This is a genomic window from Pseudomonas sp. SP16.1 (assembly GCF_052682975.1).
The window spans coordinates 103,637-160,565 of record NZ_JBQYFZ010000002.1; the positions used below are offsets into that span (position 1 = coordinate 103,637).

Sequence of the window (56,929 nt, forward strand, 5' to 3'; positions counted from 1 at the left end):
GGTAACCGGCCTGGTCGTAAGGCCAACTCTCGCAGCCCCCAGTGAAGAGGCCGCCAAGAAGATTCGCCCTATAGAAGAACTCATCGATCGCGAGCCACTCTGGGATTCGCCGAGCTGGGCAACCTGGCTGTGGATGGCCGACTACTACCAACACCCTATCGGAGACGCTCTCGCCACAACGCTCCCTGCAGGCCTGGCGAAGGGTGGTCAACCTGAGCCGGCGAAAGGGCGCCTGCTTGATATGTCTGGCGATACCCGCTACGCCGCCGCCGATATGGCCGCCGCGACCACCTCCAGCCAGAAAGCCGTAATGCGCGCGGCCGCAGCGCACGAGGGCGGTGTGACTCGCCTGGCCCTGATTGAGGAGACCGAAGCTCCTCGCGTTGTGGATCTGCTCATCCGCACCGGTGCCCTGCAACCGGTTAGAGGCGGCCATCAAAAGCACGCCCTGACCGCCGCCCAGAGCGAAGCCGCCGGCCAGATCAAGGACGCCCTCGACGGATTCTCCGTGACACTTCTGGATGGTGTAACCGGATCCGGAAAGACCGAGGTCTACATGGAGGCGATTGAGGAGGTGATCGCCCAAGGCAAGCAGGTTCTCTACCTGGTGCCCGAGATCGGGCTGACACCGCAAACCTGCGGACGCCTCGAACAGCGATTCGAGGTATGCGTGCTGCACTCGAAACTGTCCGAGAAAGATCGCCTCCTGGCGTGGGAGTTAGCCAGGACCGGAGCGGTATCGGTCATTGTCGGAACACGGTCCGCCCTGTTCACCCCGATGCCGAACCTTGGCCTCATCGTAATCGATGAAGAACACGACTCCTCTTTCAAGCAGGACACACACCTGCGCTATCACGCCCGGGATGTCGCGATCTACCTGGCCAACAAAAGAGGCGTGCCCGTTGTACTGGGCTCGGCCACTCCATCAGCTGAAAGCTATCGAAACGCCGTGGCAGGTCGCTACCGGCACCTGCAGCTTACAGAGCGCGCGACTGGCGCTCAGATGCCGAAGATGGAAGTTATCGATGCCAAGAGCCTTCCCCACCCAGACGGGATCTCCCAGCCCGCACTGCATGCAATTCGCCGCACCTTGGCCGCCGGCGGCCAGGCCCTGGTCTACTTGCCGCGCCGCGGCTTTTCGCACGCCCTGTTCTGCACCACCTGCGGCTGGGCGTCTGAGTGCCCGAACTGCAGCGCTCGGATGGTCTTCCATCGCGGGAGAGGAAAGCTGATCTGCCATCACTGCACCGAAAGCAGCCACCAGCCTGGCGCATGCCCCAAGTGCCTCGCCGAAGTGATCCCCCTCGGCGCCGGCACCGAGCGCGCAGAGGCGGCATTGTCTGAGGCGCTGGGCGAAGACTACGTGCTGCGCCTGGACACCGACGTGCTCTCCTCGACCACTGCGATGCACGAAGCCTTCACCCGCATTCGCAAGGGCGATCCTCTCTGCATTGTCGGGACGCAGCTCCTGGCCAAGGGGCACGACTTCCCGAACGTCACCCTGGTGGTGGTTACCGGAACCGACTCAGCGCTGTTCTCGGCAGATGCCAGGGCGTCGGAACGAGTCATTCAGCAGATCACCCAGGTAGCGGGCCGGAGCGGCCGGTCCAAGCCTGGGCGGGTGTTGATCCAGACCTCACAGGCGGAGAACCCTGTCATCCAGCAGCTGATCAATGAGGGCTACCACGCGACGCTGGCGGGCTTGGTGAAAGGCTATGAGGAGACCATGCTCCCGCCAGTTTGCGCGCATGCGCTGCTAACGGTGGAAACAACGGACAGGGATGAAGGCAGGCTGCTGCTGGAACAGGTGATTGACCGAATCGACGATCCTGCGCTGGTCGGCCCGTTCCCGGCGATCATGGAGCGCCGCGCCGGGTCACACCGGTATCAAGCAGTGGTTCTGGCCGAGTCTCGCAAGGAAAGGCACACGCTGTTGAAGCGCATGCGGCAGGAGTGGAAGACGCTTGGGACGAGATACCCACTCATGATCGATGTGGATCCGGGGCAGCTTAGTTGAGGATGAGATATTCTTGAGCATCCAACTTAGCACTGCTGTTTGTAAGGAGATTGAACCATGCATGGTGTCGTGTACGATCCGCCGGCCGCCGGCCTTCCCTATCTCGCTGTTGTTCTTCATGACGGGGAGGTAGTGGTCGCCCGGTCAGTATCATCCGTCGAGGCAGGCGAGGCACTTATCGCGAAGGTTTTCAATGACTTCGTGGTAGCGAAGCAGAAAGGCGAGGTTTGACGCCTAGAAGTATTGCGCCTGCTCAAAAGCTGCGGGCGCGATCTACCGGCGGGCTGCGGAGCTGAGCGGAGCACACGCACTGAAGAGCTCCGGCCGGTGGATGTAGTACCCCTGAAAGGCATCCACGCCGCACCCGATCAGGTACTCCATGTGCCCCTTGGTTTCAATGCATTCGGCAATGACTTTCATGCCGCGGCTCTTTGCGAGCTTCACGACTGCGACCAGGACATCTCGGGGAGCTTGTTCACCGCAAACACTCCGACTGAGCTTCACAGCCTGCCAGGGCAGGTCGATCATGCCGAGCGATGCGGCCCCCTCGCCGAAGTCATCCAGGTAGACAGCCACGCCGGCGCCGGCCAGCATCTCTACAGTTCGGCGCACCTGCGCGAGATTTTGCACCTCGGCCGTTTCAGTGATCTCGATGGCAATGTTGTGGCGCCCCCGGAGTATGGAGACAGCTTCCAGCATCGCACCGGAATCACAGGCGGTCAGGCTGGAGAAATTCACGGTGTGCACAGGGGCATCTTCTGGCACGGCCTTGAGCGCCATTCTGAGCAGCATCAGGTCGTAGTCGCGGACCAGGCCGAGCTGCTCGATCATCATCATCGCGGCGCCGACCGATTCACCGCCGATGCGGGAGAGAATCTCGTAATGGCTTCTACCGTCGAGATAGCGAATGCGCTGGCGGTACAGTTCGACCAGGTGCTCAAGCGTGCCACCGGTGATGAACCGGTCGATCAGGTCGGTAGCCTCCCAGTCATCCTTCACTGAATCCACCACCTGCAGGCGCCGACCGGCCAGCTTTGCCTGCCGGCACGCACCTTCCGCGCGGTCGATTGCATGCGAGAGCTCCTGGCAGGACGCCAGGCCGAACACCGCGTCGATGCGGATCGGCTTCGAGAGTGCAGCACCCACATTTTCTCGAAGTTTCAGGCGGAGCTCATTGAATTGCCGCTCCATCAGGCGCGGGTCGCGACGCTCGCATACCCCTATCCAAACATCGCCTGAGATGTGGAACCAGTGATGCCGGCCATCGTCCTTTAGCGTGGCACCAACCACCTGAAGTATCAGGTCTCCGCCCTCAGGCCCGAGCAGCTTGTTGAGTAAGCGGAAATTCGACAGATCAATACAGGCCACACTCCAACCACGAAGGCTTTCCGGGGCGCGGCGACGGAAGTCGACAAGCGCAGCACGGCCGCCACTGCCAGGCATCGAGAACGCCGGTAGCCATAGATTTGCCATGCTGTTCATGTCTAGCCTCCTACTCCCTTCCGCGGAGAAGCTTCTTGGTGATTGAGCTGAGATCGTCCATCGACAAGTAGCGGATCTTCAGATACCCGCCCTTCTGGCCCTTCTTCGCTTTTTCGAGCAGCGCCTCATGGCCCAGCTTTTCGCTGACCGCCTGCAGCCACCGGCGCTCATCGGGATCCTCACGCTCGGGCGCGGCTGTCACGCGCTCTGGGCGCTTGGCAGCCTTAGCCAGCGCCTCGATCTGGCGATAGCCAAGCCCCTCTTCCGCGGCTTGGCGCGCAATGCGCACTGCGTCTGCTGCAGGGAGCCCATAGAGACAGCGCACCTTGGACTCGGTTAAACGCCCGTCTCCAAGGAGCTCCTGCACAGCGAGGGGCAGGGTAAACAGGCGCAGGTGGTTGGTGATGACCTCGCGACTTGCACCGAGCATCTGTCCGAGGGCTTCATGGGTGAGCTCGAACTCCTCAATGGCCATCTGATAGGCCTTGGCGCGTTCAACGCTGTTCAAGTCCTTACGCTGGTCGTTCTCCACAAGCGCAGCCTGCAGGGCTTGCAGATCCGTGTAGTTGCGGACCAGGCAGGGGACGCGATCCATTGAGACCATCTGCGCCGATCGCCACCGGCGTTCGCCGGCAACGATCTCGTACAGATCTCCGGCACCGGGCTTCGGCCGCACGACGATCGGCTCGATGATCCCGATGCCGTTCTCCAGAAAGCTCTGGCCGAGCTCCAGAAGGCTTTTCTGATCAAAATTGGATCGAGGCTGATAACGCCCGGGCACCAACTGCTCAGGGCTCAGAATCTTCAAGCCAAACGCCGATTCCTCGGCGGCCATGGATGCCTCTTCTGCTTGACTTGAAGTCATCCTTCAACCTCAATTAGAACTTGGATCGACTTTACCATTATAATCTCGGTAACAAAACACACGCTAACTGGAGATACCATGAATAAGCTCCTTCTGATCATCGCCGTAACGGCGCTGGCACAGCCGGCGCTGGCGAGCAGCTGGAACGTTTCTGGCCTGTTCGATGCGGTGGCTCCGACAGCCAATACGACGGTAGCGACCACGAACAGCAACGCGCTGCCGCCGATGAATACCACCTACAGCACGCCCGGCTTCAACCCCGATGCCCAGGTAACGCGCACCTACAAGACCCAGCCGACCGCCAGCGGTGGCATGCCTGTATGCCCAAACCGCAATGCTGCTTCGCAGCAAAGCGCTAGCGGTTACCAGATGCAACGAGTTTCGAGGGCTTACTGACATGCCGCTCCCTCTCATCCCGCTCCTGGCTGGGCAAGCAATTCGCGTCCTGGGCCCACAGGCCATCCGACACATCGCCGCAAAAGAAGCTTTCGGTTTGGCAGAAAGCGCATTGGCCAAGCGAGCTATGCCGCTGCTTGGTGAGGCGCTTACCAAAGGCGAGAATTTCATCCCTGGAACCGGCACCATCGGCAAGGTTCTGGGAAGCACCCCCGGCGCGCTCGGCCAGCTGCTGGGCAAGGCCGACATCATCAGCGATGTCGCGGGCAAAGCCCTTACCGAAATCGGGCCGAAGATTGCTGGCATGGCGATTCCCGGTCTCGGCGCAGCCCTGCAGGCGGTCGACCTGACCAAGAAGGCCGCAGACGCGTTCGGTAGCAACCAGAATGCAGGGCAGTTCCTCTCGACAATGAGCAAACTCGACCTGCCAAGCATGCTCAGTGCTGGCGAAGCGCTCGGGTCCAAGCTGCTGCCCCAGTTAGTGCAGGCGATCAGCGAACTCCTGAAAAGCGCCGCGACCTATCTCGATCGGGCCCAGGAGAACCTGGCACCCAATGATATGGCCCCCCGCTGATGTCCGCGGGGGCGTCCTACTCTCCTCATTGGAGCCAGAACTACTTGGTCGTGCCCCACGCGCGCTTTGACGACCGCGCGAGGGCAGCTTTGCCGCACCTCCCGATGATGGGTCGCTACTTCTCCGACGAACAGTGGGCAGCCTGCCCACTGAGCCCGACGACGCACGACATGCGCACCTGGACCATGATCAGCGAACCAGCCTGGGTGGCTCGTAACGCTCTACGCATGCTCGGCCAGAAAGCGCGAGAGGTTGCTGAGCGGGAGTTCATCTCCGACCTGTCCCGCGATCAAGACGCCACCCTTCTCAGCCAGAAGATGCTTTCCCGTAGCGGGCCCGAGGCACTATGGGCCCTTGCCCTCACTGTCATTGCACGAGGAGTGTCCTCAAAGGGATACACGATCCTTGACCAGGCACTCGAACACGCCCCGAAGGACGCACCAGAGCTTGGCAGTTGGAGCAACTACGCCGCCCTGTTCGGCGAGATGTCGACCCTGGCCGCTGCCTCGAACGGTAACCTCCCCGGTCTGTTTCAACGCCTGAAGAAAGCCGCGATGCCTCAGCAGGTAATCGCCAGGCTGCTGATCGACATCCAGACGAAGCTGGACAGCTCCCACCAGACCCAGGAACTAATTCAAGCGGCCGGCCTCGCCTCCTTCCGATGGGTGTGGACGGCTCCAGGATCGGCACCTATTGAGGTTCTATTCCACGATGCCCAATCGGCTGTTGAGTGGCTATGCGAAAGCTTCCTCCCACCAGGGCTCGAAGAGGCGAGCCTGCGCGCCAAGCTCTCCCCCCTGCGCGACGCGCTGCGCAAAGCAGAGATCGTGCTGACAGACCTCCATCGCGACGACATCGCCGAGCCTCTTGAACTCATCAAGATGGTTGACCGACTGGCGATCCACGGCGCCATTCGCTGATCGGCCCGGCTTCGCCTCGCCACATTGATCCCTTGACGCAATAGGCACTTGTGCCTATCGTGCACGGCACAACCTTCACGCAACAGGCGCAGGAATGATCGCCATGGCCACTTCCGCAGACATGCTGTCCCTGCCGATCCCAGATGGGCGATCGGATCGCTACGCAGCAGGCTGGGCCTTTGCAGATGTGCACATCCGCAAACGAGGCAGCCTCACTAGCGAAGCTCCAACAGATTGGCACGAGGAGAAGGTTGCCGGCTTTAGCGATCGCCTGGCCACTGAGCGCGCCGCATTGGCACGCCGCCTACGCACCCACTGCACCTGCGGCGAAGAGCTGGAGCCTCCCACCAACGGCTTAGGCAACTGGGGCAGTTGGCGATGCCGGAAATGCTGGGCTGGTTACTGCCAGGACTGCGGCTCTCCACTGGATTACAACGACCAATGCATCGCCTATCGCGAGGCACAAGAAGAAGACGCCCATGAATAAGTCCACACCCACGAGCCAGGCACAAGCCGCCTACCGTGATGCAAGCTGGCTCAGCCATCCTGATACCCGCACGCCAAAGCGAGGCCATATTCTGCGGGATGATGGGCAAGCGGCATGCGGCCTTGTCGCAATGATGTGCGATGCCGAACCTGCAGAGGCCATCCCGGAGTCCCTGCGTTGTCGGCGACCAGGTTGCCGCGAGCGCTGGCCAGAGGCTGCAACCGAAGAGCTACCCGCCAGCGGGCCTCATCAGAAATCGCAAACGCAGGAGTTGTAGATGGGCGGGAATGCACTTTCCTCAGTCGGGGCCGCACGTTGCTCCAAAGTCGTTGCCCAGCAGATGCTGAGCGAGTTCCGGGCGCGATTTGCCGCGACCACTGCTCGATTTGATATTGGAGCAAGAATAGCCCCCATCATGGCCTATCGGCAGAAGGAAGACTTTGGCGACCTGGATGTACTGGTCGACAGCAACATATTCAAGCAGTTGTCTCCTGCTGAATTCGTCAATGAGCTCAGCAACCACTACGGACAGCCTCTGCACTGGGTAAAGAACGGCCCCGTACTTAGCATTGGCCTGCCCTTGATGGAGCCCGGCCGCTGCCTGCAGCTGGACTTGATCAGCACACCCGCGGAGGAGTTTGATTTCGGCCTTCAATACTTCAGCTGGAACGATGCGGGCAACCTGATCGGCCGCGTAGCGCACAAGATGGGGCTGAAGTTCGGTCATGACGGACTTTGGCTACCGATGCGTGATGGAACGAACCTCTTCGATGAGATCCTGGTCACCCGAGATTTCAGCGCAGCGCTACGCTTCCTTGGGTTTAACGCAGAGAGATGGAAGTCGGGCTTCGATACCCTAGACGACATATACCGCTTCATCGCAGCCGGCGAACGCTTCGATCCCTCTCTTTATCCACTGGAGCATCGCAACCATGCCGCCAGGGTTAGAGACAAGAAAAGACCCGTGTACATGGGGTTTCTCCGCTGGCTAGAGGCCCATCCAACCCTGCCGGGGCAAGAATGGCATGCGGACAAGACGCGCTATCTCCCGGAGATCTTTGCAGCTTTTCCTGAATTGGCCGCTGCGCATCGATCCAGCCTCCAACGACTCAGCAGGGCAAAAGCCCTACGGGCACGCTTCAACGGTGAATTGGTTTCTGAGTGGACCGGCCTACAAGGGAAAGAGTTGGGGAAATTCATCGCTCACTTCAAGCGCGAGCACGGCGACTTTGAGGGCTGGCTGCACTGTCAGAGCGATGAGCAGTTGAGAATCGAGGCTCAGGCCTCGTATCAGCGCTTCCAAGGCCTTGTGGAGGGCGACCTCCATGCGGATATCTCCGTCCAACCGAGCCCATGACAATGGCCAGAACGAACAGTTTCTCTAATCACCAATTCCGCAAACGACTCGGCCTTTCAGCCCCCTTTGCTACTACGTTACTCCCCGGCCTGATCATCGGGCCGGCGGTGTACTACCTCTATCGCTGCCTGGTTGGGGTGATGAAAGGCTCCGTCTCGCCCGCCACCTTCCTGGCCTACGATGTCCCCGTCGCATACCTGGTGCCAGCAGTTTTCCTGATCGGCATGCTACTCCTTCACAGGGCTCTCGTACCAAGTGTCGGTCTGCTCGGGCGGTTCACCCGCACACAAGCGTGCGGCGGCTTGGCAGCGGTTCTTTCAGCCTATCTGGCCAGCGTCGGTATGGCAGAGCTCACAGGCCTTGGACGCGAGATGGGGATGGTCCTTCTCGGATTTGGAAAGACCGAATTTCAGTTCCAGATTTTCATTGTCACGGTACTGATCCTTCCGCCAATCGTAGAGGAGATCGCTTTTCGGCACTTCGTTCTTGGAACCTTCCCCTACAATCGAAATCGCATTGTCGCGGTGATAGCCGTTGTCATCTCGGCTGGATTTTTCATGCATGCCCACCTCGCCGTTTACAACTACTGGACGACGCATGCCCTCATGTTCGCCCTGGGGGTTATCTTCGCAGTAGCCCGCCTGGTAAGCGGGGGCCTCCTACTCCCTGTCATGCTCCACTGCTTCGCTGTGGCCACTGGACTGACACTGAACTATGTCTGGGCAGCCTTAGGCGGATAGCCGTGGTCGACCCAGTAGCTGAGGCGCCGTACAATAGGCACATGTGCATATACGCAAAGGTAGGCCATGAACAACCAAGCCAGTTTCCGATCGCTGATCGAGAAGACGAATATCACTCAAGCGGAAGCCGCCAAGATGATCGCCGAGGAGACCAAGCGCCCGTGTAGCGTTCGCAGCGTTCGGGCATGGCTCGCCGAGGCTGAGCTGCGAAGCGCCAGGCCCTGCCCAGAATGGGCTGTGCAGGCGCTGGAGAGTCGATTGCGGACTCTCGGCAAGGTTGAATAGCCAGCCCGGCCGGCAAACAAAAAGCCCAGGCATTGCCTGGGCTTTTTCGTTGTTGATCGTCAGCCGTCAGACCTGCGGGCCATCGTAGACAACCTCCAGCTCCGGATTGAGCGGCGTGACCTCGATCTGCAGATCCTGGAGCAGAACAGGTTCTTCGCCACGCCCCTGCTCAACGACTGCATCAGTCAGGCCACGATCAGCCATGTAGGCGTACACCGGCGAACCGCTGAGGTTACGCAGGGTCTCCTGGCGCAGCTGAGAGACCTCCCAGATGCGCTGCAGCATGAAGTCGCGGTCTTCAGTCCCCGTGGCCTTTGCCAGGGGAACCAGAGCACCAGAAGCCGATCGCCCCAGGAGCACGTAATGCTCCTGCTCGTCATTGCGTGCAACGCGCTGCATGCCGAAGCGGACCACCGCGGGATGCTGAGTCAGGCGCATCATCGGATCCGGATCGAGGTTGACGTTCACCACGTCGGACGCAACGTTGTGCACCAAGGACGACTTGCCTGTGCGAAGGGACTCCAGGACCGTGAAACCACGATCAGAGGCGCGCACGGCGTAGTAGTCCGGGCGGAGCGGGCCATGGTTGCTTTCGATCTCCTTCGCAAGCATGACTACATCGCCCGGGCGCAACACGCTCAGGGCCACATGACGATCAACCATGCCGGCCCAGCAGCGCTGACGCCAGGTAGCATCGCCGTCGGCGACAGCCGGCGACAGCCGTTCTACGAACGACTGCGGCGCCGCCGCCTGGCGCGGGTTGTCGCGCTCGCTCTGGATCCCGAAGCGCACGGCCCGCGGCGCGGGCTGGCGGAAGTCCACCGAATACGGGACGACGAAAGCCTCGACCCGCCCTTCGGGCGTTTTCACTGCTGCGTAGCCTGCAGACGGGGTGAGTTGGAAGTCGACGACTTCACCCTTGTGCTTCAGCGCCTCAGCCAGCGCATCTTGAAGCCGCTGGCCGGACTCCATCCAGATCTGCTTGACCATCGAGACCTGATCCAGGTTGGCTCCTGGTTTGATAGTGGCTCTCATCGATTCGATCCTTTGGCCTTACATCTTGAAGTCATAGAGTTCTTGAGCGATCGCCGCCGGCTCTTGGTAATCCGGCTCATCGTGATCGAGATCATCGCCCCCATCATAATCGAGCTCGTGACCGTCACGGGCGTTCAGGTACTCCAGCGCATTCTGCTGCAGCCAGTCGTTGCCGATCTCCTGAAACACCTGGTTCACCACTTGGCCGTTGAACTGGTGCAGATAGGCCAACGTGCGCTCGGTGATCGCATTCAGGCCGGCCGCATCGATCTCCGGATACAGGTCTTGAATCACCTGATAGATGGGCGTCAGGCCTACATTAAACTCGCAGGCGCCCTGGGCGATCATCATGAGCCCCCGCGGCAGAGGGAGTTGAGCGCCGTCCGTGACCTCCTGCAAAGCATTCACCGCGATCAGCATCTCGTCGACACCTACCTCCTCACGCGCAACCGCGGGCGCCTGGAAGGCCTGAATGAGTTCACCTTCGACCTCGGCAGCGCGCAAGACTGCGGTGCGCAGCAATTGCTCATGCAGGGGGCTTTCCTCGCCTTCCGGCCGGAAGAAGCGGCTCGCCAGATGCATTGCAATACCCGCACGCAACGCCTCGGCATCCGCTGGCCCATACTGTTCATCCAGCGCGGGGAAAAGGTCCCGCAGCGCTTCCTGGTTGTGGAGGTTCCCGCGCACATGGCCCGCGCGGATCAAGTTCGCTTGGGAAACGAAGGACGTGACCAGACCCGCTTCGCGGTCCTTGCGGATAGCCATGTTCACGACTGCGACTGCGCCTGCAACCACCTGGTGGAAGATCGCGAGCACGCGCATATCGTTACCCGCCTGCGCCTGCAATTCATGCAGCGCCTCCGGAAACAGATCGTTTTCCCGCAGGCGGTCAACAGCTTCCGGCGTGAACACCGCCCGCACCTGATTCAACGCCTGATCCAGTTCCTCTCGCGTCACGCGCATGGCGATGCTCCTATATCCTTTTGAATACTCGATGGCATAAAACGCCTATTTCTGGCTCAAAGTATCCATTCGGCGGGCCGTGCCGTCAAACTTCCTCGACGCTTTGATCGCGACGCCGCGCTACGCTATATTGGCGCAATCACTCTATTAAAGCGGTCGCATCGATGCCTATCCCTGAACTACGCCCAGAGGACAACGCCGTCGAGATCAAGCTCGGCTCCCTTGGGTTCACCTTCACGGCTATCCGCCCTTCCGAATTGGATATGTGGGGAGACTTTCTAAAGCTGCCTGCCGGCACCCTTCTCCTGGCAACGGGGACCGGCGGCTGGGGATGGGGCGAGCGCTTCCTGATCCACGAGCCCACTGACAACGGCTACGCTACCGTGGACCTTCGCCGTGGACTGGTTGTCGAGATGCCCACCTGGGAAGTCGCCGCGAGCTTCTGCCAACTGTTCTCCGAGGAGGCCTACCCCTACCAGAGCCTGGAGGAAGCAGTGGCCGCGGTGCGCAGCAGCATCCCGTTATTCGCCTTGCCTGCCGTGGTCACCAGCTCCAATGTTTGATTTACCCCCGGCAATCGCTGCCGGCGAGATCCCGCAGCAATGCGTGGTGGCCACCATTCAGCGCTACCAGATCCCGGCGACGCTCATCGTCGGGATCCTTGGTCAAGAGAATGGTCGCGTAGGGACAGCCAGCAGGAATAGCAATGGCTCAGTCGACTACGGCCCAGGCCAAGTCAACAGCATCTGGCTGGCGACATTGGCGCCGTACGGAGTGACGGCAAAAGACCTTCAATGGGATGGCTGCAAGAACCTGTGGGTGAGCGGCTGGATAATGCGCAGGTGCCTGAACAAGTTCAACAACAACGCCTGGATGGCGATCGGCTGCTATCACGCCGGCGAGAACCCGCGGACAGACACTCATGTGCGGCGCATGTACAGCTATGCGGGCCTGGTTCAGGAGAAAAGCCTGAAGTACGGCCCCGGTTTCCAGCGGTGGCTGGCGATGGCACCGAAGCCCTGAGCGCACTCAGCGGCTACACAACCGCCGCCGCACCTTCCTCGAATTGCACAGGCTCCCCACGCCACGGGAAAAGATCGTGCGGATGGAAGGCTTGAATATCTCCATCGGCAAACTGCAGCAAGATTCCATAGCTGCGAGCATTTGTGACCTCCAGCACTGCTACATGGCGGCCGATACGGCCGTTCCATTTGCGCCCGCCTCCAGCCACCTCCCACTGGGTAAGGAATGGCGATGGCGAAACCTTCACCAAGCGTGCCAGATCGATTGGCGCTACAAGACCAGGAGCCTCGACAACAAGGCTCGGTTTCACCTTGTACAGTGGCAGGCCCGCCTGTGCGAGGATTGCGTTAGCAGCGGCAATGGCCGCCTTCTGAGCACTCTTCACGCCAGCCCCCATTTCAGTCAGTCACCAAGGAATGAACATCGTCCCAGTCACTGGGACTTGCAGCTCCGCTCACAAACGCGAGTCTCATCCCAACGGTCGGACGCCTGTGTTTCATCAGATAGGCGGCAGCGCCGGCACACATCGACTCGTGGCCAGACGGAGAGTATTCGCCCTCCTCGTTCCACTCGCCGCCCCGCGCACAGTGAACCGTCTTATGGCACGGGAACGTTGAGTGATCATCGGAGGTCAGCTGCTCGATGATTCCATCCAGCCGGCCGGGAGCGAGCTCAATGGCCCCCTCTTTCAAGAAGGGACAGTTCGAGCATGGCCGCTTGAGCCGATAGTGATGCTTGAGGGGATCTCGCTCGCGCACTTGTGCTGCTCCAGAGGTGTTTACGCCACACAATAGGCACATGTGCCTATTTGGTCAAGACTAAACACCTAAGGACTAAGCCTCAGGGTTGAGTTGGTTCTGCCGGCTGAATCAGCAAGCTTTCCTGCCATGCGTGAATCTGCGCGAGGGCGGCAGTGAGATTCTCAGCTGTCGCCTGCAAGCCAAGGTACTCTCCCGAATCGGCCCCATATACCGAGACATACAGCTTTCGGGCGGGGTTCGGATTTCTGCTTTCATGCTGGTCTGTGAGACTGATCAGCCACGAATAACGGTCATCCTCCTTCCGCGCGGCCCAGCACCCTCCCCCGGTGCTGGTCACCTCGAAGCCGGCCGCCTCCCACTGCTCATCAAAATCCAGCAACCGGCCCTCTACGACCTCCAACGGCCGGCCTGGCCAAAGATGGTCGGCGACCTCGTACTCAGACACCCCAGCCTGCAACAGAGCCGACATTTGGTCGCGCAACTCACCACCGACGAGGTGGGGCAGGTTTCGCTCCTCGATCCAGTCATCGAAAGCGCCCCGCTCAATACCAGCAGCTGCAGCACACTGCAGCACCCGTTCAATAAATTCGGCCGCCGGGGCACCGTCTTTGGGGAGGCTTTTGCGCATCTTCACTCCTGCGAGACTTCGAAATTTTTCGATGGTTCGCCGCCGGAGAGCAGCAGCGAGCCCATCAGAAATAACGGGTAGAGGTCTGCTCCAACTCCAGGTGCTGTCCGACAGCCTGCGCAACAACCTCGTAACTGGCCTTGCGCATTTCTCCGCCCAGCTGATGTGCTTCGAGCAACCTGTTCGCCAGATCGTGGCACTCAGGGCCCGGATCACCATTGAACGGACCGCGGCATTGGCAGATCCGCCATTCCCCGTCCGAAACGGACAGCTCCAGAGTCGCCAGGGGACGCTCAACACCAGGCTCACGGAAGCTGTAGAAGGCTCCGGTGCCCTCCATGTGCTTGTTGAAATAATGGTTGCTGCGGCCGATGCAGTGGTTCATCAGGTCCGACTCCTGCCGGAACTCGGAGAACTGCAGCAGGCGGACTACCGCCACACCGGTCTGCGCATCCAGCAATCGATCTTCTCCACCAGGTGTTGGAACTGCCCGACTGACCGGGGCCTGCGCAGCCGGTTCCGGGACGTAGCCGGCCTCTTCGTGCTGCAGTTCAACCAACCACTCACGAGCGAGGTCGACCATCTCCGACCAGCTGGTCGAAGGAGAGATGTCGGCATCACCACCGGTGAGGTAATCACGAACCAGGATCGCGTCAGCCGCCACAGCAGGGCAGCACGCCAGCGCCTTTCCAGCGACCTCGGCCGCCAGTGCGCGGATCATCAGCTTCCAATCCTCGTCGTAGGGCGCATGAATGCCTTCCAAAGAGATTTCGGCATCCGCCAGCACGATCAGCAGTGCCGCGGAAACGTCCACAGCAGCATCCCGGGCGGTCTCTGCAGGAAGCACCAGACGAAGTGGCCAGGCCTGCTCGCCCCGGGCGCGGAAATAGGAGAACGCGTCGGCGGTCTGCTCAACCGAAAGGCTGTTGAGCGCTTTCCAACCCTTCTTGGACATGCCGCGCTCTTTCAGGTAGCCGTTCAGGCCACCACCATCCTGGTAGGCCAGCTTGTCTTTCACCGCCCATACCATCGGCAGCAATGCGCGCGAGGTGCTGTCCGGGATCGCATCGGCCCAAGCAATGAAGTCCTGAGCCTCCTGGTAGGAAGCCTCCCACGGCTTAGGCAGCCGCGGGGATTGGCTCATCAGCTTGAAAATGGCTTGGCCCTTCATGCCAGAGCCCTCCCATCAAACTGGTTGTCGATGCGCCGCGCCTGCTCCTGGGCTGCAGCGCGCTCCAATACCCACTCGCGGGCCCGGCTATCGGTGCTCGGGGTGCGGAATGTCACGCCCACTTCCAGTAGGCGGTCAACGACAGCCCGAAGCTCTGCCGGGAACTGGCCGTCGCGCATCGTGAAGGTCATCGCGAGGTCATTGGAAACCCGAACCCATTCACGCCCTTGGGTCAGCTCGCGAACACCCTCATCCGCTACCAGCCAGCCGGAGCGCCCTTTGGCGCGCGGAACCACGATCTTCACCTCGGCGCCCCCTCTCCCGCGAGTTGCCTCCAGGTAGTAGTTGCTGTTCAGATCGGTCCGAGCCTGTTCGGCATCCTTGCTCGGGACACCCGGCAGATTCACGTCTTTGAGGTTCATGTAGACGCTGACGCGTACATGGGACTGCAGCCGGTGAGCCAGGTAGTCCTGAACATCATCGGTGGCGGTCATGGTCAACGGCATCCGCAGCAACTTGATCTCGTCGAAGTTCGACGGCATCACCACGCCAAACTCACGCGCACCGTTGGCCAGCGTGTAGGTGGCCGGCAGCCCCTTGTGCAACTCCCCGGCCATCATGATGGCTTTCAGCAGGTTCCCAGAGAGAACATGGCGTCGCATCTCAATGCTGCCGCGTGGCAGGTTCTCGTACTCAGCCAGTGCCTCAGGCTGGATCTGTCCCTGGTCGTCAATGAGATCACGAGCAGGATCGCTGATTGCAGCGGCCAGAGATTCCCAGCCTACAACGAACTCTTGCGGGTCGGCGTCGGGCTCAGCCAGGAATGCCGTTCTCTGCAGCTCGCGAGCCTCGTTGAGCAGCAGACTCAGGGGAACTCGCGCCTGACGCATGTTCTGGTCCTTGCTGATCAACATCAGACGCCATTCATACGGGCTGTGCAGGTCTTGCGCCCAGGTAGGAGGCTCAATCCCAACGACGTGGAAATCGATCGCCGCATCCGAATCAAGCCGCAAGCTCAGGTGTGCACCCAGCTTGATGCGTCCAGCTAGCGAACGAAGTCCCATGTAGTCACGGGCTGCGCGGCTGGCGAATGATTCGTGGCGAGCGTTCGCAAGATCCTCAATGGTCTCGCCGGCCCCACGATCGGCGAACAGATCGCGCAGGTTGTTCATGCGCGTTTCCATGCGCTGGGTCACCTCCGGCATGACCTCGGCCAGCGGGAAGCGAGACCAGTTCCGAGTAGCTCCGTGCTCCATGCTCAAGGCCTCTCGGCCAGCTACGATCATGGTGTTCACGGTCTCAGGCGTGAGCGGCGGCAGTTCTTCGTTGTAGGCCAACTCTTTCAGGTAGACAGCCCCCTCGAACACAGAATCGCCGGTAGCCGGGTGAAGAACGACTTCGTTCACCACGCGCGCCTTGATATCCAGGTGGCGGCTGCGGAACGGGTTGATCCCGCGGCGCTCAAGATCCTCCAGCTTGCTCTCGTACGCCCGAATCAGACCGTCCATCATCGCGTCTTGAACATCGCAGGGCAGCAGCAAACCCATCGCGGTGACACGGGCAGCCAAACCGGTATCGCCGCCTTGATCCTGCAGCTTCGCGGCCTCAACCCCGAGGTTGATGCCGATCACATCGGCCACGCCCTGGTTGTCCTGCAGATAGCTCATGGCCGCTTCGCAGCCCACCCAGTTAAAGAGGTCCGGCATACCACCACCGACCTCAGCATCACGCGAGCCGCGGGTCAGCGACATCATGTTGCTCAACCGGCGACGCATGATTGCCATCGAGCGCACGGCAACAGGCACAGCAGAGCCCGGCAGGGTGTAGCGCGGCGGCACAACCATGTTTGCCCGGAAAACGCGTCCCAACGATTGCTGGAAGACATAGATGTCGTCATCGGCCTGCAGGACAATCATGTCGCGCGGGCGCTGGTCAGCAAAACGATGGTCGGCATGCAGATCAATGCCGGTTGCCCCCGCCTTGTTGATGATGATCCCGGTCGTCTCGCCGCTGTTGAACGCGTTCATCACGCGCTGGCGATCACGCTTCGAGGAGTCACGGCGGCGCTGAACCTGATAAACGCCCGGTCGCACCTGGTTGACTTTCCAGCGACGGCCGGTCAATTCGCCCATCTCATAGCCGGCTGCCCGCAGCTTGTCGCAGATGTAATCGATCGGCGACACCGGGATCTCGTTCGGGATCCGCGCCAGGGCTGCTTCAAACTCCTGCAGGACACCGCGAACATTCACGTTGGCCTCCAGGTGGCGGCCGGCAAGCAGGATCTGCATCTGCTCAGGAAGCCCGCGGCCCTGCAGGTTCACACGGGGCTCTTGCAGGTTGAACGCATGATTGCCGCCACCGTATGCAACGTTGATCTCGGTGATCTTCTTGGCCATGCGGCGGAGCACACTGGCGAAGCTCATCTCAACTTCAGCCCCGTCCGGCTGCACGTTGTTATCGACCAGAACCTTGACGACTTCGGCGAGGATGGACTCCATCGTGCTCTGCAGGACGAGAGTGGGCTTGTTGCCCTCTCGGGCAGATTGAATTGCCAGGTCAGCGTAGAAGTCCGCATGAACCGCCAGAAGGGCCTGCTGGCTGAAGTGGTGCAACGTGGAGCTGAAATGCATGCTGCTCAGCCCCATCTGTTCACGGCCGCGGCGCCGGCGCTCCTGAGCCTCGCGCTGACGCACGAAGTAGTCATTCTGGTTGATGTCCTGGGTGTAACCCGTTACCACAACCTGAAGCTCAAGCAGCGCCCGGAGCGCAGCAGACAGGGCATCCATGTTCTGGCGGATGGCCGGCACATACTCCTGGGGCACTTCCGGTGCACGGTACTCAGCGCGCGACATGTCATGTTCGCGACGGATGTACTGCCCCTCCTGGGCCAGCATCATCGGCACTGCTTCCATTGCCGCGGCCCCGCCTTTGCGCAGGATCTCTTCGATGTGATGGGCACTACCCAGCAGCGACAGGTCGGTGCCGGCATACAGGCTCAGGTTCTTCCCTTCCTTGGCGGAAGTAGCCGAACTGAACAACGTATGGCGAGCTGCATCGCGGATAGCGCGCAGGTTCTGCCCGCAAAGGCTATCGACACCTGCAGAGAGGTGAGACTCATCAACAAGCACAAGGGCGTCATGGGCGATTGCGCGCAGCCATTCCACGCGCGGCGCGTCAGCCGGCGTCATCAGCTGGGAATGGCAGGTAAATACCACGCGGATACCTGCCGGAAGCGCGCCAGATTCGTAGACCTGGGTGAGTTCCTCTCCGCTACGGCCGGGGAACATCTGCTCACCTTGATCATTCTCGATGCCAACCCCAGTGGTCGTGATCAGCATGCGGCTTCTGTCGACCAACTCGCTCATTCCAAGCACAGCCATCTCGCGCGCCATGGAGTTGTACAGGGTCTGATCCTTGGTGATGAAGACCGTCGGCATATCGTTCAGGTAGGCGTAGCGCAGCACGCTCGCCAGTACACGCCCTTTCCCGATACCAGTCAGGTCACCGAGGACCATGTTACGGTCACGCGAGAAAGCATCCAGGGCCAGCGCAACCGCATCTACCTGCTCCGCGTACAACCGGCCATCGAGATCAGCAGGCGAGTCGAAGCCAAGCTGCCGAGCAACGAATGCATCAAGGTCACCATGGCGCTGGACCAAGCGATCAAGCGCAGAGCCGATTGCGCTGGCCATGTTTGCAGGAACCATCGTGCCCTGCTCTCGCAGCGCACTGCGCGGCAGATAATTCACACGGCCAGAGGTCTCCTCGAAGTTGAGATCCATGCCGCGGCGACGCTCTGCGCGGCGCGCCTCAATCTCGGCCCGGACGCGCTCTTCATCTTCCGCCGAGAGAACGGTGCCCGCCAGATCAACATCCTCGGGATCCCCTGTTTCAACTGGGGTCAGCTCATCGCCGCCTCCAGCCGCTGCAGGCGCTCCACCGGCGACAGGCTGGTCAGCTTCTCGATGTCCATCTCGTCCTGCGGGTAGCGCTCCAGCGCGGCCTCCACGATCTGCGCCATCTGCGCCGAGTCCCCGTTCATCGCCGCGTACAGCCAACTCTCGATCAGCGCCGCCGGGCTCTCCGGTGACAGATCGCGAGCCAGCAGGAGCTCGGCCAGCATCGCCGGCGTCATCTGGCTCCCCGGCATGAACGCCAGGCTGCTGCGCCCGAGACTCTGCGCCGCGAACTCCTCCAGGTCGCTGGGTCTCATCAGCCCCTGCGACAGTGCGCGCTCCAGCTGCGCCGCCAGATCCCGCTGCAGCAGCTCCTTCCACCGCCCCCAACTCGGGCGCTCCATGAACTCGTTGTGCTCCGTCTCGTTGAGCACCAGGCCGAACGTCAGGAGCATTTCCTGGTTCTGAAACACCGGCAGCAACCAGAACAACTTCGTTTTCTTGGCCATACACGTCTCTCCACAGAGTATTCAGGAACAGTCCCATCTCGCGCTCACTACCGACGCTGGGCAGATCCTCATTGAGGACAGCAACGTGCCGATCCGGAGGGAGAGTGGCATCAACAAACAGAACAAGGCGATGGCTATCGCCCTTGGAGCTTCCCCATACAGCAGAAATCAAGGGGAACCCCGGATTCTCTGCCAAGAATTGGTTTGCACTCGCCATGAGGCGATCGCGCGACGCGCCGAGCAAGAAAAGGACGGACTGGGAGTCTTCTGGCATCCGATTGAGGACTTCGCGGAACACATCCAACCAGGGAGACATGATAATGGCGGCGGACGCCCCCATTTCCTCGATCCTGGCAAGCTCTGCGGCGTCAGGCATAGTGGGGTAGCCGCCCTGCAGAACAGGACGGTCATCGCCGGCGTGGATAGCGTCCACGAACTGCTCGACGGCCGACTTCGCCGGTGCGGGAGTCGCTGCAGTTAGGGCTTGGGGCTCAGCAGGTGCCGGCGAGGCATCTTCGACTTGCTGCTCGACTGGGACCTCGGCGACAACCTCTTCAGCCGGCTGAGAAGCAACAGGCTCAAGCGCCGTGGCAGCCGCCGCGGGCACGTCATCAGCGAAACCCGGCAGATCGAAATCTTCGTCCGCCACATCAAGCGCTTCCTGGGCTTCCAGCTCCAGGGCCCGCTCGGACCAGCTCTTGTAGCGCTCGACAGCGGCCGCCTTCGCGGCTTCGCTGAAGGTGCCATCCGGGCCCGGGCTCACCAACAGCACCGACGGGCGAGCACGATCCTCCAGGAATGCCTTCGGCAGCTTCTCCAACCAAGCCGCCGCCGAGGCCTGATCAGCAATCGGAGGAAAGTGGATAGCCAGGATCGACCGGTTAAAGAAGTAGCCCTGCTTGCCTCCCAGCTCAAGCAAGGCCTTCTTGGCTTGTTCAGTTCCGCCCAACGCAACGAAAAAGAACTTCCCCGCTGCGTTACGCCACATCTCAAGCGTGGCGCCATAGGCCTCAATGTTCAGCCACCGGATCGGTTTCATTGCACGACTCCCTATACCACCTGCAGGCAAACTTCGATCTGATCGCCGGCGGCTATCGAGCCACCTAACCGACGATCACTGTAGTCGGAATTATCGTGGCGCAACGCAATAAGAAAAACCCGACGGGCCTTTGCGCTACTCCATACGTGATAGACTTCTTCAGTTGGTGGGGCCTGATTGAGCGGGTAGAAGGCCTGACCAGCGCCTGCCAAATTCGCCATTAGGCGAACCTCTCTCCGCATCATTTCTACGGCAACCCCCGCCATCAGGCTGGGCCAACCCCGAAGCCTATAGTCCCGGATACTCGGTACTATAACATTGGCCAAACCAAGGGCCAAGCAAGCAAATCCCCTTTCTCTATATGCCAACCGGCACCCCGCATAAGACCACCTTAGAGCGGATTGGGCTAACCCTGTGCGTTACATTGCGCCGGCACGGCGCATACCATAGATTCTACAGATACAAAATATTGTACTATTGGGACTACAATAGCATTCACAGGCTGCCACACCCGTATCTAGGAGAGTCACAGAAAATGCGGATCAAACAACTTCTAGTCGCAACCATATTCGCGTCGGTGCCTCTCTTTGCGCCGGTGAAGGCCTACGCCATGACGGACACTGCGGCTCTCCTGGCAATTCTCCAGCAGGCCATCATGCAGCTCCTGCAGCAGCAGATCCTCACCCAGACAACCGAGGAAGGCCTGGGCAATGTGGAAGAGGCTGTCAAGTCGACCGAGCAAACCATCAAGGTGGAGTCCGAGGCAAACGCCCGGGCCATCATGAACGGCCAGGTCGACATCTATAACCAGCAGAACCAGAAGGATCAGCAGGCGTCCACCTTCTGCCAGGAAGATCAGGTTCTCGCGACGCAAATCGGCAAAGCTGTCACCCAGAAGACGTACAGCCGGCAAACGAACATGTACAACAAGTACAACTCGGCCGAGGCCATCCGCGAGCCCGCTAAGTTCACTGCCCGCCACAACCGTCAGGTGAAGGAGAACATCACGCCGGCCTGCGATCCGCGGATGCTCCCACCGGTGGGCAAGAAGGACCTGGACAACGGATCCACCCCCATGAGCTGCACGGAGACTCAGATCGAGCTGGCAACCGCAGTCGCCAGCGGCCGCAAGCCTGCCCCGCAGCCCCCTGAGTCAATCAAGAACACCGATGTCGGCGAGGTTCTGCAGCAGGAGATCGACACCTACAACTTCCGCATGTCTGCCGTAGAAGGGGCCATTGGCTCCTCGATCAGCGAGGAGATGGATGCGCAGATCACAGCCTACCAGCGCCTGTTCGCCTCCCCCACCATCGAAGAGATCAACGCGATGTCCGGCACCGGGGGCATCTCACGCGACGCCTTGGTCCAGCAGCAGATACAGAACCAGCTGCTCCTGAACATCTTCAAGGAAATGGTCGAGACCCGTCGCCTCCTGGCAATCCAGGTGGCACAGCGCGAAGAAGATCACCGCAAGCAGATCGGCGCCCTCATCAGCAACTCTGGTCGGCAGTAAGGAGCCCTCATGAGCAACTCGAACGTAAATGAGGCCACCGCGAACGCGCCCTCCCCCGCCAAACCGAAATCCAAGACTCTCAAGGCTCTCGGGTGGATCAGTGGGGTAACCCCGACCAAGATGGCAGTACAAGAAGTGGCGTCCATGGCGTCGGTTTCGGGGTGGGCGCTGAGAAACTTCAAGGGCATGCTGCGCTTCAACCGGGCCCAGGCCAAAGAAGATCTGAAGATTGCGTCATCCGATCCGGAGCGCTTCTGGGACGAGCTCATCACCACAGCCAAGATCACCGAAGAGTCGGTACGGGTCCGCTACACCCTCGCCTACTGGTTCAGCTATGTCCTGTTCATGGGCCTGGCAGTAGGCATAGGAATGGTGGCAGCCAACTACACCATCCCCATGGCCCTCATCGGCAACATCATGCTGCTCAACGTCCTGCTGATGGTCTACATCACCAACCTCCACAAGCTGTACACCGCTCGTGAGCAGCGCGTGGTCACCATCCCAGCATTCGTGAAGATCATGCTGCAGCAGCCCGCCCTGCTGCTGCCGATCCCGCTCCCGAAAAACTACAAGCTGCGGGAAGGACGGGCACCTGCCAAGACTGAAGGAGATCCGGCATGAACTCGTTTTCTACCCTGGTCCTGCTCTGGCTCTTCGGATCATGGATGTTCGACCCGTCCGAGATCGCCGGCATGGCCGGACTCCGAACCACCGAGGTCACCCCCCTCACAATCTTCGCCAGCTACTTCTCCATCGTCGGCCTGACCGGCTTCGGAATTCTGGCTTCCTGGGCAATGTTCCTGGGCATCTTCCGGCTTCGCCAGAACGGCAACTTCTTCGGCGCCCGAGACGGCAATGAGGCATTCTTCTACCCACTTCGCGTGGTGGTAGCTCTAACCCTCTGCGCACCGGTGATCCCTGTATCGAGCGCCGGCGGCCAGGCAATCGTGCTCACGCCTGGCCACCATCTCATAGCGAGTATCGCCAAGAGCGGCAGCGGATGGGGCGATGATGCCCAGACCCAAAGCTTCAAGCTCATGCACACCTACAACCTGTTCAATGAGCCGCGGTACGAAATCTCGGTAAACAAGCCAGAAGCCAAGGCCATGATCGGCAACTGGCTGACCCTGGCCACCACCGCGACCGGGTACTACGTCCACAAAAACCCTCAGGATCGCCTCCCTGGCATCAGCGCTACCGAGCTGGCCACGCGCCTCGCGGAAGGCGCCTGGCGTCGTCAGTACACCGACAGCAGCGCACCTGGTTACCATGGCCCATCCAGTGCCACGGATCCGTTCATCAACGAGATCCTGAACAATACCGCCATCCCGTTGATTCCACCCACCGACGCCATTGCAGCAGCAATCAAGCACACCGATAGCAGCATTGAGGAAGACGCTGGCGAAGGGACTGTTGGTGGAGAGATGGGCTCTGAGAACTTCCTCTGCGAATGGGGCGGGACTTCCGGCTTCGCCGCCTCGATCGTTTGCTCTGATGAACAGATGGCCCTGCGCGTAGCCAACGATAAGTCTATCTCTCAAGGACTAGCCGCGGCACAACGCCAAATGTGGCAACGACTCGTTCAGACGCAACTCAGTCGACACCTGGGCGTAAAGAACAACCAGAGCGCCACTGAAGAGGCAGCTCTCGCGGCCGCAGCTCAGACCTACCTGCAGAAGGAAGTAGAGTGGTACACCGCCACCGCGAAGAACGTCATCAAGCAGACGATCGCGTCCAACCTCCTGGCCGAGTCGGAGCAGTTCTTCGCGTCGCTGGAGGAATGGGGTTGGATGATGGGAGGCACTTTCGTGCTTCGCGCGGCGAACGACTTCACCCGGGCCCAGAGTTACGCCTCGGAAGGCACCTCGAAGCTCTACCCCACCAGCAGCCTCGCCGATCTGACCGTCGGCGACGATCTCACAAAGCTGACCATGAACAAGGTCGAACGCGAGCTGGAGGACAAGGGCGACTCTACAGACCTGATCGATCTCTTGGGGCTGGACATTCTCGGCAAAGACCCCTCCCAGGCCAACCTCTATACGGTCTCGGCGTTCGGCCGAGAGCTAGCAGGTACTGGCCTGATGTTCATCAGCGGCAGCGGGCTCTCCTGGATCGCAAGCAAGGCAACCAAGGGCAACGGCGGTATGACCAAGGCCCTGTTCATGATCGGCGTTGTCTTGCTGATCGCCGGCGCCATGATTGGCTACGTCCTGCCGGTCGTATTCGCCATCTTCGGCCTCATGGGCGTCATCAGCTGGTTGACCTTTGTCGCCTCTGCGTTCTTCGGGGTGACGCTATGGGGCGCCGCTCAGGCAGCGCCAAAGGGCGAAGAGCACACGTCCCAAATGGCCGGCAAGGGTTGGAACACGCTCATCTTCATCGGGTTCTACCCAGCGTTGGCCGTGGGTGGCCTGGCCGCCGCGGTGACCATCACCAGCATCGGCCTGCCGATCGTCAACACCATGATGGCTGGTCTGTGGGGTCTGATGGACAACGGCGCCGCAGATCTGAGCCAGCCCTTTGACGCGATCGCAGGCCTGCTCATTGGCTCGGTCATGATGGTTCTGCTCACCTGCATGCTGTTCTGGTCGGTGTGCATGACCTCTGCATCCCTGATCACCAACTTCCCTCGCACCGTGCTCAACATGATCTCGTTCTCCGAGCCTGGCCTTAACCCTTACGAAAACACAGCCCAAGGCGTCATGGGAGGTGTCAGCAGCATGGTGAAGGCACCGCTCTCGATCGCAACCCAGTCGCTGATTCGCCGGATGGTGAGCCCCGGCCAGAATCCTCGCCAGACACCAGAGGGTGGTGGCTGATCCTCGGCAACTGCCAGAAGTCGAACAAGGGAGCCGATGGCTCCCTTTTTCATTCCCCGTGCGGCGTTCTCCTGGTTCAGTCGACCACGGGAGCTTGCGTGAAGGGGCGTTATGCTAAGCCGTCTCTCCGGATGGGAAACCCGGTGGAAATTACGATCAGTCGTGACATGCAAGCAGTGGCGCCTCAATCATCGAGGGGCCCAACATGAGCAAGCTCTTGCATGACGCAGCTGCTGTCGCGGCCTCTTGGCCCTGGGGGCATCCATCGATGCGCATCAGGTCATCCCCGGCAACGCTTTACACCAGGCGCTGATGAACTACTGCGATGAGCTCTCGCTGCGTTTGGCAGCTTGGGTTCAGGCACGCGGCATCGCCAGCGCGCTGCCTCAGCTTGGGGCGTTGCACCAAACCTGGCGGGTTTCCTCGCGGCAATAAAAAAGGGCGCCCTATTCGGTGCGCCCTTCTATACCAGATACATCTGATCTCATTGATTGCCCTTACTTACAGATAGTCCTTGAAAAACACAGGGAGAGTGTTTGCGACGGCCTTGTGTATCGAGTCGGCAAACTCGTACTTGGTAGCCACCTTGTAGCCCTCTTCTGCGGTAAAGACTATGTGTACGCCTTCGAGCTGATCGGCAGAAACACCGCCCACTTTGTGGCTGGCGTTCGGCAGATCGTTTTCAACGAGCTTGCCATCGATGTAGAGCGAGTTGGCGAAGAACTCGCCTTTCCCTTTCTCATACTTCACGACTTGGAAGTGGTAGACCTTGCCAGGCAGATTCTTCAGCGGAGGCACATTCGCGTTGAAGTAGGCGGTAGCCTCGGCATCCCACTTCTCAGGCCAGACCTCATTGGTTTTCTGACCGGTGCAACCCAGCACAGCGGCGACAGACACGACCAGAGCCCCTACCAGCGCAATCAGCTTCATCTTTTTCATCATCGTTCTCCTTGATCCGTAGGCTCGGCGGCTATCGCCTTCCGTTGTGCCTTTGTATATATGAAAGCATAACAGAAAAGAAGTTCAAGGGGTTTGAGAAAAAATTTTCGAGGCAGGGTAGTGGTCAGCAAGCGATGGCGTAGTCAATGTCGTCGGCTTCTTTAGTCTGCGCCCAACTGCGATACAGCTCCTCGGCCTCGCCCTCAATGAGCCTCCAACCAGGAGCGCCGGTCTCAGGATCAAACATGACATCGAGCTCGTAATCGATCCCGACACTACCGGCCATGACGATCAAGAAGGATGGGGATGAGCCTTTTGTGAATGCAACCGTATGAGTCGGCCGCCCCGCGGCCAGCATCGCGGCGCTGACCCAGCAAGCGGCTGGGCGGTAACCCGCCCGGATAGCAGCCTTGCACGTCATCTGCATCGCCCGGCGATGGTCGCCATAGTGCGCGAAACAATGGGCGTAAGCCCCGGCGAGGCCGCCGAGGGCTATTCGGTCCATTATCCTTCCGAGCTTCGCGTTACTCATCCCCTACCCCTTGCCAGGCTCCCTAGCCTGGCAAGGGAGTCTGAGACAGATCGATTTCTTCCACCAGAGTCTGAATCGTAGTCGACTCAAACGCTGAAAACTCGCGATCCAGTGCGGATCGCATCTCACGCAACTGAGCCGGAGACGATGCCACGAAGTCGCGCACATGCTCCTGCTCATTGCTCACACTCATGGCGGTCAGGAACATCTGAATGTTCTTGGCAGCCTCGACCGAAAGCGTCTTGTCATCGAAGGTCGCTCGATCGATGTAATCCGAGGCCATGTCGATGGCCATCGAAGGAAACGCCGAACCGTGGAGCATCAGCTTGCCGGCGTACTGCGGAGCATGCTGGCGAATGACATCAACAGCTTTCGCAACGAACGGATCACTGACTGCGCGCCCCGGGTACAGCTCGCTGAGCGACGTGCCGCCTTGCAGGTCACGTCCTTTCATCTCGTGCCAAGCAGACTCGTAGCGCTTGACGCGATCAAAATCGAAAGCGCCTGCATGCCCAGCTCGCGACACATGCGCATCCTGCAGCGCTGGCGTATTACCTACAACCAGCAGGTCAAAATTCGTTTGCGTGTTGCGCTGATACTGCTCGCGCTCCTGCTCGGTAGCCGGACGCATGCCGGACATCGAGCCACACAAGATGTTGACCAGGACCTCTCGGCTTCGCTGACTCATCTCGCTTACTCCGTGTTTACATTAGTGTATATGAATGCATAGCGTCAAGCCGCTTACGCCGGGTTTTCGATGTTCACTGTGTGCTTGCACTTCGGGAATCCCGAGCAGGCCCAGAACGGCCCTTTCGCTCCCTGGCGGATAACCAGGTGGCTCTTCTGGCACTTGGGACAGATGTCGCCTTTGACGACCTCCGCTTTGGGAATGGGTTTTCCATCAGCCGCAGCTCGAAGGCTTGTCTTGCAAGAATCTCTGTCCGTGCAGCCCCAATACGGACCAAAGCGGCCAGTCTTGATGTAGGCCATGGGCTTCGCGCAGGCAGGGCAATTGGCTGCATGCCCGTTGAACTCCAAGATCGGCTTGGATGCCTCTGCTCGCTCCTGATTCACGCCTCGCTGCTGAAAATAAGCTGCGCATTTGCGCACTGCATCTTCGGCAGCCTTCATGGCGGCCTCGAAGGTGATGCGCTTATGCCGTACGTGATCCATGTAGTCTTCCCAGATGGCGGTTTGCCCTGGATCACGCAAGATATCCGGCAGAGACTGGATGAGCATGATCGCATTGTCTGAACAATCGATCTTGCCTTTCCCCGGCCCTTGGACGATCAGCTTTCGGTTGCGCAACTCTTTGATAATCGATGCGCGAGTCGCTTCGGTCCCAAGACCGGACGTTTCCTTCAGGCGAGCTCGCTGATCCTGGTTGGTCACGAATTTGTGGACGCTGATCATGTCTTCCAGCAGCGTACCTTCGGTGTAGTAAGGAGGCGCCTGGGTTTGGCCTTGCTTCACATCGACCTTCTCGACTAAAGCCTCCATGCCATCGGTAACCGGGGGGAGTTTTTGTTTCCCGTCGTTCTTCTCAGCAGGCTCGTCGTCATCCGTTTCTTCTGGCTTCGCTTCAAGCGCTTTGAAGCCTTGCTTCAACGGCGTGATACCGGTGGCTTTAAGGAGAATGCCGCCTGCAGGCATGGTCACATCGACCTGGTTGAACTCATAGTCCGGCGCAAAAGCGCGCATGTAATACAGAACGATGAGCTGATAGAGCTTCTTCTCGTCTCCCGCGAGCCCGCTCGGCACTGACGCGGTGGGCAGAATGGCGTGGTGATCGAAATCCTTCTGGATCTCAGCCTCAGGCTTGATGCGATCCTTTCTGAACACGGGCTGCCCGCTTCCACAGACCGCCAAGGAAGGCGCCCAACCGGCCGCCTCCAGGGCCGACAGAATCCCAGGGACCTCCGGGATCTGCTCCTCCGGCATGATGTTGCAGGAGGTGCGGGGATAGGAGACATACTTGGCGTCGTACAGCGCCTGGCAGACTTCCAGCGTCTGATCGAGCGTCCATTTCCAACGCTTACTGCAGTCTTTCTGCAGATCAGAAAGACTTGGAAACTTCGGAGGGGACTCCTTTTGGTCGGCCGACTTGACGACCAGTGGCCCTCGCGCACCGTTCACAGCTGCTGCTAAGGCATCGGCCTTGGATTTTTCCCACAGGCGGTGCTCATCACCCTTAGGCGCAAAGGTCATCGTCAGATTGCCAACAGCTGTCGAAACGTCTGCAGCCAAGGTGAAAAAAATCTTTGGGGTGAAATTGACGATGGCCAGGTGTCGCATCACCACCAGGTTAAGAACCGGGGTCTGGACGCGCCCGACTGGAAACACAACGTTGGGCGGCGCAAGCGTAAGCGTCGCGCCGCGGCTGTTGGTCATCCCCCACATGTAGTCGAATCGCTGACGAATCAGCGCAGCCGCGTAGAGCGTATCGAAATCACGTCCGTCCTTGAGGGACTTCCAGGCGTTACGGAGGCTGGCCTCGTCCAGGGCAGACGACCAGAACCGCATAAGCCGGTGCTTGCGGTTCCCAGACAACTCAATCAACTCACGCCCGATCAACTCACCTTCGCGCCCGCAGTCGGTAGCGATAATGATCTCATCGGCCGTTTTTAAGAACCCGAGCACGGTGCGCAGCTGATCCGCTTTGCCACTGACCGCTGCGACCTTCCAGGCCGGAGGAATAACCGGTAGATCTTCGAGAGACCACTTTTCCCAGCGCGGATCCAGCTTGCTCGGTTCGAGCATTTCGACCATGTGCCCAATCGAATGGGTGAAGACCCAGCCGTTCTTGGCCTTGTAAAACCCTCTGCCGCTTTCAGCGATGCCGAAAAGCGAGGCATGAGCCTTGGACTGATCCGGCTTTTCACAGAGAACGACCGTCGACATATCGACCTCACTTTTCTTACATGATGTCGATAGTATAACAGGCGATCTGTTTAAAGTTCATGCAGAAAATAAAAAGCCCGGCATAGCCGGGCTTTTTACGACGAGATAGACTCAACCCAACTCAACCGTCTCCAAATATTTAGAAACCAACTCAGCAAGCTTTGTAGAGTCCACCCCTTTTACGCACGAGAGCTCAACCTTACTTCCGGTCACTTTAATGCTTCCAAGAGGTCTCCCCTTCGAAAACAACGTCCGGCTCTCTGTGCCCGCCCCACGACCACCACTGATAGCTGACTGCACCCAGCGCACCGCCCCCTCTTGCGTAAACCGCCCTTCACCGATACCAGCGACAGCCTCAAGGACAAGTTCCTCATTAGCGGCGGAAAGCTCCACAAACTTCAAAACCTGCTTCGGACCAACCAAACTTGGGTTCTTCTCAAGCAGGGCCTGAACACTTGGCGGCAACTTCAAATACCCGAGGCATCGACTGATCGTTGACTGATTCACGCCGACACGCCGCGCAAGAGCACTCATTGAGGGCTCGATACCCTTCTGCAAGATGTTGTTATATGCCCTGGCCAGCTCGAAGTCACAGAGATCTTCGCCGCCCTGGTTGTCAGCCACAGCATTCAGCTCTGCCTCTTCGTCGGACATTTCCCGAACGTCAGCCTCGATCTCCGCCCAATGCAGGAGATAATGCGCCCTCCAGCGACGCTCGCCCCCCACCAGCTCATAACGCCCGCTTGGCATCGGCCTGACTAAAATAGGCCTACGCAGGCGACCAGCCGCCTGAATTGAATCCGCCAGACGACCAAGAGCCTCTTCACTGATCACGAGCCTCGGCTGGAATGGGGAAACATCAATAAGATCCAAAGGAATCTTTCTGGTCCCGGCTCCCTGCGCAGTAACCGGCAGGGATACCTGAGCAGCAGGAGCCACAGCCTCCTGCCGGGCAACAAGATCCTCAAGAGAGACATCAAGGTTCGGCGCCGGGATACGCTCAGGGGCGCGAACCCCCTGAATTTGAGCCGGCGGTACGTGAAGCTCAGGAGAGGGAACCTGTGGCATCCGATCGACCCCAAGCCGCCTTTGTTCTTTTGGCATGAGACACCCCTTTGATTTTTCACCTATGCACGGTGCATAGGTCACCATCCATTTTTCACCCATGCACCGTGCATAGGTTGTTTTTTAACCAGCTATGCACGGTGCATAGCTCACTTAATTGTTTCGCGAATGCGCTGGAGCACTTCTGAAAAAACCTGCCGCATCGCACCCAGCGAGTTATCCGAGCCGGCTTTCCAGGCCAGGATAGGCACGCCATCCTCCAATGCCTTGGAGTAGTCCTCTGAGAAGATAAGCTTGCTGTCCGTAACCTTCCCAGGGAAGAGCTCGGAGAGCCGCGCCAGGTTGGTCATGATCCGCGGTCGATTCTTGATAAACATTGTGGGGATCGCGACGATTTCAGGCGACCGCTGGAAATCTTCCTGAAAGGCGGAGAGCTTACCGGCCAGACGAGTGAGCGCTCGAAACGAAAACTTATCCATACGGATAGGGCAAACAAGAAAATCGCTAGCCACCATACTGTTACGCGTCAGCAATGAGCCGGACGGAGCATTATCGAAGATGATCACGTCATAGCCACTGAAGTCGCAGGCAGGCAGCTGCCCGGCGCGAGCCTTTACGATGTGCGACGCGTAACGGAAGTCCGAATTATTTGCCGCACCTAGCGCAACCTCTAGATCATCTAGCGACTCTTCGGCAGGAATCAAATGGGGGCCATACTCGCCAAAGGGCTTTTTGACCACCTTATCCAAGGGAAGGGGAGGGAACATGTTGCTAACACCCAGGAGATTCCCAAAATGGCCATCGATAGCCCGGTCAGCCGGCACGCCGATTTCTTCGAGCTCATCTGGAGTGAGATCGGGGTCATACCCCAGCATGCTCGAAGCATCCCCCTGGGGGTCGTTGTCGATAATTAGAGTACGGTAGCCCGCAAACGCGAAAGACAGACCCAGATTAACGGTGCAGGTAGTCTTGGCCGTGCCGCCCTTCTGAACGTAAACCGAAATCGTGATCGGCCTGGTAAGGCACTTGGTCAGCCCTTTTTCCCGGCGAAGTGCTGCGATCTTGAAGATATCCGCCAGCGTGTAAACACGCGCAGAAACCGTACCCCGCGGGATTCGCCGGATATCAACACCAAGATCAGGCTCTGCCGCTTTCAGCGTCTGGAGGCTGAGACTTAGAGCATCAGCTGCGAATTGAGGGGGAAGATACAGGGAATCGAAATCGGTGTACGGATAGCTTTCTTGCGTCTGTGCAACAGCCATAGCCACGCTCCTCAGGTTGTCTGTAGGCGTAACCATATACCTTCAACAGCAGACCGCAAGTCATTTATACGGTTTTTACGTGTTTTTACTTAAAATACCCTATATCGCCAGCTGCTAGTCACCAGTGACTGGTTGCGCTGGAGGTAAGTCTGCCTGAAGGTCCTCAAGCGATGGCTCCAGATCCAGCGGCTGCTGCACCTGCGGCTTCACAGAGAACGTGAAGCTGATCATTTCGACCGAGCGCCCCTTCTTCTGGTAGGTGACCTTCACATCGAGATCAGCAGTGCGGTTGATCTCCTCCACCGCATGCTCAATTACGCGCCGGCGCAGATCTCTGAACTGACTGTAGGTCTCCTGGAGCTGGAGACGATCACGCAACTCCTGCACAGTGATCTTCATCCAACCGGTTGAGCGAAACTGGCAGAGCCACTCATAGATCCTGACGCTGTAAACGCTGTTGAGATTAACGATCTCGCCGGCACGATAAGCCGTGTACTGACGCTCAAGCGCGGTGAGTTGAGGCATTACCTGGTCAGTGAAGTGAACCTCTACCTCCCCCATGCCCTGGTGATACTTGACCTCGCTGACCCAGCGGATTCTCCGGCCACTCTTGTGCGTGCCGATGCGTATCTCTCGATCGAACAGGGTATTGCTGGCGTCACGCAACGCGAGATACGCGGCATCGAGGGTAACGTTGAAGGTCTCCGCGTAATCAGACGCGCGAATCACGAACACCTTCGGCCGCAGAGGGCGCCTGGAGTCGATAGCCGACATGCAGAGACGTAGAAGCCGAATCTCAGAAAGCGATAGGTGATAGGACGATGTGACCAAAGCGTTTGACTGGCCAATCACACGATTCCATGTGCTTGGATAGTCGTCGCCAAGATCATCGCCCAGCAGATCCTGAGGATTGATGGTAACGCCATCGATCACCATGTCGATCGCTGGCAACTCATCGTCTGTATCGTGAAGGCTCTTGTTGGCCCTAGCTGAATCAGTCATCTTAAATCCCCTCGCGTGCAGCCAAAGCATACAGGGGAAATTACGCAATCCGTCCAGATGTCCGAGAATCTGTCCACCTATTGGGCTTACAGCGAAACACGCTTGACTCACAGCCTGTGGATAACGCCGAGGAAACGCCCACCAGTTCCGAGGATATGCCCACGCTTACCGACAAATTGGCACATCAAACCGAGCAGACGCCCACGCATTCCGAGGAAACGTCCACTTCATGACCTTTCCGACCAAGCTAGAGCCCTAGTGCCGCAAGGGCTTCAGAGTATCAAGCCTTCCTTTAAAAACAAGAATAAAAATATCTAAAGGCTTTTCTTATAAAGCGCCGCACGAGCTACGCGCAAAGCCCGACCGGTACACACCAAACTGCTTGCAGCTACTGAGAAACGTGGACGTTTGCTCGGAAAGGCCAAAAGCGGGTAATCAGGGAGGCGGGCAGCCTGAACGACCGAGGCATCCGCAGCACCGCGGTGATCAAGACCATTGCTCAAAGCAGCCAACTCCAGGCCAGGCGTGCAGCGGAAACCAACACTATAGGTGGACTGATTCTCGGCGGCGCATACGGCCATTCTGGCTAGCTAGCCCGATAGGTGGACAGATCCTCGGGCTTGGAAGAACTCAGCAGCCGTATGACAGGTGGACAGATCCTCGGCGAAGCAGAATCTCACCGATAAGTGGACAAATCCTCGGCAACTTAAAGCAGGAATTGGTGGACAGATTCTCTGCCAGCGAGCCAGGAATCACTTATACGGCAATGACTTAGGATGCTCTTCTAGAAGTCGCATGCTCAAACGATTCAGCAAATAGGTGGACAAATCCTCGGCAAGCGAAGAAACGACCGAACTCAGAAGGCCCCGCATCATGACAGGTGGACAGTTCCTCGGAACTGGCTCAAAGCCCCTATAGCACGGGCGTTACAGCCTGCTGATATGTGGACAGATTCTCGGAGCTGAAAATTGGCTGGATGAGCGGCATAGGTGGACGGATTCTCGGTTGAACAGAGGAGGTTAGGACAAGGAGAGCCCTAAGCTGATGCCTTTAAAGGCTTCAGCCGAGAATCCGTCCACCTATATGAAGCTCCAACCGGGGGAGTAGCGAGGGAGGAGGGAAGCTAGGAATGGAGCGGTGAACCGATCCGAGGATCCGTCCACCTATTTGCTCAGGGTCATTCTTTCCAGAGGTAGGAGCCAAGCTTCTCAGCTGCAGGATCGGCGTTCAGCTCTTTGGAGAGCTGAGCCTTCAACCGCTCTACCTTCTGATCGGATGCTGATCCCGACTGGCCACCGGAGGCGCCGCCATCGGAAAGCAATTCTGACATAACGCCGTCAGGCCCATTGAACCCCTCCGGCTTTGTCTGTACCTCGTTCATGGAGCCAGTGCCGGCAGCATTTGCAGCGCCGGCCAGGATGAAGAGTACCGTGCAAATCAAAACACGCATGTTGTCACCTACCGGTTATAGAACCCTGGACCATCGGAGAGATCATCAGGCTCAGGGGCTTGCTGAACAGAAGGCTCTTGACGGGGCGCCGCCGGCTCTCCACCGCGCCGGAAGAACGAGGTAAGACCTTCGGTAATCCCGCTGAGCAACGATGGTTCGGCATTCTTCTTGAGTTTCGAGATGTCGCTCTTGCTCACCACCTGGATGCCTTCTGCTTTCGCCAGTGCAGTGACGATCTGCATGAATTCGGGCGAACCGTTGAACCACATCTGAGACCAACCCGCAGCCTTGCCGCACTCAATAAAAGCAACGGCCACTTCATTCATCGAGGTGCCACGCATCTTGCACGAGAGATTGCCGGTCGCAATGTTCATGGTCACTACGCTGGAACGCAGGAGCCCACCCTTGCTCTTGAAGGTGATTTCGTCACCAGAAGAGATGAACACTGCGCGAAGACCACCCTTGGTTTCTGGGCGGAGCAGAAGCGCTTGAGCATCATCCCAGAACGCCTCTGCCAACAAGGCCTTGAGCTTCTCTGCCCGCTTACGCGCTTCAGACTCTGCGCGCTGTACTTGAGCTGACTGGCTCACCGCCATTTCGTCAGCAACGCCGCCGGCCTCGAATACCTGCTCAACCACTTCATCCGAAAGCGGGGCGCCACCTGCCTCAAAAAGGGCTTCTTCAGCCGCGGGGGCAACCGGTGCCTCATCGACCACTTCTAGCTGTTCTGCGGGCGCCGGAATGTCCTGTACGCCGGCATTGGCACCCTGCAGTAGCAGCGCGGAGATGTCATCATCAGTTTGGGCCCAGAGAGGCGCAGGCGCTGCACTTTGCTGGGAAGCGGTTTCGGGCTTTCGCATGGGAGTCACCAACTCTGTTGTGTCAAGGTAGTCTCAATAGTAATATAGGGTTCGCATGTGAAACAGATAAATTACATGCCATTTCCACAGCCGCGTCTTGCTCAGATGCGGTTTTTTTTGCCATCCGTATTTAGTTTGCTTATCTATGTTTTTTTTGTTTGCTCTATGCCTGTTTTCGCCTTCCTATCAGAACCTACGCCGATGTATTGAGCGATTGGCATAGCCACGAACAAAAAGGCCGCCTTGCGGCGGCCTCTTCCCCTACGAGCAGATCAGGCCTTCGCGGCCTCAACAATCTCCTGCACCAGAAGGTTCACAACCCCGTCCAACGGCAGATCAGGGCGAACCTGCTTCAACTCATCAATTCGCTTCTCGATCGAACCTCCAGGGAAGAGCTTCACAAGGATCTTCAACGCCGAGAGGTAGCCCAGTTCGAGCGACACCTTACGACGCACTGAAACGTCATTGGGCGTCGACGAGAAGGCCCACAGATACATGCTTGGAAGAGGGTAGGTCAGATACTGGATCAACCGCCCTTTGGAGGTTTCGGCGATCAGCAGCATATGCGCGCCTTCAGAGTCTGCCCCTCGAACCTTACTCCGAAGAGCATCGACTGCAGAAGGCGGTAAGCCAAAGCGCTTCTGGCAGCGAACGATGCCTTGCTCACCTGGTGAGCCCAGGAAAAAGATCGAACTCGCCAGCTCGATATCATCAGGGCCGAAGTCTTCATCACTCTGAGAAGCCATTCCGTAATGGATGTTGAACTTACGGATCTCGCGACGATCCTGAGCGAACTGCGCCCTGACGGCTGGGAAGGGCTTGGTGCGGTGATATTCGTCAACGTCCAATCGAGAGGGCATGCTCTTTTCCCGATCCATTACCCGGCGATGAAACTCTTTTACATCCGGATCGCACACCAGCTCGTCGAGGACATCGTTGTTGATCCACCACTTTCGCGTGGTCGCATGCCGCGCGAGCAGCATGATCAGCGCACCCTGCTGCTCGCCGGAAACCCCGCCCCCTTTAACCACGTCTTCCAGGTTCAGCGCCAATACCCGGGCGTTCGTCTTGAAAGTGGTAGGGCCACTGAAGATCTGCTGTCGCGTCCAGCTCTGCAGAACGCTTTTCAGGTACTGGACCAGGGAGATACCCAAGCCTGGCACCTGCTGCGAACCATAGAAATCATTGATCTCCTGGCTGGAGGCCAGCACGTCAGCAAGGTCTGGTATCGAAGGCATGGCACGCCATTGCGCGAGCTCTGCAAGAATGATCTTGCGCTGACGGAAGAGCTTCATGGTCAAGGCCTTCCAGCTCAGATCACCTGCGTCGTTCCAACGCTCGCGGGTGACGATCTCATCGATCTCTTCGTAGCCTGACAGGCCTGGCGTATACACCTTCAGTCGCGAGCTGGTATCGGACAGATACAGCTTGTAGGCGTTCTCGATCAGCATCGGCACAATGGTCGTAACACCCTCCGGAGGAGCATCTTTACCGGCCGACGTGAACAGCTGAGTGAGGAAGTTCGTCAGGAACATCCGCTCGACCGTGGTGGGATGCCAGACACCCAGCTGAGTATCGAATGGGTTCATGCAGCAGTCGGGCGACTCGGTGATCCGACGATAGCTGACCTGCCACTGATGCTCTTTCGGCAGGATCGATTCCAAGAGAAGGATCACGCCGCTGGAAGAAGGACCGATGTCGAGCGTAACCATCCTCGGCAGCAAATTGTCTGACGCGTATGCCTCAATGTAAGCGGCCCTGATGGCCTGGAGGAGCACAGACTTACCGCCGCCCATGGGCGCGATTAGCACGTCAGAAACGAATTTCTGGATGCCGGCGGCTTGATGCTTGAAAGGGTATAGACGCTTCGCTTCTGTGAGCATCAACAGCGCACCCTGCATGTGCCGCTGCCAGATCGAACCTGGTCGAGAGAAGGGCAGGGCGATCATTGCATCCTTGACGGGGACCGCGAATGTCGTAGCTGCATAGGTTGTAGCTCGATCACAACCAGGAACAGCGTGCTTGAGCAGCTCGTCCGGATCATCTGCGTCCTGACGCCACTGGCTGCCACCCCATGCCTGCAGCTGGCTAATCAGCGTGTAGATCTGGTGGCGGGCCTGCTCCTGGGTCTTTGCCTCAGTGCACACCTGCATCCGGAAGCCACAAAGGTTCTCGGTCTTGGCAATTTCCAGAAGAGCCTCCGCGTGACTGGAGATGTCCGCGTTACGGCTCGACAGGATCTTCACGGACTGGGCGACGCCCTTATGGGTATTGACGTAGTTGCGCCACTTCTCCGCCCCCGAAAGGAAGCACATCGATGTCCACCAGTGGAAATCACGCGGCATCGTGTTAACCAATTGGTCCGAGTCCAGCCAGGTGAGGGGGTGGACGTACATGTAGGCCACAGCGAAGAAGCGACCGCCGCGGTTACCTATCCGCACGACGCCATCGTCGTAAACGGTTAGAGGCTCGGGAAGTATTTGATCGCGAAGGTGGGGGAGGCGGGTGTGGTCGTCGGCAGCGCTGTTGACGTTGAAATAGCGGCGATCGCCCTGCACAGCAGGGACCCAATTGGCCGGCGTCGCGTCCGGAAGGTACAGGCGCCGAATTTCTCGAATCAACGCCTCGCTTTCGATCGGCTCGCAGATCTGGGTCACGTCCTGGGATCGCATCGCCTTTGCGAAGGCATCCGTGTTGCTGTGATGACGCTGATATAGCGTCTGCATCTTACTGCCCAATATCTGCGTGTACGCACTGAGGCTTCGCGGAAGGCCACCAAGCAGGCGTTGAGCGCCCTGGGCGTCCAGCGCAACCTGCTTGGGGTCCCCCAAGGATTGCATGGACGTGGTAACCGTCGCGATGTTGTTTTCCCTTACCGCCTTCTTGGCGAGCATGTCCTCACGGGAGGTGATAAGGGCCTCTACCGTCGCCATGTCCACGTTCAAACGGCGCCATGTTTCGCGCGAAACATCGGTAAGGAGGTGGAGGTCTTGTTTCGCCTGGTCAGGATTAACCTCGGTCACCCACTGAATCTGACAGCCCGGCTGCTGAAGCTGACTCGATAGCAGCGTGAAGAGCGCTTTCAACGCCGCTCCACGCTCAGCATTGCCGAACATACGGTAAGCCCCGGACATCCTCAGCCCACTCATATATCCCAACCCAGCCTGCAGCTGGATCGTACGGGGATCGATCACCGAGATAATCGGGAGGCGAGAAGAACTGAATTTCCCGAAGAGCTCATTCAGCGAGTAGAAAAGGGTCATCCCTCCACCTCCTGGACGATCTGCTCTGTCTTCGCGAGAGCCACATCTGCTGGCTCGTTGGTGAGCGCGTTGAAACGCAGGAGCAGCTGGTGGTCGCGCATGCCTTTTACCTTCGACAGAAAGTTGGCCTGCAGCGAGGTAGCCGAAATCCACTCCCTCATCGCTCGTTCAAGCCCCGCTGTAGGGGCGGCTTCCGAAGCAACAGCCATAATTGGGCTCCTAAAATAAGTCCGCGAATGCCGTTTTAATCTTCGATTTGCATAACTATGCAAATCTATTTTTCACTTTGCCTTTCAATGACAACCAAGGCTGAACCGATACAGTTAACGCTTCGCTACGCCGAAAAACGGGATCAAAAGCACCGGAACGCTCACAAAAGCGAATCCAACCTCGCATGACGAAACCTGCGCGCCCCGCATACCTATGCGCCCTTACGCCAATAAAAGCGCCCAAACCTCTGCAAATACCGTCCATGCAGCCTTTCATGCGCCGCACCGAACGGGGCAATTCCCACCCCGCATGACGAAACCAACCTCGCATGACGAGTCAGGAGCCCGTCATCGGGGGTTCAAGACCCATCTCCTGACACAAGCTGTCCAGGTCAGCGATCGCCATCGCCGGCAGAGAAACCACCAGGCGCCCGCCGCATGCGCTCGACATGGGCGTGTATCCCGCGTCGTAAACCTTCTGCGCGTGGCGAATCATCATCAGCCGATCGTAAGCGGCCACAAATGCGGCAACTGGCTCCCGGCCAGTGGCCGGCTTGTCGCCAGAAGTCGTGCCCAGAAGCGCGTAAAGAAGGGACTCGGCAACCAGCGCAGCGGAGTACGAGTAGTCACGATCAGGCACGAGGCGCACTCCACCCGTCGAAGGCCCGGAGAGTTGATCGCCTAGGCTCTCTACGCGACTTGGCCTCCACACACCACGGACGACCAGGTTGGATCGGTCTGCGTAGAACATTGCCTCAGGCAGGGCGCACCAAACACGCGGATCCGAGTCTGCGGACTGCCGCGCTGCAAACGGCGCGACCACAGCCAAATCTGGGTCGAGGTCGCTGATGCTCACCTCGAACAGCGAACCGAGCCCGCCTTCGGCCATCAGCCGATTGCTATCCGCCTGCCCCGAGAGGGGGTGGAAGGTCCAGTCAGCACGCAGATGAGGTACAGGCAGCTCCATCAAAGCCTGGAGATAAGGGATGCGCGGCGCAATGTAGGTTCGAGAGGTTGCATCTGGATTGGACTGGACCATCGCGGGCGTCATGTACTCGTGCGCATTGCGCGCAGCTAGAATCAAGGGAGACCCCGCAGGCTGTCGACTGGCCACGCCCAGGAAGTTGTTCAGATACCAGTCAAGCCGACCAAAGACCTTCCCGTTCCAGCCCAGATTCCCTTCGAGGTAGCGCGCGATCTCCTGAAAGATCTGGAACACCGCCATGGCCTGATCCGGAATAGGGGCGTACTGCAGCCCGATCTCATGAATGATGCTGGACATGCTGCACCGGAGCAGCTGGTCGCCGCGAAGATTCGACTGCTTGTAGAGCTGGCCGCTTTTGAACTCTTTGTAGCCCACGCTGGTGTACCAAACGACACCGGAGGCGAGATCAGAAAGGCGGTTGATCCGCCGCCCACCCTCTGCCGTTACTGCGTACCCAGCCGAGGTCGCGGGATAGCGGTTTTCATCCAGGATGACGACGCCCAGCGCAGGAATTGGCATAGGTTCTCCTTAAATCGCATAGTTATGCATTGATTGTTTATTCCGCGCACATCCGCGCCATTCCGAGCATTCCATCGCTTTCTCACCCAGAGAAACCTCCCTCCCAGCAAGGCCTGACGGGCACCGAGCGCGTCCAGGCGCACCGCGGCCCACGACAAGGCAAAACCGACTAAGCGCGGCTTTGCATATCTATGCGAGTCAATCACGAGCAACGCATAACGGGTCTTCGATGATTCTCAAACCGCTTTGGAAAACGGCCAAAGTGATGCTTTCGAGACTATCATACTATTACAATACAATGGTAAACCAAATATACTTTGTATAGTATGACAATAAAATAATAGTATAAGCCAACCGAGCCTGTTGGGGCGGAGGCTACCTGATGACTGAAAAGGCGTCAACAGCAGGGCAGGAAGGGTGCATTTCTTGTGCTAAAGGAATTGCGCTGATATATTTCTGGCTATCTTTTTTGAGGTGTCTTTCATGGCGGATAAAGCAGAGCCAACCATCGGCCAGCTTGGGGAAAGCCAATCCCTGGAAGATCTCGACCGGGCTCACGCTCCGGCCGAGGAGGGCGTGCGTACCAAACGCTCTTGGGGCGGGGTGGCCTCTGCGCTGGGTCAGAACAGGCCGGCCCTGGTGATCCTCGCGGCAATCGCGCTGGCTGTTGGAACCTGGGCCTATCGCAAGAACGCTGTAGTCCCGGTCACTGATACCAATACGGCGATCGCTATCACTCCGCCGGCCCCGGCAGAGGGGCGCGCGTCGGGTGACGTTCGGGTGCAGGGCTTGGAGTCGAAGGTCGAAGAAGCCGCGCTGGCCGAGGCCGAGAAAACCAGTGGCACCTACGTCCCACCGCTCGCGCCGCTGGCACCGCCTGAGCCTCCGAAGGTTGACCGGGCGCCGCCGCCGCCGGTTGCTCCGGAGGTGAGCTCGCCGGCGAACAACCAGGCGAACAATCAGCAGGCACAGCGTGCCCAGAAAGAGGCTGAGGCGATCGAGAAGGCCATTACCATCCAGCTCGACGCGCTTTCAGCGCGAGTGGATGGAGCGGGCAAGATTGAGTCCACGGCTGTCACTCTTGATCTTGACGGTCTGAGCAAGTCGCTGACTGGCACCGGGCAGGCTGCAGCTGCTGCCGGCGGAAGCAGCGAAACCCGTCTTGGATATCCGATGGGCACCGTCTGGACGGCAACCTTGAAGACCGGGGCAGACACCGATCGTCCAGGCACCGTGCAAGCAATCATCGAACAGGGTCCGTTCGCCGGGCGCACAGCGCTGTGCAATTTCACCTGGCCGACCCGCGAGTACATCAACCTCGAATGCTTCGCCATCCGACTCGATAAAGAGTCGCTCCCTATCAAGATGGTCGCCGTTGGCCCTGACGAAATGCCGAACCTGAAGGCCGAGTACAACGGTCGGTACATCCAGCGCCTCGGCTCTCAGTTCCTGGTCGCCTTCCCGGCTGCCTACGCAGAAGGTCTTGGCCGCGGCGGCACGACCGTGGTTACCAATGGAGGCACCACCTCCACCCAAGACAAATTGAGCGGTGCTGACCTCGCGATCTATGCCGCGGGCAAGGCGACTGAGCCGCTTATGAAAGAGGCACAGGCCATCGCTGGCGAGATCAAGCCGCAGGCCAAAATCCCACCGATGCAGCTGATCGGTCTGATGCTCGCCGAGGACATTTAATATGAGCGGTAACGACAACTTCTTCGATGATCTGCCGGTCAGCACCCGTCGCGATAAATCCGATGATGCTGGAACTGCCACGCCGGGCGGCATGGATGATTTCGTTCTTCCTCCTTCTGCAGAAGCCCTCAATGTTGATGAGCTCCTGGCCGGCCTCACGCCTCCACCAGTTGAGCAAGTCGAACCGCAGGCAAGCACAGCAGCCGCAACTCCGAGTGAGCCGGCACCCCAAGCTGATGTGCTCGACATGGATCTGGTTGAACTCCCAGCTGAATCTTTCGCCCAGAGTCAGCCATCGGTGCCGCCCCTGGAGCCAGTTCGTGATATCGATGGTTTCGGTGGGGAACTGAGCATTGCCGACGCTGATCCTCTCACTCATGGGTCGACGCCAGACGCTGCGATGGGGGCGGCCGCTGCTGCAGCGCCAGAGCAGGAAAAGGCTGATTCGTTCTTCCAGAAGCACAAAGCGAAGATCGTTTTGGTTGTTCTCCTGGCGGTGGTCGCCGGGTGGAACTACCACAAGAAGCAGAAAGCAGCGGAGCTGGAGGCTTCCCAGGCCGCAATCAGCCAGCCGGTTGCCCCCTACGAAGCTGCTATCCAGCAAATGCAGCAGGGCGACCAGAACATTTCGCACCTGGATCCGAATTCGGCACTGCCATTCGATATGCAGGAGCCGGCAGCCGACGTTGCCGCTCCCGCTGTCGACCCGTTTGGTGGGGCTGAAGATCCGTTCGGTTCTTCCTCAGCTCCCGAAGTCGCGCAGCCTGCGATCGATCCTGTCCAGCAACAGCCGGAGGCTCAGCAGCAAACAGCTGCAGCACCTGTTGAAACGGTCGAGCCGCCCGTTACCCCTGCAGCCGAACCGGCTCCGGTTGTTTCAGCTCCGCAGGATCTGCAACCAGTCGTTGACGAATTGAAGGCCAAGGTCGCTTCGCTAGAGAAAGAGCGTGACGACTGGAAAGCTCGTGCGCTCAAGGCCGAAGGGAGTGGCAAGCCCACTCAAACTGCACAGGCACAAAAGCCGGCCGCTGCTCCTCGGAAGGAGCCTGTTCGCACTCAGCAAGCGCGGGTCGTCTCTTCGCGCCCTGCGGCGCAGCCGGCTCAACCCAAAGCGACTGTGACCAGCAAGCCTGAAGTTCAATGGCTCGGCTCCTTCATGGTCGGCAATGCCTGGCATGCGCACGCGATCATCGCTGGCAGCGTGTATGAACTGAGCCCAGGCCAGCGCATTGCCGGTCTGCGCGTCGATAGCGTCACTGCCACCGGAGTGAAGATCAATGGCCATGAATTCCGTTAAGCAAGCTGTCGTAAACAGCTACTCAGCCCTGCTTGGTGCTGTCTTCCTTGCGCTGATGCCTCTGTATGCCATCGCAGGAATGGATGATGTGCTGAACGGTGGGTCCATGGGCGGAGGCAGCTCTGGCTCCTCCGCAAGCGCTGCACGCATGGCTGCTGATTTGGGCCGCCTCTTCGAATCTCTCGTCCTGATCTTCGGCATTTACTACGCCCTGAAGTCGGTACTCATCTATTCGCGGGTGGTCTCCGGTCGAGGAGCTGGCCAGCAAGAAAACATGGGAAGCGTGGCCTCCCATTTCGTCGCTGGGGTCGTTGCTTACCACTCCCGCTACTTCTTCAGCATGGTCCACAACACCATCCCGATGATCCCCGACTTCGGCCGGCTCGTTTATGACGCTGAGTTGATGATGGGCTTGATGTCCTAACCCCCAGGAGCTTCACCATGAAAAAACTGAAAGACATTTCCATCAAGCTGTACTGGAAAACCCAAGTGGCCGCCGGCTCCATGATGATGAGCGCCATGGCGGCAGCCAGCTCGAACCCCATCGGCGTCAACACCAGCCAACAGTTCGGCGACAGCGTTAGCAACGTGAACCAGAACATCTCCGGTCTTCCCCTGCTGCTGCTGAACTTCTCTCAGATCGCAGGCATCTTCTTCGCCTACAAGGCCTGGGACAACTGGTCCAAGGTGCAGAAGGGTAACGATCCGGAAGCAAAGCCGGCCAAGTCGTTTGGCTGGGGGATCGCTGGTGTGGGCGCTTACTTCCTGCCGTCCTTCCTCGGCATGGGTGGCGCGACCCTGCTCCCGGGCGTGTGAGGAGCGATGGCGATGGCTTTGCTCTTGGGCGTAAAACGAGGCAACTGGCGTGAAGAAGAGATTCACAACGACAAGGTGTATCTCGACGCCCGGAGCAAGGCCATTTCCAGGGATCACTCCACTTGCCAGGAGTGCGCTTGGCAGGCTGATCGCTTCCAGGAAGGTCATCACAAAGACGATGACCATACCAACAACGATCCGGCCAACATCATCACCCTGTGTGCGTGGTGCCACCGCTCACATCACATAGGCCTCGCGGGCGTCTATGAACTCGGCTACGCCGGGATATCGACAGATCGATCCAAACCGATGCCGCCACAGGCCTTCCTGAATCAGGCCACCCGTTTCTATGACTGGGTGACTGCGCATGGAGCTAACGCCAAGCCCCACTTCATACAGTGGGCATACAACTTCGAAGAGTACCTGACCAACTGCATCGCAACTGCTGAGCGAGTCTTTGGCTCGTCTGAGTTGAGCGATATGGCCGAGATACTCGCCTCCATGAACAACGAGGAGTACGCCAAGCGCGGCGACCTCATTGGGGGCGTACGACTCATTCATCGTCGAATGCAAGACCTCAATCCGGCGAACGCGGCCGAGGCACATGAGCTTGAGCGCCGCAAATACTGGGTTTCTGTCATGAAACAACGTCTAGGGAGTCCAGCATGATGGATCGAAAATATTCGTCGTTCGCAGACCTGTGCATGATGACCAGCGCAGGTCAGCCATGGGCTCTCGATATGCGCACGCGATCGGGTAATCCCGCACTGCTGGCGTACCTGGTCAACAGCATCTGCAATCTGCTGGTGGAATCGAATGCGATCTCCGATGGTTTCAAGCGGGTGGACCAGGGGCTCACGGTTGTCCAGGGCGACGGTGCGGCGCAGCCGCTTGCACCCGCTCCGCTCGTGTTGCTCGCCCTGCGTTACGCCAAGAGCAAAATGATTGATGGCGGCCAGTGGCGAGCAGATGCACGCGAGGTTGTCATGGCTTGCTGCCCCGAGGTGGCCAAAGCCGAAGTAGGGCAGATGATCGAGCCCGAAGCTGCAGCTCACTGGGCTATGCCTCTGATGAGTGATACCTGGTTGAAGTCGCCGCAAGTCGATCGCGAAGTGGCACCGGAGGCAGCATATGCTCCAGCGCGATGACTACGCCGCTCAGGCAAATGAACAACAGCTGAGCGAAGCAAACCTGCAGAAGTGTGTGGCCAGCTTGAAGCTGGTCGAGCCTCTGATGCTGGCTTCGTTGATCAGGCCTGGCCTGGGCGAGGACGTATCCGGGGAGGAAATCGTCAAGGCGCAATCCAAGCTGCTGTTCAGGACACTCGATCTCGCTGACCGGATACTGAAAAACCTGAATATCGAAGCGCCGCTCACGCCAACGAACCGCTACCTGGTAGCCCGGGAGATCGTGGGGCTCGTGGCGATGCACTGGCGGCATGGAAGCGACCTTTCGGCCGCGGATATGGCAGCCCTGGCCGAGCATGCAGTCGCCGGCGGCTTACAGTTGATGGATGCCTTGAACGCCGAACCGTTCAGCCAAGGCGAAGATCAATCTGAGCGACTGAACAATGCGGTGGCAGCAACAACCGGCATCATGCTGGCGATGCGCGAAAAAGCGTCTCTTGGTCACCAGACAGTGGCGTTGTGCCGCGAGATGACCAATCACCTGGCCAAGGTGGTCGGCGAGCAGGCTGCTCGCTTACGGGTGCAGAATCACACCCCCGCGATCAAAACGCTGATCCGCGTGTGCTCTGACTACTACCCCATTCTTTGGGACTCCGAGATAACCGCAGCAACGAAACTTTTCGCGTCGCTGAGCTCAGATCCCGCGAAATTCCGCTCTGAAGCTGAGCGTCTGCGCACCTGGCCGCTGGAAGCCTTCTTTAAGCGTGTGGAGGAGGCGGTCAACCTCTGCATTGGCATGGCCGCCAACATGCAGCAGCTGCTCGACTCTCAGTCCGAGCTCGACAGCACTCTGAACCCATAAGCGCCCACCGAGAGACCACCCTATGAACGGCAATAGTGGCAGCGATGACGCCGGCGCGATCTCGATCATGATCACCCTGGCGGCTGTATTGTTCCTCATCTTCCACTTCTCGGATCGCATTCTTTCAGTCTGGCAAGCGCTCATAGTTCCAGTCAGTCACGGTTGGGCATGGCTCGCTGCAACTGACCTTGGCCAGCAGCTAATGCCGATGATGAAGCGCGACCCGCAGATCATTGCCAAGATCCCCGCCTACCTGGAAAGCCTCTCGCCGGAGCAACTGAAATCGCTGGGTTACACAGAAGCGAAGCGCTATGGCGACTATGTGCACAGGCTGACGACAGCTATTGCGGGCCCTCTCTTCATTTACCTCGGGTTCCGCTGTTTCAAGCACTCTCGCATGGAAGATCCCGAGATGTTTCGTGTGATCAAGGGGATTCCGGCGATCGTGCAAACCCTGAAACGCATCCCCGGGCGCGAGTGGATGAACGACATCATTGATGCGAGCAAGCTTGACCTCTTCAACGGGAAGATTGCACTTCAGGCGCCGCTAACGCCTTGGCGCATGGCCGAGATCTACCAGCTGTTCGAGCTTGACGAGCAGAAGAAAATCAAACGCTTCGACAAAGAGAAGGCCGCGGCAATTTTCAATCAGACCCTGGGCCAAGAGTTCACGACGGTCGAAGCTTTGGAGAAGGGTAAGTACGGCCGAGTTTGGAAAGCACTCATCAACCAGCTACCCGCCCAGGATCGCAAAGCCGCCTCTCAGGCCGCAACCAAGGGTCACCTTTATGAGAAGACCGTGATCATTGGCCTTATCCGAATGATGGGGCGGGTCATGATCGTCGACTACGGTCCACTCGCTTTCCTTCGCTATCAGGATGTCGCCTTCTTTGATGCCGTCAGTTCTTGCGGCCGCCGCACGAGCTTCGTGGCCGGCTCCGGAATCATGGGGCAGTTCCGTCATGAGGTTGAGATTTTCAATGCCTCGAAAGGGACCATGAAACCGGAGAAGGATGCGGGCGGAAAGTGGGCCGCAGACTGGCTGGAAGAAGCTCTCAAAACTGATCCCTACGAGCGCCCTTGGGTCGAGAGCGACGACATCTGGGCTTCCTTTGATCCTTGGCTGTAAGGACGAACAATGGCTATTGCACGCAAGCCGAACAATCGCTACAGCGAAACGGCCAAAGAGCTCGACTACAACCGCTACATCCGCGAGAACCTCACTGCCGCGGAGCGGATGAACTATGCCATCCAGGAATACGCTCCGCCCCTGATGATGGGCGCTGGCCTAATCTCGCTGGCCGCTCCTGGATTGTTCGAGGTCACTGCCGGGGTAGGCGCAGCTGCCTATGGCGCGTTTGTGGCGACGAAACAGCCTCATCAATGGCCTCTCTGTACGCCGTCCTACGTCTGCAAGGCTTCCCCACTGCACAAGAAGCTGTTCAAGGTCCAGCAGGCGCCGCTGGTAAAGGACGCCCTGGGCGTCGTTAGAAAGGTGAACATGCTGAAGAGGATCCCAGTCGTCGGCAGCCTGCTTTTCCTCAAAGATCCTACCGAGATGATGGGGGACGGCATCCTCTATCTCGGCTCGGACATGGATAACGGCGGCGCGCAGATATGGACATCCATGGATCTGCTGGTTCGCCACATTTTGCTTATCGGCACCACTGGTTCCGGTAAGACTCAGGCCATTCTTGGTATGATTGCGCAGCTGATGGCCCAGGGCAGTGGCGGGATCTTCTGCGACGGTAAGGCTGACATCACCACCTGGTTCATGCTCTATACGCTCGCGCGCCACTTTGGCCTTGAGCGTCAACTGCTGGTGATCAATTACCTGACATCGGGTGGAGCCAACACCAAACGCTCGAACACAACGAATATTTTCGAAATCGCCTCGGCAGATAGCTTGTCTGAAATGACCAGCTCGATGATGGGCGGCGGTTCTGGCGGCGGTAACGACGACATGTGGAGGGGGCGCGCCGAAGCCCTCTTCAACGTCATTATCCGGGCCGCCTGTGAAGATCGCGATTTGCGTGGTGAAACAATTGTCGCTGACGACTTGCGCCGGCGGATGACGCTGCAGAAGCTGCTTGAGCTCCCGCAGAACACGATCTATTCCCAGCGCGTTCGTGACGAGGCGCAGTTGTTCCTCAACGACCTTCCAGGTTACTCGGCCTGGCAGAAGGCGACTCAGCCTCAGGCGAAAGAGCAGTGCATGGGCCGCATGTCGGAGCAGCTGGGCTTCCTGCAAATGCAGTTCACCCGGGTACTGTCGCTGCTCTCCGGCACATACGGGTACATCACCGGCACCGACATTTCCGAGATCGATTGGATCGACGTTATCAACCAGCGTCGTACCGTCTACATCATGCTGCCTGCGTTGGAAAAGTCGCCTGAATCGCTGAAACAGCTAGGCCGGATGGTAGTTACCAGCATGCGTAACGCCATGCTTCCGATTATCGGCGGTGGTCAACTGACCGGTCTCAAGAAGATCCTCATCGATGGCCGGCCGATCGGCAAACGAGTCCCCTACGGACTGTTCCTGGACGAATATGGCAGCTACTGCGTCGAAGGCTTCGGGGACGTGGTAGCCCAGATCCGCTCCATGGGCGTGTTCGCTTGCTTCAGCGGGCAGGACTGGGCGTCGTTCAAAAAGGGCTCTGAGGTGGAGGCTGATCGAGTCAACGCAAACACCAGTACGAAAATTTTCTTGAAGACCTTCGACCCGAACACCGTAAAGCTTCTGGTCGACACCTGTGGCAAGAAACTTGTGTCGGTTGCAGGCACATGGGGTGACCGCCCGAGCGGCGGGCGCGCAGACATGCGCACGGGCTACCAGTCTGTTGATGCGCTGCAGGTTCAAGAAGTCGACCGAGCTCGCATTGAGCAATTGGCCAGCCAAGACCCGGGGATGGCCCATATCTACTTCGGCGGGAAGCTCTGGACCAAGGTCCAAATGTTCTACCCCGCTATCGAACAGAACGCCCAAAGCCAGGTGAACAGCTTTGTGCGTATGCGCACTCCGGTAGGTGTGAGCGGAATCGTCGAGGACGCCGAGCGGCTCATCGCCATGCGTAAGCATCTGGACAAGATCCAGGAAGCGGTGCGGTCTTATGCTCCGACCACCGAGGAGGCCGTGATAGACCTTGGCGATGAATTCCACCTCTGGTGCCAAAGCGCGATGGAAGGAAGCAAGGCCCGAGGAGGGGAGATTTTCAGTGCGATGCAGAAAGCAGCTGAGCAGGTCTTCAAGGATGAGCGCAAATCTGTACCTGGGTTGGCTGTTCCAGAACCGGCGAAGAAGGCCGCTTCAACAGCCACTCCGGCGGTTAAACCAGCGGCCACCGCTGCACAGCTAGCAGCCGCCAGGCCTGCAGGCGATGCGCTCAGCCTGCTCGACCAGGCGGTTCGCCAGCAGAAGCCGGCCCCCGCGGAATTCAATGAATCGCTTCTGCCGGACATCGCTCCCCCTGACCTGGTTCTTGATCACTCTGACCCTGCGGGCCGCACTGATAAGCAGCCAGAGCCGCTTGTGCACCCTGCGAATATCTCGTTCAGCATGGATGATCACGCTCCGGATACTGCGACGCAGAACATGATCGCTCGCACCGCGGTGAGCGCTGCCGTAATGCAAGAGGTCAAGCAGATGCAACAAAACGGTAGCGATCCTGATTGGGCTGGAACGCTACCGGAGGCGCGCCAGGCCGCCAACACTGCGGTGAAGAACGCGAATCCGGAAGATCCACAGAACGCATACCCCGAAAGTCCGGTCCCCAAAAACTTTTCGGCCAACTCGCTTCGGGGCGCGCTATCAGATCTGAAGGGCAAGATGACCGATTCGCTGAAGGCAACGAGCCCTGCAGCGAGCGAGAAGGAGGAGCAGCAATGAAGTTGGTGAAGGGGAGTGCGCTCGACTGGCAAAGAACACGGGAGCTACTGGGTCAAGCGAGCCAGGAGATTGCTGTGCCCGATGCACTGGTTGAGCTGGAAGCAATGACGCTAGCCGATGACCCGGATCTGCTTCCTGCGGAAACTGACTGGCCGATGATCGACATTGAGGACGCCAACGAAAATATTCGTGAGGTGGCCGCAGTGGTAACGGAAATGGTCGTGAGGCACAGAACCTTTGAGTCTCTCCCTGTGGGCCTCTGGAATCACCCGATCAGCATGACCGATCAGGCCATTGGTCAAGTCCTGAACAGCCTGGGTTATCCCAAGCCAGACCATCAATCGACTAATGCTGTAGGAAGGGTACTTAGCTGGCCTTGATTTTTCTAACGTATACTCGATAGTAAAAGATGCTTGCGCTTTTTCTATGCCGTGTCTAATGTGGTTTTTGATGGCGCTAATGCCAGCTAATACCCTCAGGAGCACGTCCATGTTCAAGCGCAAATCTCAAGACAAGTCGAAGCCCGTCAACAGCCTGATGCTGCAAGTTCAGGAGTACGTTGCCTCCGAGGGCAGCAAGGAGATCGATACCGTGATCGGCGTCGATCTGGAGGGCAAGCAATACTCCGTTATCCTCACCACTTCCGGTGACGCGGCAGAGAACGACAAGCGCAACACCCTGGCCTCGTTCGCCAACTCGAAATCCAACCACCACGTCCCGGTCGGCGGCATGATGCTGCTCAGCACCGTCTGGCTCCGTGAGCCGGAGAAGGAAGGCGCTCCCACCACCGGTATCGCTCGCTGGTCCGAGTTCTTCGGCAACAGCCGCGAAGAGCTCTCCATCGGTAATGCGATGTATCGCGCCGGCACCAATGCCGACGGCAAGGGCAAGGAAACCAACTGGGGTGCCCTCGATCGTCTCGGCAAGCCGCTGACCCTGACCGCCGAGCAGTTCCCGGGCGCCGTTGCGGCCCTGGCCGACAAGTGCGCAGCTGATCGCTCCCGTGCCCGCCCGATCGTTCGACTGTTGAGCGAAAGCGGCCAGGTGCTTGACTTCACCACCATCAAGCAGGGCACTGCCGAAGTCGAAGAAGGCGGCGAGAAAGTTCGCCGCGCCGAGAACGGCGCCCAGGTGGTCGAGGGCATGAAAAAGAACACCCGCCTGACCAAGATGCTGCAGGCTGCCGAGGCCGGTCAGGGTGTCCTGGAAATGATTCCGGTGATGTCCATCGAGATGTCCAAGAAGATGATGAACTCCCCGCGCGGCCACAACTACGTGGCCCTGGCGAAACGCTTCCAGGACGAGAACCAGGTCTACGCCGCCGAGTGCTACATCCGTCGCGCCCCGTCGGACGACTTCAACTACATCAGCCACCTCTCGGTCACCAACAAGGATCGCTTCGATCCGCTGCTGCTGCCGTCTGATCGCTTCCCGCAGCCGGCCTACAGCGCCGAGCTGCTGGCAGAGGTCGGCGTCGACCCCGAGAAGGTGAAGGGTAAAGCTCCGCAGGCTGAGCCGGAGCCGGAGCCCGAGTACGAAAACGCCCCCGGCTTCGATAACTGATCGACGCCAGATGCAAAAGGCCCCGCTCTGCGGGGCTTTTTTTCGCCATCAAAAAAACCAGCGTCCCTCCTGTTTTCGCTTATCTATGCAATTTTATAACTAGCTTATCTTGATCTTACTAATCATAGATTTTCTGCGCGACACTGTTGAAGTGATGGCGCTGAAAGGCTAGTATTTGTTTGCAATCGAGAGTGCAACGGTAAAACAAAACTCACGATGCGTACCGATCATTTTTGTGGAGATAGAGCATGAAAAAATTCGCTGTTGGCGCCGACATTGGCTGCAACTACGCCAAGCTGTATGCCGGCCAGGGCGCCCAGATCGCGATCCGTAGCACCGTGTCGACCAAGCCTCAGATCGGCGTCAGCATGGGCGGCAACGGCCCGGATGAAATCGTCATCCAGATCGAAGACAGCATCTACGCGGTCGGCCCGAAAGTCGCTGATCCCATCGATACTCGCTTCGCCAGCTATTACACCTCCGATATCAACGCCGCACTGGCGATGGCGGTTCTCCTTCGCCAATTCGGTGACCTGTCGGATGCGTCGATCGACGCTGTGTTCGGCATGCCGCTGAACGTGTTCTACAACTCGCGTGGCGAGATCAATTCGAAACTCATCGAGGAGCGCGCCAAGGCCTGGCGGCGCCCTGCCGCCGTGCAGCCTGGTAGCAAGGAGATGCGACTGCCGAAGAACGGTTCGGTATTCGGCAACCTGAATGGCGCCTCCGAGGGCGTGGCCGTGTATCTCGACTACATGATGAATGAGGACGGCGAGTTCCAGCACGCATCCGAAGAGCTCGTGGTCGTCGCCGACGTGGGCGGTAACACCACCGACGTTGCTCTGCTGGAGAATGGCAACCTCCTCTTCAACGGCACCTCGAATTCCTTCGAAGCAGGCGCTCTGCATCTCTACGAGCGCGTCGCCACCAGTGCACGGGACCTCATGGGCCTGATGCGCACCCCGCCGCTCCATGCTGTGGAGAAGGCAATTCGTGAAGAGGGCGGCTGGCTAACCATCGGCAACAACAAGGCGAACATTCGCGACATCGTTGCTGCCGAGCGCCGCGCCCTGGTCAACGAGATCGTTCCTCGCATCGAGAAGATCGTCACCAAACGCGTCGACGAACTCAGCACCATCCTGTTCGCCGGCGGCGCAGCGAAGCTACTGGAGGAGGACCTGCGCCATGTTCAGGTAGGCAACGCCAAGGTAGTGGTTGTCGAAGATCCCCAGTTCGCCAATGCCCGCGGCTACTACAAGCTGGCTCGCCACCTCGCTGCTCAGGAGTAACTCCTATGTCGCGCGCAAAGCGATCAATGAAGCGTCGTCAGTTTCGCTTCTCACTTGACCCGATGGATCCGGTGGAGGGTGAAGCTCTTCGCCAGATCGACGAAATCGCAGATCAGGCAAAGGAGATGTTCGAGAGCATCTCCCAGGATGAAGCTGATCGCTATGCGTTCAAACGGATTCTTCTGGGTCTGCTGAAAGACCGGCCAGTTGAGTTGACGGCCCCGGCCCGCAGCGCACCTGTAGCGATCGCACCTGCATCAATCTCGGCGCCGGCGGCCGTTGCTTCAACGCCTGCGGCGCCCCAATCCGAGGCAGCCCGCACACCAGTCGAGCAGCCACCGAAAGCCCAAGAAGAGCCCGTCGAAGCGGTGGGTAAAGAAGGCACCGAGGAGGAGGGGGCAGTCGACGGAAGTCAAACGTCGTCTGCCGACACCCAAGCGAGTGTTTCCTCACCAGAGCCATCCTGGCACGAGCAACTGCTCAACAGTACGGCAGGAAAGCCTGCTTCACCTCTCAACAATCTTGTCTGGGCGGGTAACCGTCCTTCGGAGTAGCTAGATGCGTGATGTCAACGACGACCAGCTGGTCGGCAGCATCGTTTTCTCGAACCGGGTGCTCTTGTACATCCTGGGCATTTGCGTGCTGATCATTGCGGCGCTGGCCACTACGAATTTCCTGACCTTCATGTATGCGAAGAACAAGATCGAGAGCATCCAGCGGGAATACTTCGCGACCACCCACAACGGCTCCCTGTTCCAACTCACACCGATTGATGAGCCCATCGGTGGCGAAGAGCGGGCCCTGAACTTCAGCTCGGCCTGCGTCATCCGCATGTTCCAGCTGGATTTCGTCAATTACATCCGGCAGCAGAACGAGGCACAGCTCCGCTGTTTCACTGACGATGGTTACAAGACCTATCTGAATGCGTTCGAACGTGCCGGACTGACCGCCCAACTCAAAGATCCCCGTATCCGCCTCGTGCTGTCCGCCACGCCGGGCCCGGGTGTGTTCCTGAACAAGGATGTAAAGGTTTTCAGCGGTGTAGCCCGCCAGACCTACACCATCCAGCACCCCATCGAGATCATCTTCAACGGCAACGTGAATCAGCCCCGCCGCGGGTTCATTGAGGTCGATCTCCTAAGAGTCCAGCAGGAAAGTCGTCCTGACGGCCTCGCTGTTCATGCAATTCGAGTGAAGGTCTCCAAGTCATGAAAAAGGTCACCCTCATCCCAAGCATTCTGTTGCTTTCTCTCCTCTCGATTCAGGCAGCTGCAGAACCTGCAGAGCAGGACGTACGGTCCAGCGATCCCCTGGTCGACACGCTCCTGAAGCGCAAGTACCCGCTCACCATCGAGCAACAAGCTGTCATCGAGCAGTACATGATCGATGATCGCAAAGGTCTTGCCCCGCAGATTCCGTTGGGCGCAACAAGCACTGACCCTGAACAGATCATCGACCTCACTGATGGAGGCAAGACCAAGAGCGTTACCCTGCAATTGGGATACCTCACTTCATTGATGGTGGTCGGCGAGAACGGTGCTCCATGGCCAGTTCGACGTGCTCGCGCTGGCGACGACAGCGTGGTGAACGTTGACCTGGTAGAGGACTCCGGAGCTGTTGAGATGCACCCGCAGAAGCCCTGGGTCAACACGAATGTCATCCTGTACCTGGTCGATCGCAACGAGCCGATCAAGCTCTACGTGAAGGTTTCCTCCGATCCCTCCGATGGCGTGAAGGACAGCCTGAAGCTGATTGTTGATGGCGTGCCCACTGGGAGTGCTCCGTTGCTGCAGCCGAACCGGGTTGCGATCGATCACCAACTCATGAACGCATTGGGGCAATCGCCTGGGCGAAACTGGACCAGCCTGAAGGTCACGGATACCGAGAGCGTTCCATTCAGTATCAGCTACTGGCTTTCCCCCAACCGCGAAGACGCCATCATCCGTCTGCGCGGGGCCTCCATGGTAGGCCCAGACTGGTTGACCGAGACCCGCGATGTCGATGGCGTTACCCGCGTCTATCGCTACCGCGCACCGATCCCTCTGATGATCCGCACGCGAGACAGTGCCGGCATTGAGTACCAGGTACATCTCGAAAATCCGGCGGACATCCTTGCCGGGCGCGATGGATCGAGGACCATGACCGTTAAGCGGACCTCCCCTGAGCGACCGCCCATGGATTCGGCCCTGCCTTTCGAAGAACCGCTCGGCCTCGTCGGTCGTGATCGAGTTCAACGTATCGCCCCTGCAAGCAATGGCGCTCAGGAGTCGGTGAAGACGTATGAATCGTTCGACGGTAAGGGCGTTCGGACCAACCGTGTTCAGATCGTCAGCGACCTCACTATCAATCGCGACACAGCCGCACGCTTGATTGAGGAAACACACCGCAACCGGCCGATCCCAGTTCCCGCGGCGAACGCCGAAAAAGCCTCCGACGTACAGGTCAGTGCCGTAGCCGCGGAGAAACCCCTCGTGGCCAAGACTGTATCGACGGCCGGCACAACAACAGCTGCAACAGCAGCCACCACTGTACTTCCGAGCGTCGTGGCTACCGCGCCGCCCGCCTCAAGCGGCGTCATGTTCAGCGTCCGTAACGGAGGCCTGTACGAGAACCTTTTCCGCCTGACCCAGGAGGCGAAGTGGAATACGCCCATCTGGGATCTGGGCGAGCAGGACAAAGTTGTGCAGGGCGGCTACGTGATCAATGCACCGACCCCTGAAGAAGCGATCGCGAAGTTCCTGGAGCCCTATGCCGACTCCTACCGCTTCAACGTCCAAATCAGCCCGCTCGAAAAGAAAGTTTGGCTCCACTAAGAGAGAGATCGCCCATGAACACTATCGCGAAATTGGTACTGACAAGCGTCATCGGTGCGGCCCTCTCGGGCTGCCTGCAGAACATCCCGAAAGGCGAGGACGGCGGCAACTACGCCAAACTGATGGAGGAGCTGAATCAGCTCAAGGCACAGAGCGAGGAGTCGCAGCGCAACCAACGCATCCAGATCACCAATGGCCCGCTGATCACCGGTAAAACCATGCCGCTCAAACGCGCGCCGTGGCTGTCCGAGCGTCGGGTCACCATGAAAGTCACCGCTCCGCTGAACGGCCACGAGGTGGTCAAGATGCTGCAGGCCCAGGGCCTCAATATCACCAGTTCCATGCCGCTGGATGGCTTCACCTACGCGGGCTACGGCTTCACGAGCGTGGATGCCGAGACGGCAATGCGCCTCATCTTCCCAGCGATGGGGCTCGATTATGCGGTAGATAACGACCGCCGCATCATCACCATCGTTCCGATGCGCCCGAAACAGTGGACGTTGAACATCAACTCGCAGCGCTCCACCAACTACTCCTCGGCGTCCTTGAGTGGCACCCTCGATGTAGGGGCGTCTCTGGCCAGCTCTCTGAACTCGGCTTCCGGCGCCGGCGGTGTCAATGGCGGTTCGATGGGGGGGCTGACATCGAGCAGCACGTCTACCGGTGAAGGCGAGGGCGATCGCGAGGGCAGCTCGAAGCTGGAGTCGAAATCTGACTTCTGGAAATCCATGAAGGAAGAACTCGAATCCCGAGTTTCTGTGCTGGTTCCGGTAGCCAGCGGTTCTGTTGTTCCTGGTGTGATCAACTCCGGCGCAGGCATGCCTATCAATGGAATGCCCCCGCTCCCGGTCGGTGGCATGGATCAGATGGCTGCAGCCATGCCGGCCGCAGGGTCGGACATGTACCGTTCACAGAAGCTGGGTACGGTAAGCGTCAACCCCGACACCGGCACGATCACTGTTCAAGCGCCCAAGTGGCTGCAGGCAGAGATCGATGAGTACATCAAGGGTGTCGAGCGCGAGTTCAATACTGCCATCCACTTCGAAGGCCGCCTGATCCTGGTGTCCACCACCAAGGACAAGTCGGAAGGTCTGGATCTCACGGCGTTTGCCTCGTTCGCAAATGGCGAGCTCGGCATGATCATCAACAACAATCCGGCCGGTGGCATTACCATTTCGCCGAGTTTGCCTGGCACCACGGGCAACCCGCCTGTAATGACCCCCGGCGGCAGTGTGATCGGTAGTACCGGCATTGGCTTCTCCAAACTCAAGGGCAACCCGGCGAACCTTTTCGTCAACTACCTTTCCTCTATCGGCGACGTTACGGTAACCCAGCGCCCAGCACTCGCCACCACCTCTGGCGCCCCCGCGGAGTTCCGCCGGATTGAAACCGACCTTTTCAGCCAGGTAAGTCAGAGTGCGGTAGCTGGTACTGACAGCAGCTCGGTGGCCACCACCAACACCCAGATCCCGATTCGATTCGGCACCCTGCTGCGGGTGAACCCGAAGATCGACCTGGACAGCGGCATCATCCGTACCCAGCTGACGCTGAACGTCGCAGTCCGCTCGCAGGTCAAGACCATTGACCAGTATCTGACTGACGCCAACGGCACAACCAAGGTCCCCACCACCATCACGCTGCCTGCCAACATCGACTACAACGGTGAGGCACTGCTGCGCGATGGTGACACCATCATCATCGGCGGCCAGATGGAAACCGATGAGACCAATTCCGGCTCTGGGGTAACGGGATATGAAAAGGCCGGGCCGTTTGGCGGTCTGATTGGCTCTACCAAGAGTCAAAAGCGTGTCTCGACCTACTACTTCGTGCTGACTGCCCGTGTTTATGAGCGCAGCAACGAGCACCGAGTGCCTGGCGCATGAGCAGCGCCCGGCGAATTGATCTCACGCCTGGATCCGTCCAGGCGTTCTGGAAAGAGCGAGAGCCCAAGTTGCTCTCGTTCTTCGAGCAGATGGATAACAAGGAGCACTGGGCGCTGCGTGACATCGACGCAGAGTTCAGCGCCCTGTACGCGGAGGTTGCCCATCTCCTGCAGGTGTACGAGCAGAGTAGGGGGCTAGAGGAGCCGCTGGTGGCAGAAGCGGTTTCTCAAC

Annotated in this window: 53 protein-coding genes (2 of these 53 cut by a window edge); 32 read left to right on the forward strand and 21 right to left on the reverse strand. The window is 58.9% G+C overall.

Going from position 1 to position 56,929, the window contains the following annotated elements:
* Positions 1 to 2,017, forward strand: partial view of a replication restart helicase PriA gene (gene priA, locus ACUTAF_RS24960; protein ID WP_445582587.1) — the 3' portion only. 125 nt of this gene lie to the left of the window's left edge; 2,017 of the gene's 2,142 nt are visible here — the last part of the coding sequence; its start codon lies beyond the left edge, outside the window; its stop codon occupies positions 2,015 to 2,017.
* A gap of 57 nt (positions 2,018 to 2,074) precedes the next feature.
* Positions 2,075 to 2,248 carry a hypothetical protein gene (locus tag ACUTAF_RS24965; RefSeq protein ID WP_445582588.1) on the forward strand — a complete coding sequence of 58 codons (174 nt, stop codon included), beginning with the start codon at positions 2,075 to 2,077 and terminating at the stop codon, positions 2,246 to 2,248.
* Positions 2,249 to 2,290: 42 nt separating this feature from the next.
* Here the strand turns inward: ACUTAF_RS24965 and ACUTAF_RS24970 are convergent, their stop codons facing one another.
* Together ACUTAF_RS24970 and ACUTAF_RS24975 are read right to left on the reverse strand one after the other, a co-directional pair.
* On the reverse strand, positions 2,291 to 3,499 hold the full coding sequence (locus ACUTAF_RS24970; RefSeq protein ID WP_445582589.1) for a bifunctional diguanylate cyclase/phosphodiesterase: 1,209 nt from the start codon (positions 3,497 to 3,499) through the stop codon (positions 2,291 to 2,293).
* Positions 3,500 to 3,509: 10 nt separating this feature from the next.
* Positions 3,510 to 4,334, reverse strand: a complete 825-nt coding sequence (locus ACUTAF_RS24975) for a ParB/RepB/Spo0J family partition protein (protein WP_445582590.1) — start codon at positions 4,332 to 4,334, stop codon at positions 3,510 to 3,512.
* Positions 4,335 to 4,442: 108 nt separating this feature from the next.
* Here ACUTAF_RS24975 and ACUTAF_RS24980 point away from each other — a divergent pair, with 108 nt between their 5' ends.
* The 7 genes from ACUTAF_RS24980 (at position 4,443) to ACUTAF_RS25010 (ending at position 9,123) form a co-directional block, all read left to right on the forward strand.
* Positions 4,443 to 4,760, forward strand: coding sequence for a hypothetical protein (locus tag ACUTAF_RS24980; RefSeq protein WP_445582591.1), 318 nt, complete (start codon positions 4,443 to 4,445; stop codon positions 4,758 to 4,760).
* Between the two features lies 1 nt (position 4,761).
* Entirely contained in the window at positions 4,762 to 5,334 is a 573-nt protein-coding gene (locus ACUTAF_RS24985) for a hypothetical protein (RefSeq protein ID WP_279644246.1), read from the forward strand.
* Between the two features lie 170 nt (positions 5,335 to 5,504).
* Positions 5,505 to 6,254, forward strand: coding sequence for a hypothetical protein (locus tag ACUTAF_RS24990; RefSeq protein WP_445582592.1), 750 nt, complete (start codon positions 5,505 to 5,507; stop codon positions 6,252 to 6,254).
* A gap of 103 nt (positions 6,255 to 6,357) precedes the next feature.
* Positions 6,358 to 6,741, forward strand: coding sequence for a hypothetical protein (locus ACUTAF_RS24995; RefSeq protein WP_445582593.1), 384 nt, complete (start codon positions 6,358 to 6,360; stop codon positions 6,739 to 6,741).
* Positions 6,742 to 7,018: 277 nt separating this feature from the next.
* Positions 7,019 to 8,098: a nucleotidyltransferase family protein gene (locus ACUTAF_RS25000; protein ID WP_445582594.1), complete on the forward strand. Its 1,080-nt coding sequence runs from the start codon at positions 7,019 to 7,021 to the stop codon at positions 8,096 to 8,098.
* Between the two features lie 2 nt (positions 8,099 to 8,100).
* Positions 8,101 to 8,838 (forward strand): CPBP family intramembrane glutamic endopeptidase, encoded by a 738-nt coding sequence (locus ACUTAF_RS25005; protein WP_445582595.1) that lies wholly within the window; start codon positions 8,101 to 8,103, stop codon positions 8,836 to 8,838.
* A gap of 66 nt (positions 8,839 to 8,904) precedes the next feature.
* Positions 8,905 to 9,123: a hypothetical protein gene (locus tag ACUTAF_RS25010; RefSeq protein WP_088192364.1), complete on the forward strand. Its 219-nt coding sequence runs from the start codon at positions 8,905 to 8,907 to the stop codon at positions 9,121 to 9,123.
* Positions 9,124 to 9,189: 66 nt separating this feature from the next.
* Here the strand turns inward: ACUTAF_RS25010 and ACUTAF_RS25015 are convergent, their stop codons facing one another.
* A complete protein-coding gene (locus ACUTAF_RS25015; protein WP_279648938.1) occupies positions 9,190 to 10,158 on the reverse strand; it encodes a hypothetical protein in 969 nt (322 codons plus the stop codon).
* 18 nt (positions 10,159 to 10,176) lie between these two features.
* On the reverse strand, positions 10,177 to 11,121 hold the full coding sequence (locus tag ACUTAF_RS25020; protein ID WP_445582596.1) for a hypothetical protein: 945 nt from the start codon (positions 11,119 to 11,121) through the stop codon (positions 10,177 to 10,179).
* A gap of 164 nt (positions 11,122 to 11,285) precedes the next feature.
* Here ACUTAF_RS25020 and ACUTAF_RS25025 point away from each other — a divergent pair, with 164 nt between their 5' ends.
* Positions 11,286 to 11,684: a hypothetical protein gene (locus tag ACUTAF_RS25025; RefSeq protein WP_445582597.1), complete on the forward strand. Its 399-nt coding sequence runs from the start codon at positions 11,286 to 11,288 to the stop codon at positions 11,682 to 11,684.
* On the forward strand, positions 11,677 to 12,144 hold the full coding sequence (locus tag ACUTAF_RS25030) for a lytic transglycosylase domain-containing protein (RefSeq protein ID WP_088192368.1): 468 nt from the start codon (positions 11,677 to 11,679) through the stop codon (positions 12,142 to 12,144). The genes ACUTAF_RS25025 and ACUTAF_RS25030 overlap by 8 nt, the downstream gene beginning before the upstream one ends.
* A 13-nt stretch (positions 12,145 to 12,157) precedes the next feature.
* Here ACUTAF_RS25030 and ACUTAF_RS25035 read toward each other — a convergent pair whose 3' ends face one another.
* From ACUTAF_RS25035 to ACUTAF_RS25055, 5 genes are all read right to left on the reverse strand, one after another.
* Positions 12,158 to 12,529 carry a hypothetical protein gene (locus ACUTAF_RS25035; protein WP_445582598.1) on the reverse strand — a complete coding sequence of 124 codons (372 nt, stop codon included), beginning with the start codon at positions 12,527 to 12,529 and terminating at the stop codon, positions 12,158 to 12,160.
* A 455-nt stretch (positions 12,530 to 12,984) separates the two neighbouring features.
* Entirely contained in the window at positions 12,985 to 13,533 is a 549-nt protein-coding gene (locus ACUTAF_RS25040) for a hypothetical protein (protein ID WP_445582599.1), read from the reverse strand.
* A gap of 64 nt (positions 13,534 to 13,597) precedes the next feature.
* Positions 13,598 to 14,704 (reverse strand): PcfJ domain-containing protein, encoded by a 1,107-nt coding sequence (locus ACUTAF_RS25045; protein WP_445582600.1) that lies wholly within the window; start codon positions 14,702 to 14,704, stop codon positions 13,598 to 13,600.
* A complete protein-coding gene (locus tag ACUTAF_RS25050) occupies positions 14,701 to 18,486 on the reverse strand; it encodes a strawberry notch C-terminal domain-containing protein (RefSeq protein ID WP_172424793.1) in 3,786 nt (1,261 codons plus the stop codon). The genes ACUTAF_RS25045 and ACUTAF_RS25050 overlap by 4 nt, the downstream gene beginning before the upstream one ends.
* A 119-nt stretch (positions 18,487 to 18,605) precedes the next feature.
* Positions 18,606 to 19,109: a hypothetical protein gene (locus ACUTAF_RS25055; RefSeq protein ID WP_052161958.1), complete on the reverse strand. Its 504-nt coding sequence runs from the start codon at positions 19,107 to 19,109 to the stop codon at positions 18,606 to 18,608.
* A 520-nt stretch (positions 19,110 to 19,629) separates the two neighbouring features.
* Here ACUTAF_RS25055 and ACUTAF_RS25060 point away from each other — a divergent pair.
* From ACUTAF_RS25060 to ACUTAF_RS25075, 4 genes are all read left to right on the forward strand, one after another.
* A complete protein-coding gene (locus ACUTAF_RS25060) occupies positions 19,630 to 20,190 on the forward strand; it encodes a hypothetical protein (RefSeq protein WP_445582601.1) in 561 nt (186 codons plus the stop codon).
* A 493-nt stretch (positions 20,191 to 20,683) separates the two neighbouring features.
* Entirely contained in the window at positions 20,684 to 21,661 is a 978-nt protein-coding gene (locus ACUTAF_RS25065) for a hypothetical protein (RefSeq protein ID WP_311188813.1), read from the forward strand.
* A 9-nt stretch (positions 21,662 to 21,670) separates the two neighbouring features.
* On the forward strand, positions 21,671 to 22,282 hold the full coding sequence (locus ACUTAF_RS25070) for a hypothetical protein (RefSeq protein WP_311188812.1): 612 nt from the start codon (positions 21,671 to 21,673) through the stop codon (positions 22,280 to 22,282).
* Positions 22,279 to 24,480, forward strand: coding sequence for a hypothetical protein (locus ACUTAF_RS25075; protein WP_172882257.1), 2,202 nt, complete (start codon positions 22,279 to 22,281; stop codon positions 24,478 to 24,480). The genes ACUTAF_RS25070 and ACUTAF_RS25075 overlap by 4 nt, the downstream gene beginning before the upstream one ends.
* Before the next feature lie 501 nt (positions 24,481 to 24,981).
* Here ACUTAF_RS25075 and ACUTAF_RS25080 read toward each other — a convergent pair.
* The 12 genes from ACUTAF_RS25080 to ACUTAF_RS25135 all read right to left on the reverse strand — a co-directional run bounded on the left by ACUTAF_RS25080 (position 24,982) and on the right by ACUTAF_RS25135 (position 39,467).
* The gene (locus ACUTAF_RS25080) at positions 24,982 to 25,419 is read right to left on the reverse strand and encodes a hypothetical protein (RefSeq protein ID WP_088192377.1); all 438 of its coding nucleotides are present in this window, start codon (positions 25,417 to 25,419) and stop codon (positions 24,982 to 24,984) included.
* Positions 25,420 to 25,543: 124 nt separating this feature from the next.
* A complete protein-coding gene (locus ACUTAF_RS25085) occupies positions 25,544 to 25,951 on the reverse strand; it encodes a hypothetical protein (RefSeq protein ID WP_088192378.1) in 408 nt (135 codons plus the stop codon).
* A 22-nt stretch (positions 25,952 to 25,973) separates the two neighbouring features.
* The gene (locus ACUTAF_RS25090) at positions 25,974 to 26,639 is read right to left on the reverse strand and encodes a hypothetical protein (protein WP_088192379.1); all 666 of its coding nucleotides are present in this window, start codon (positions 26,637 to 26,639) and stop codon (positions 25,974 to 25,976) included.
* 53 nt (positions 26,640 to 26,692) lie between these two features.
* Positions 26,693 to 28,852, reverse strand: a complete 2,160-nt coding sequence (locus ACUTAF_RS25095) for a DNA topoisomerase (protein ID WP_088192380.1) — start codon at positions 28,850 to 28,852, stop codon at positions 26,693 to 26,695.
* A 111-nt stretch (positions 28,853 to 28,963) separates the two neighbouring features.
* Entirely contained in the window at positions 28,964 to 30,019 is a 1,056-nt protein-coding gene (locus ACUTAF_RS25100; protein WP_445582602.1) for a ParB/RepB/Spo0J family partition protein, read from the reverse strand.
* Between the two features lie 47 nt (positions 30,020 to 30,066).
* The gene (locus tag ACUTAF_RS25105) at positions 30,067 to 31,179 is read right to left on the reverse strand and encodes an AAA family ATPase (protein ID WP_430281545.1); all 1,113 of its coding nucleotides are present in this window, start codon (positions 31,177 to 31,179) and stop codon (positions 30,067 to 30,069) included.
* A 114-nt stretch (positions 31,180 to 31,293) separates the two neighbouring features.
* On the reverse strand, positions 31,294 to 32,181 hold the full coding sequence (locus ACUTAF_RS25110) for a replication initiation protein (RefSeq protein ID WP_430281544.1): 888 nt from the start codon (positions 32,179 to 32,181) through the stop codon (positions 31,294 to 31,296).
* 1,177 nt (positions 32,182 to 33,358) lie between these two features.
* Positions 33,359 to 33,631 carry a hypothetical protein gene (locus ACUTAF_RS25115; protein ID WP_088192384.1) on the reverse strand — a complete coding sequence of 91 codons (273 nt, stop codon included), beginning with the start codon at positions 33,629 to 33,631 and terminating at the stop codon, positions 33,359 to 33,361.
* 8 nt (positions 33,632 to 33,639) lie between these two features.
* Entirely contained in the window at positions 33,640 to 34,491 is an 852-nt protein-coding gene (locus ACUTAF_RS25120) for a hypothetical protein (protein ID WP_311188807.1), read from the reverse strand.
* Positions 34,492 to 34,763: 272 nt separating this feature from the next.
* Positions 34,764 to 37,754 carry a type IV secretion protein IcmB gene (locus ACUTAF_RS25125; protein WP_088192386.1) on the reverse strand — a complete coding sequence of 997 codons (2,991 nt, stop codon included), beginning with the start codon at positions 37,752 to 37,754 and terminating at the stop codon, positions 34,764 to 34,766.
* Positions 37,751 to 37,963 (reverse strand): hypothetical protein, encoded by a 213-nt coding sequence (locus ACUTAF_RS25130; protein ID WP_088192387.1) that lies wholly within the window; start codon positions 37,961 to 37,963, stop codon positions 37,751 to 37,753. Before ACUTAF_RS25130 ends, ACUTAF_RS25125 begins: the two co-directional genes overlap by 4 nt.
* A gap of 337 nt (positions 37,964 to 38,300) precedes the next feature.
* Positions 38,301 to 39,467, reverse strand: a complete 1,167-nt coding sequence (locus ACUTAF_RS25135) for a transposase (RefSeq protein ID WP_088192388.1) — start codon at positions 39,465 to 39,467, stop codon at positions 38,301 to 38,303.
* A 483-nt stretch (positions 39,468 to 39,950) separates the two neighbouring features.
* Between ACUTAF_RS25135 and ACUTAF_RS25140 the strand changes: the two genes are divergently transcribed.
* The 17 genes from ACUTAF_RS25140 to ACUTAF_RS25220 all read left to right on the forward strand — a co-directional run.
* Positions 39,951 to 41,159, forward strand: coding sequence for a TraB/TrbI/VirB10 family type IV secretion system protein (locus ACUTAF_RS25140; protein ID WP_445582603.1), 1,209 nt, complete (start codon positions 39,951 to 39,953; stop codon positions 41,157 to 41,159).
* 1 nt (position 41,160) lies between these two features.
* Positions 41,161 to 42,456 carry a hypothetical protein gene (locus ACUTAF_RS25145; protein ID WP_445582604.1) on the forward strand — a complete coding sequence of 432 codons (1,296 nt, stop codon included), beginning with the start codon at positions 41,161 to 41,163 and terminating at the stop codon, positions 42,454 to 42,456.
* Complete coding sequence (locus ACUTAF_RS25150) at positions 42,443 to 42,880, forward strand: hypothetical protein (protein WP_445582605.1); 438 nt, start codon at positions 42,443 to 42,445, stop codon at positions 42,878 to 42,880. The genes ACUTAF_RS25145 and ACUTAF_RS25150 overlap by 14 nt, the downstream gene beginning before the upstream one ends.
* 17 nt (positions 42,881 to 42,897) lie before the next feature.
* Positions 42,898 to 43,272, forward strand: a complete 375-nt coding sequence (locus tag ACUTAF_RS25155) for a hypothetical protein (protein ID WP_034023941.1) — start codon at positions 42,898 to 42,900, stop codon at positions 43,270 to 43,272.
* Positions 43,273 to 43,284: 12 nt separating this feature from the next.
* Positions 43,285 to 43,941 carry an HNH endonuclease gene (locus tag ACUTAF_RS25160; protein ID WP_034023940.1) on the forward strand — a complete coding sequence of 219 codons (657 nt, stop codon included), beginning with the start codon at positions 43,285 to 43,287 and terminating at the stop codon, positions 43,939 to 43,941.
* Positions 43,938 to 44,420 (forward strand): hypothetical protein, encoded by a 483-nt coding sequence (locus ACUTAF_RS25165; protein WP_073666312.1) that lies wholly within the window; start codon positions 43,938 to 43,940, stop codon positions 44,418 to 44,420. Before ACUTAF_RS25160 ends, ACUTAF_RS25165 begins: the two co-directional genes overlap by 4 nt.
* Entirely contained in the window at positions 44,404 to 45,261 is an 858-nt protein-coding gene (locus ACUTAF_RS25170; protein ID WP_445582606.1) for a hypothetical protein, read from the forward strand. The genes ACUTAF_RS25165 and ACUTAF_RS25170 overlap by 17 nt, the downstream gene beginning before the upstream one ends.
* 22 nt (positions 45,262 to 45,283) lie before the next feature.
* On the forward strand, positions 45,284 to 46,390 hold the full coding sequence (locus tag ACUTAF_RS25175; RefSeq protein WP_445582607.1) for a hypothetical protein: 1,107 nt from the start codon (positions 45,284 to 45,286) through the stop codon (positions 46,388 to 46,390).
* A gap of 9 nt (positions 46,391 to 46,399) precedes the next feature.
* Positions 46,400 to 49,150 carry a type IV secretory system conjugative DNA transfer family protein gene (locus tag ACUTAF_RS25180; RefSeq protein ID WP_445582608.1) on the forward strand — a complete coding sequence of 917 codons (2,751 nt, stop codon included), beginning with the start codon at positions 46,400 to 46,402 and terminating at the stop codon, positions 49,148 to 49,150.
* Complete coding sequence (locus tag ACUTAF_RS25185; RefSeq protein ID WP_445582609.1) at positions 49,147 to 49,530, forward strand: hypothetical protein; 384 nt, start codon at positions 49,147 to 49,149, stop codon at positions 49,528 to 49,530. The genes ACUTAF_RS25180 and ACUTAF_RS25185 overlap by 4 nt, the downstream gene beginning before the upstream one ends.
* A gap of 109 nt (positions 49,531 to 49,639) precedes the next feature.
* Complete coding sequence (locus ACUTAF_RS25190; RefSeq protein WP_172882242.1) at positions 49,640 to 50,713, forward strand: hypothetical protein; 1,074 nt, start codon at positions 49,640 to 49,642, stop codon at positions 50,711 to 50,713.
* 248 nt (positions 50,714 to 50,961) lie between these two features.
* Positions 50,962 to 52,002, forward strand: coding sequence for a ParM/StbA family protein (locus ACUTAF_RS25195; RefSeq protein ID WP_445582610.1), 1,041 nt, complete (start codon positions 50,962 to 50,964; stop codon positions 52,000 to 52,002).
* Positions 52,003 to 52,007: 5 nt separating this feature from the next.
* Positions 52,008 to 52,556 carry a hypothetical protein gene (locus ACUTAF_RS25200; protein ID WP_445582611.1) on the forward strand — a complete coding sequence of 183 codons (549 nt, stop codon included), beginning with the start codon at positions 52,008 to 52,010 and terminating at the stop codon, positions 52,554 to 52,556.
* A gap of 4 nt (positions 52,557 to 52,560) precedes the next feature.
* On the forward strand, positions 52,561 to 53,214 hold the full coding sequence (locus tag ACUTAF_RS25205; RefSeq protein ID WP_088192399.1) for a DotI/IcmL family type IV secretion protein: 654 nt from the start codon (positions 52,561 to 52,563) through the stop codon (positions 53,212 to 53,214).
* The gene (locus ACUTAF_RS25210; protein ID WP_445582612.1) at positions 53,211 to 54,815 is read left to right on the forward strand and encodes a DotH/IcmK family type IV secretion protein; all 1,605 of its coding nucleotides are present in this window, start codon (positions 53,211 to 53,213) and stop codon (positions 54,813 to 54,815) included. The genes ACUTAF_RS25205 and ACUTAF_RS25210 overlap by 4 nt, the downstream gene beginning before the upstream one ends.
* A gap of 14 nt (positions 54,816 to 54,829) precedes the next feature.
* Positions 54,830 to 56,698 (forward strand): hypothetical protein, encoded by a 1,869-nt coding sequence (locus ACUTAF_RS25215; protein WP_311188796.1) that lies wholly within the window; start codon positions 54,830 to 54,832, stop codon positions 56,696 to 56,698.
* Positions 56,695 to 56,929, forward strand: partial view of a type IVB secretion system protein IcmW gene (locus ACUTAF_RS25220; protein WP_034023930.1) — the 5' portion only. Its footprint extends 230 nt past the window's final position; 235 of the gene's 465 nt are visible here — the first part of the coding sequence; it begins with the start codon at positions 56,695 to 56,697; its stop codon lies off the right edge, out of view. The genes ACUTAF_RS25215 and ACUTAF_RS25220 overlap by 4 nt, the downstream gene beginning before the upstream one ends.

Excerpts from the sequence above, each read along its gene's own strand:
- ACUTAF_RS25160 (WP_034023940.1), top strand. The coding sequence starts at position 43,285 with ATGGCTTTGCTCTTGGGCGTAAAACGAGGCAACTGGCGTGAAGAAGAG.
- ACUTAF_RS24970 (WP_445582589.1), bottom strand. The coding sequence starts at position 3,499 with ATGAACAGCATGGCAAATCTATGGCTACCGGCGTTCTCGATGCCTGGC.
- ACUTAF_RS25080 (WP_088192377.1), bottom strand. The coding sequence starts at position 25,419 with ATGAAAAAGATGAAGCTGATTGCGCTGGTAGGGGCTCTGGTCGTGTCT.
- ACUTAF_RS25025 (WP_445582597.1), top strand. The coding sequence starts at position 11,286 with ATGCCTATCCCTGAACTACGCCCAGAGGACAACGCCGTCGAGATCAAG.
- ACUTAF_RS24965 (WP_445582588.1), top strand. The coding sequence starts at position 2,075 with ATGCATGGTGTCGTGTACGATCCGCCGGCCGCCGGCCTTCCCTATCTC.
- ACUTAF_RS25075 (WP_172882257.1), top strand. The coding sequence starts at position 22,279 with ATGAACTCGTTTTCTACCCTGGTCCTGCTCTGGCTCTTCGGATCATGG.
- ACUTAF_RS25135 (WP_088192388.1), bottom strand. The coding sequence starts at position 39,467 with ATGCCAATTCCTGCGCTGGGCGTCGTCATCCTGGATGAAAACCGCTAT.
- ACUTAF_RS25195 (WP_445582610.1), top strand. The coding sequence starts at position 50,962 with ATGAAAAAATTCGCTGTTGGCGCCGACATTGGCTGCAACTACGCCAAG.
- ACUTAF_RS25100 (WP_445582602.1), bottom strand. The coding sequence starts at position 30,019 with ATGGGTGAAAAATGGATGGTGACCTATGCACCGTGCATAGGTGAAAAA.
- ACUTAF_RS25090 (WP_088192379.1), bottom strand. The coding sequence starts at position 26,639 with ATGAGTCAGCGAAGCCGAGAGGTCCTGGTCAACATCTTGTGTGGCTCG.
- ACUTAF_RS25000 (WP_445582594.1), top strand. The coding sequence starts at position 7,019 with ATGGGCGGGAATGCACTTTCCTCAGTCGGGGCCGCACGTTGCTCCAAA.
- ACUTAF_RS25040 (WP_445582599.1), bottom strand. The coding sequence starts at position 13,533 with ATGCGCAAAAGCCTCCCCAAAGACGGTGCCCCGGCGGCCGAATTTATT.
- ACUTAF_RS25020 (WP_445582596.1), bottom strand. The coding sequence starts at position 11,121 with ATGCGCGTGACGCGAGAGGAACTGGATCAGGCGTTGAATCAGGTGCGG.
- ACUTAF_RS25055 (WP_052161958.1), bottom strand. The coding sequence starts at position 19,109 with ATGGCCAAGAAAACGAAGTTGTTCTGGTTGCTGCCGGTGTTTCAGAAC.
- ACUTAF_RS25155 (WP_034023941.1), top strand. The coding sequence starts at position 42,898 with ATGAAAAAACTGAAAGACATTTCCATCAAGCTGTACTGGAAAACCCAA.
- ACUTAF_RS25010 (WP_088192364.1), top strand. The coding sequence starts at position 8,905 with ATGAACAACCAAGCCAGTTTCCGATCGCTGATCGAGAAGACGAATATC.
- ACUTAF_RS25045 (WP_445582600.1), bottom strand. The coding sequence starts at position 14,704 with ATGAAGGGCCAAGCCATTTTCAAGCTGATGAGCCAATCCCCGCGGCTG.
- ACUTAF_RS25170 (WP_445582606.1), top strand. The coding sequence starts at position 44,404 with ATGCTCCAGCGCGATGACTACGCCGCTCAGGCAAATGAACAACAGCTG.
- ACUTAF_RS25005 (WP_445582595.1), top strand. The coding sequence starts at position 8,101 with ATGGCCAGAACGAACAGTTTCTCTAATCACCAATTCCGCAAACGACTC.
- ACUTAF_RS25105 (WP_430281545.1), bottom strand. The coding sequence starts at position 31,179 with ATGGCTGTTGCACAGACGCAAGAAAGCTATCCGTACACCGATTTCGAT.
- ACUTAF_RS25190 (WP_172882242.1), top strand. The coding sequence starts at position 49,640 with ATGTTCAAGCGCAAATCTCAAGACAAGTCGAAGCCCGTCAACAGCCTG.
- ACUTAF_RS25215 (WP_311188796.1), top strand. The coding sequence starts at position 54,830 with ATGAACACTATCGCGAAATTGGTACTGACAAGCGTCATCGGTGCGGCC.
- ACUTAF_RS25130 (WP_088192387.1), bottom strand. The coding sequence starts at position 37,963 with ATGGCTGTTGCTTCGGAAGCCGCCCCTACAGCGGGGCTTGAACGAGCG.
- ACUTAF_RS25175 (WP_445582607.1), top strand. The coding sequence starts at position 45,284 with ATGAACGGCAATAGTGGCAGCGATGACGCCGGCGCGATCTCGATCATG.
- ACUTAF_RS25125 (WP_088192386.1), bottom strand. The coding sequence starts at position 37,754 with ATGACCCTTTTCTACTCGCTGAATGAGCTCTTCGGGAAATTCAGTTCT.
- ACUTAF_RS25165 (WP_073666312.1), top strand. The coding sequence starts at position 43,938 with ATGATGGATCGAAAATATTCGTCGTTCGCAGACCTGTGCATGATGACC.
- ACUTAF_RS24990 (WP_445582592.1), top strand. The coding sequence starts at position 5,505 with ATGCGCACCTGGACCATGATCAGCGAACCAGCCTGGGTGGCTCGTAAC.
- ACUTAF_RS25210 (WP_445582612.1), top strand. The coding sequence starts at position 53,211 with ATGAAAAAGGTCACCCTCATCCCAAGCATTCTGTTGCTTTCTCTCCTC.
- ACUTAF_RS25185 (WP_445582609.1), top strand. The coding sequence starts at position 49,147 with ATGAAGTTGGTGAAGGGGAGTGCGCTCGACTGGCAAAGAACACGGGAG.
- ACUTAF_RS25150 (WP_445582605.1), top strand. The coding sequence starts at position 42,443 with ATGAATTCCGTTAAGCAAGCTGTCGTAAACAGCTACTCAGCCCTGCTT.
- ACUTAF_RS24985 (WP_279644246.1), top strand. The coding sequence starts at position 4,762 with ATGCCGCTCCCTCTCATCCCGCTCCTGGCTGGGCAAGCAATTCGCGTC.
- ACUTAF_RS25070 (WP_311188812.1), top strand. The coding sequence starts at position 21,671 with ATGAGCAACTCGAACGTAAATGAGGCCACCGCGAACGCGCCCTCCCCC.
- ACUTAF_RS25095 (WP_088192380.1), bottom strand. The coding sequence starts at position 28,852 with ATGTCGACGGTCGTTCTCTGTGAAAAGCCGGATCAGTCCAAGGCTCAT.
- ACUTAF_RS25030 (WP_088192368.1), top strand. The coding sequence starts at position 11,677 with ATGTTTGATTTACCCCCGGCAATCGCTGCCGGCGAGATCCCGCAGCAA.
- ACUTAF_RS25145 (WP_445582604.1), top strand. The coding sequence starts at position 41,161 with ATGAGCGGTAACGACAACTTCTTCGATGATCTGCCGGTCAGCACCCGT.
- ACUTAF_RS25200 (WP_445582611.1), top strand. The coding sequence starts at position 52,008 with ATGTCGCGCGCAAAGCGATCAATGAAGCGTCGTCAGTTTCGCTTCTCA.
- ACUTAF_RS25180 (WP_445582608.1), top strand. The coding sequence starts at position 46,400 with ATGGCTATTGCACGCAAGCCGAACAATCGCTACAGCGAAACGGCCAAA.
- ACUTAF_RS25115 (WP_088192384.1), bottom strand. The coding sequence starts at position 33,631 with ATGCGTGTTTTGATTTGCACGGTACTCTTCATCCTGGCCGGCGCTGCA.
- ACUTAF_RS25085 (WP_088192378.1), bottom strand. The coding sequence starts at position 25,951 with ATGAGTAACGCGAAGCTCGGAAGGATAATGGACCGAATAGCCCTCGGC.
- ACUTAF_RS24980 (WP_445582591.1), top strand. The coding sequence starts at position 4,443 with ATGAATAAGCTCCTTCTGATCATCGCCGTAACGGCGCTGGCACAGCCG.
- ACUTAF_RS25050 (WP_172424793.1), bottom strand. The coding sequence starts at position 18,486 with ATGGATCTCAACTTCGAGGAGACCTCTGGCCGTGTGAATTATCTGCCG.
- ACUTAF_RS25015 (WP_279648938.1), bottom strand. The coding sequence starts at position 10,158 with ATGAGAGCCACTATCAAACCAGGAGCCAACCTGGATCAGGTCTCGATG.
- ACUTAF_RS24975 (WP_445582590.1), bottom strand. The coding sequence starts at position 4,334 with ATGGCCGCCGAGGAATCGGCGTTTGGCTTGAAGATTCTGAGCCCTGAG.
- ACUTAF_RS25205 (WP_088192399.1), top strand. The coding sequence starts at position 52,561 with ATGCGTGATGTCAACGACGACCAGCTGGTCGGCAGCATCGTTTTCTCG.
- ACUTAF_RS25110 (WP_430281544.1), bottom strand. The coding sequence starts at position 32,181 with ATGACTGATTCAGCTAGGGCCAACAAGAGCCTTCACGATACAGACGAT.
- ACUTAF_RS25120 (WP_311188807.1), bottom strand. The coding sequence starts at position 34,491 with ATGCGAAAGCCCGAAACCGCTTCCCAGCAAAGTGCAGCGCCTGCGCCT.
- ACUTAF_RS25065 (WP_311188813.1), top strand. The coding sequence starts at position 20,684 with ATGCGGATCAAACAACTTCTAGTCGCAACCATATTCGCGTCGGTGCCT.
- ACUTAF_RS24995 (WP_445582593.1), top strand. The coding sequence starts at position 6,358 with ATGGCCACTTCCGCAGACATGCTGTCCCTGCCGATCCCAGATGGGCGA.
- ACUTAF_RS25140 (WP_445582603.1), top strand. The coding sequence starts at position 39,951 with ATGGCGGATAAAGCAGAGCCAACCATCGGCCAGCTTGGGGAAAGCCAA.